Genomic DNA, 57,671 nt, shown 5'->3' on the forward strand with positions numbered 1-57,671 from the left:
TACCGGCGACTCGCTGGCCAGCCAGTGCCTGGCCACCACCTGCGACACACCGCCCAGGCCCACCGCCAGCAGCATGGACTCGTCCTTGGACAGTCCGGTGTCCTCGGCGATCACATCCGAGATGGCCTCCGCGCACTGCAGGGAGACGCGCTCGACACGCTCGCGCACCGCCGGCTCGTTCGTCAGGTCCGACTCGAAGACCAGCCTGAAGGCGCCGCCCTCGTCCTCCACGTACGCGAAGTAGGCGTCCATCGTCGCGGCCACGCGCTGCTTGTTGTCCGTCGTGGAGCCGAGCGCCGTGCGGACCGCCTGGAGCAGCGACTCGCAGTGCTGGTCCAGCAGCGCCAGGTACAGCTCCAGCTTCCCGGGGAAGTGCTGGTAGAGGACGGGCTTGCTGACACCCGCCCGCTCGGCGATGTCGTCCATCGCGGCCGCGTGGTACCCCTGGGCGACGAAGACCTCCTGGGCGGCGCCCAGGAGCTGATTACGTCGGGCTCGGCGCGGCAGGCGTGTGCCCCTTGGGCGCGCCGCCTCTGTCTGCTCGATGGCTGTCACGCCGCCTCCCAAAATCGATCCAAATGCGCTGTACACCGCGCCCGCCATCGTACTTTTGGGTAACCCTGCTGTGCGCGGTGCGAGCGCAGAATTTCACGTACCGGACGCCGACGGTAGCCGGGAGCTTCAAGATTGAACGATCCGCAATCCCGTCAAACCCGCCCCTACCTGCCCAAACGCGGGCGTGTGGCGCGGTGGCCAGTGCCGTCGAGTGTTGTCGAGTGCGCGGGTCCCGGGGTCAGCGGTAGTCGTCCTCGTCCAGCGCGACCACGCGCGCCTGCTCCACCGCGTCGGCCTCGTTCGCCGCGGCCGGGTCGAGCCTGGGCAGCGGGTCGTCCTCCTGCTGCCGCAGCTCGGTGTGCTGCTCCGCCGCGTCGGCCTCGGGGGTCTCCTCGTCCAGTCGGGCCGCGGCCGGACCGCTGTTCTCCCCGCTGAGCTCCGTCTGCGTCTCGGGATCCGTGGGATCGACGGTCATGAGCTCCCCTTTCCTACGGGCTTGTGCCCCTGTTGCGAGCCTAGAAGCTCGCCCTCCCCGGCGCTATGCGATCTGTGACGGCGAACACACCGTTCCCGACGTGATCACCTCGTAACATTGCCGCATGTCTTCGACCGAGCTGCCCGCGTCCCCCACCGCCGCAGCGGCGGCGCCCCGCGTGCACCCCGTACGGGTCGCGGAGGGTGAACGACTGCGCTTCGTGGCGCTGCCCGGCCTGACGCTGAACGTGCGCTACCGGCCGTCGGACGCGACCGGCAGAGCGCGCGCCCTGTACGTGCACGGGCTGGGCGGGTCCTCGCAGAACTGGTCGGCGATGATGCCGCTGCTCGAGGACGTACTGGACGGCGAGGCCGTCGACCTGCCCGGCTTCGGCGACTCACCGCCGCCCGACGACGGCAACTACTCCGTGACGGGACATGCCCGCGCGGTCATCCGGTTCCTGGACGCGGGCGGGCGGGTGCCGGTCCACCTCGTGGGCAACTCCCTGGGCGGCGCCGTCGCCACGCGGATCGCCGCCGTCCGGCCGGACCTCGTCCGCACCCTGACGCTCGTCTCGCCCGCGCTGCCCGAGCTGCGGGCCCAGCGGGCCGCGTGGCCCACCGCGATGCTGGCCGTGCCGGGCGTCGCGCAGATGTTCGCCCGGCTGACCAGGGACTGGACGGCCGAGCAGCGTGTACGGGGCGTGCTCTCCCTCTGTTACGGCGACCCCGGCCGGGTCACGGACGAGGGCCTGCGCGCCGCCGTCGAGGAGATGGAGCGGCGCCTCCGGCTGCCGTACTTCTGGGACGCGATGGCCCGCTCTGCGCGCGGCATCGTCGACGCGTACACGCTCGGCGGCCAGCACAACCTGTGGCGGCAGGCCGAGCGGGTCCTCGCGCCGACACTCCTCGTGTACGGCGGCCGGGACCAGCTCGTGTCGTACCGTATGGCGCGCAAGGCCGCGGCGGCGTTCCGGGACGCACGGCTGCTGACCCTTCCGGAGGCCGGGCACGTGGCGATGATGGAGTACCCCGATACCGTCGCCCGGGCGGTGCGTGAGCTGACCGCCGGCCGGAACGACGACGACACGGGGAGCTGATCCGGGGCGTGGGACGACACAGCCGCAAGGGCCCCGCACCTGCCGACCAGGGGGCCGACCTCAGGGCCGCCGGCGCACCCTCCGGCACCGGCCGCCGCCGCAAGGAGCGGCAGGCCCCGCAGACTCCTCCGGCTCCGCAGGATCAGCAAGCCCCGCAGGCTCAGCAAGCCCCGCAGGCTCAGCAAGCCCCACAGGGTCCGCGAGCCCCACAGGCTCCGCACGCGCCCCAAGCGCCGTACGGCGCACATGCGCCACAGGGCGCGCAGGCCTGGGCCGGGCAGGCCACGCAGGGTCGCCAGGCTCCGTACGGGGCCCCGCGGACCCCGTACGCGCCGCGGAACCCTCCGAACCCGTCCCCGCAGCCGTACTCGTACGGCTACGACCAAGACTCCGGCACCCCTCCGCACGGCACCGCCGCCCCGTACGCCCCGCCGCCGCACGTACGCGGCGGCCACCCGGAACAGCATGAGTCCGGTGGCGGCTGGGGCGGCGGCCCGTACGGGCCCACCGGGCAGCCGCAGGGCGACCCGCCGCAGCGCATCGCCCAGGGACCGCCGCGCATACCGGGGCAGCGCCGCGACTTCGTCGCCGCGTTCGACGGGTCGGAGCCAGGGCCCGGGGCTGACGCCGAGGTCCGGTCGCCCGCGGAGAGTCCGGACGCGCCCGCCGAGGGCCGGGCCGCCGAGGAGGACGAGGACGCCGCGAGCGGCCGGCGCGGCGGCAAGGCCCGTACGTTCACCGGCGTCGCCGCTGCCGCCGTCACCACCGTCCTCGCGGTCATCGTCGCGGGCCAGGTCGCCGACGCCCGGCTGGACGACCGCGCGGCCCGGTCGGCCGACGCGCCCGAGCGGGACGCGGGCGGCGACCCGGCGTCCCGGTCCGACCAGCGGGCCACCCCGCCGCAGACCGCGCCGTCCCCGCCGTCGGCGGCGCCCGCCCCGCCGCCGACGTACGAGCAGCTGATGGCCCGCCAGTTCCCGCTGGACCCCGGGCTGAAGGGCCCGGGCGACTTCGAGGCCGTACCGGGACTGGACAAGGCACCCGGCGGCGGCCGGAAGGTCCGCTACCGCGTCGATGTCGAGAAGGGGCTCGGGCTCGACTCGAAGCTGTTCGCCGAGGCGGTCCAGAAGACCCTCAACGACGACCGGAGCTGGGCGCACGGCGGTGAGATGACCTTCGAGCGGATCTCCACCGGCCGGCCGGACTTCGTGATCACCCTCGCCAGCCCGGCTACGACGGGCGTGTGGTGCGCCAAGTCCGGCCTGGACACGACCGTCGACAACGTCTCGTGCGACTCGGCCTCCACCGAGCGAGTCATGATCAACGCGTACCGCTGGGCGCAGGGCGCCGAGACCTTCGGACCGAAGGGGATGCTCGCGTACCGGCAGATGCTGATCAACCACGAGATCGGGCACCGGCTCGGCTACAACCACCGCACGTGTCAGACGCCCGGCGCGCTCGCGCCCGTGATGCAGCAGCAGACGAAGACGCTGGAGATCGACGGCATCAAGTGCCGCCCCAATCCCTGGGTCTACCCGGGCGGCTGACACCTCATCAGCTGGCCCCGGCTTGACGGAGCGTAATCAGAAGATGCTCTAGCGCGACGGAACGCAACCGGTGCGCGAAAGTTACGTGCATTCACCCCTTCCGGTGGCGCGATGGACAACCGTCCGTCGCGCCACCGCCTCATCCGCTTACGGTCGTCCCGCCGCGAGTCGCCGGACCAACGGCGGCCGTGCACAAGGGAGATCGGGGGTGTACTCGTGCGGATCGGACTGCTCACGGAAGGTGGCTACCCCTATGCGTCGGGTGAGTCCAGGCTCTGGTGCGACCGGCTCGTGCGCGGGCTCGCGCAGCACGAGTTCGATATCTACGCGCTCAGCCGCAGCGCGCGGCAGGAGGACGGCGGCTGGGTACCGCTGCCGCCCCACGTGCGGCGCGTACGGACCGCGCCCCTGTGGGCCACGCCGCCCGACCACGCCCGCCGTGGCACCGCCCGCGCCTCGCGCGGCTACGGGCGGCGCGACCGGCGGTGCTTCGCCGAGCACTTCGAGCAGCTGACCGCCGCCCTCTGCCGCGCCACCGAGCCGACCGGCGGCACCGCGTTCGCCGACGGCCTCTACGGGCTCGCCGAACTCGCCCGCGACCGGGGCGGGCTGAGGGCCGCCCTCCGCTCCGAGACCGCCGCACGCGTCCTGGAGGCGGGCTGCCGCGCCCCCGGCGCACGCCGGAGCGCGCACAGCGCGACGGTTCCCGACTACCTGGCGCTCACCGATGAGCTGGAGCGCGCCCTGCGCCCCCTGTCGCTGGACTGGTACGGGGCCGACGGGCTCGGCGCGGTCGACCTGTGCCATGCGGCGTCGGGTGGTACGGCGGCGCTTCCCGGCCTTCTGGCCAAACGCTTCTTCGGCGTTCCGCTGCTGGTCACCGAGTACGGCGTCCAGCTGCGCGCGCACTACCTGGCGGCCGGCCGGGCCGCCGTGGCGCCGCTCGCCCCGCCCGTACGCGCCCTGCTCGCCGCGTTCCACGGCCGGCTCGCCGCCGAGGTCTACCGGCAGGCCGCCGTCATCACCCCCGGCAACGCCCACGCCCGCCGCTGGCAGGAACGCTGCGGCGCCGACCGGGCCAAGCTGCGCACGGTCCACCCCGGCCTGGAAGCGGAACGGTTCGCCGCCGTGGGGGAGGGGACCGACGGCGGCGAACCGCGCACCCTCGTGTGGGTGGGCCGGATCGAGCCCGCCAAGGACCTCGTGGGGCTGCTGCACGCTTTCGCCGAGGTGCGCAAGGAGGAGCCGGAGACCCGGTTGAGGATCATCGCCACGCCCGTACGGGAACCCGAGGCGGCCACATACCTCGCCCACTGCCGGGCGCTCGCGGCGCAGCTCTTCCCGGACGAGGCCGCCACGGCCCACGCCGTGGGGGACAACCCCGTCTCCTTCGAGGAGATCGGCGGTCCGGAGGCGCCCGAGCTCGCCGACGCCTACGCCGCCGGGTGCGTGATCGTCCTGTCCAGCGTCGTCGAGGGCTTTCCCGTCAGCCTCGTCGAGGCCATGCTCTGCGGCCGCGCCACGGTCTCCACGGACGCCGGCGCGGTGATCGAGGCCATCGGCGGCACGGGCCTCGTCGTGCCCCCACGCAACCCGCGGGCGCTCGCCGACGCGTGTGTGGCGTTGCTGCGCGACCCGGAGCGCAGGGCACGGCTGGGCGCCGCCGCGCGCGCCCGTGCACTCGAACTCTTCACCGTCGAGCAGAACCTCGCCGCCTTCCGTGCCCTGTACCTGGAACTGCTGTCGCTCGCGCCCGTGCGTCGTGACATCGAAGCGCTGGACCCGGACGGCGCTCCGCTGCCCTTCGCACACCCGGCCGAGGCGTATGTACCGGGGCACTGGACGGCCACCGTCCGGCCCGGTCCCGCCTGGGCAGGCGCGGCGATGGCGACGGGAGGCGGCCATGTCTGAGGCCCCGAAGGCGGCGACGGCCGTGCGCCGGAGGTCCGCCGACCCGGTCAAGGCGCTGCTGCACCGGCACCGGGAGCTGTGCGAGCGGGCCGTCGACCCCCTGGAGATCGCGGCGGGGCTGGAGGCCCACGGCGTCACCGACCGCACCGCGGCCCGGTTCCGGCACCGCGACGTCTTCTCGCTCGCCGAGGAGCTCTACGCGCGCGTGCCCCGCGGCGGCGAGGACGGCCCGGCCGTGCCCGGGGGCGCCGCTGCGGCCGGCCGAAGTCGGCGCCGCGGGTGGGCCCTCACCGCGCTGCTCCCCGGCGTCGTCTGCGCCCCGGCCGTCGCCGGTCAGGCCCTCACCTCCGGACCGCTGCGGTTCGCCGTCACGGTGGCGGGCGTCACGGGGCTCGCGGCCGCGCTCGTGTTCTGCGTCCGGCGCGGCCCGCTGCGCGCGCCGGGAGGCACACGGGTCGGCACGCGTGCCGCTGCGGTCCTGCTCCTGGCGTACGCGGCGTACGGCGACGGGCTGCTGGAGCAGCTGATCAGCGGCGGCCCCGACAGGCCCTGGCCCCCGGCCACCGCACCGCTCCTGGGGCTCGCCCTCGCGGTGCTCCCGGCGGCCGTCTGCGCCCGGCTGTTCGCCGTTCGGACCCGGCGCCGCCTCGCGGGCAGCCGCGGCCTCGACGACTTCACCGCCCGGGCCAGGCCCCTGCTCCTCGCGGTCGTCGTCCTCTACCTGGCCGCCCTGACCGCGCTCCTTTCCCTCGCCCGCCTGCTGCCCGGTGCGGAGCCGGGACCGCTCGTCCCTGCCGCCGCGCTGGGCACCCTGCTGTTCCTGGCCCGGCTGCTCGCCGTGCACGGCTTCCCCGATTCCGCCGCCACCGCCCTCGGGGCCGCCTGCGCCGTCGAGGTCCTCGTCTGCGCCGCCGTCCTCGCCGGACGGCTGCCCGGCGGCGACCTGGTGGCGGCCCCGGTGCGGGCGGCCGTCGAGACCTGGGGCAGCGCCGCCGTACCGGCACTCGCCTGCGGAGCGGCAGCGCTCGCCCTGTTGGCACACGCCACGACCGTGCTCGCCCGTGCCTCCGCGCACGCCCACCTCTGACCGCACACCCATCACCGGTACCGCCGGTACCCACCAGCACTGCCAGCACTGCCAGCACACCGACATGACCGAGGAGACACGCCATGACCCCCCTATCCCCAGCAACGGCCGGACGGCGCGAAGGGGGCGCGCGATGAGGGTGCTGCTGCTCGGCGCCACCGGATTCCTCGGCCGCTTCGTCGCCGACCGGCTGCTCGCCGACCCGGCGGTGCACCTCACCGCCCTCGGCCGCCGCGACGACTCCGACGTGCGCTTCGACCTCGCCAACGGGAGCCCGGGTGCGCTCACCCGGTTCCTGGACGCCGTCCATCCGGGTGTCGTCATCAACTGCGCGGGCGCCACGCGCGGCGGCGCCCGGGAGCTGACCCGGCACAACACCGTCGCCGTCGCCACCGTCTGCGAGGCGCTGCGCCGCAGCCGCTGCGGCGCCCGCATGGTCCAGGTCGGCTGCGCCTCCGAGTACGGGCCGTCGCAGCCCGGCTCGTCGACCGCTGAGGACGCCGTGCCCCGCCCGGGCGGCCCGTACGGCGTGTCCAAGCTCGCAGCGACCGAACTGGTCCTCGGCTCCGGCCTGGACGCCGTCGTCCTTCGGGTCTTCTCGCCGGTCGGCCCCGGCACCCCGGCCGGCTCTCCGCTCGGCCGGCTCGCCGAGGCGATGCGCCGGGCCATGCAGTCCGGCGACGCCGAACTGAAGCTCGGCGGCCTCGGCGTACAGCGTGACTTCGTCGACGTACGGGACGTGGCGCGCGCCGTGCACGCCGCTTCCCTGTCGGCGGCGCAGGGTGTCGTCAACATCGGCACCGGACGGGCCGTACGGCTCCGCGACGCGGCCGCCGTCCTCGCGCGCGTCGCCGGGTACACGGGCGCCCTCCACGAGCTGGACGGCCCTCCCGTGCGGCCCGCGATCGCGGCGCAGCGTGCCGACTCCCTGTCCGACCACCTCTCCGCCGCCGCTCCCCACCCGTACCCGGACGGCTGCGGCAGCTGGCAGCAGGCCGACGTCCGCACCGCCCGCGACCGGCTCGGCTGGCGTCCGCGCATCAACCTGGAGGAGTCACTGGCGGATATCTGGATGGAGGCGGCATGCCGCATTTGACCAGAACCGGCACCGACCTGTCCGCGACCGGTGCCGACAGAATCGGGTTCGGCATCCCCGGCTACGCCCATCCACTCCTGGCACCCGTGGAGTGGGCCGAGCTGGCCCGGCCGGGCACGCCCGTGCACTGGGCCGTCCTCAATGTCGCGAACGGCCCGGGCGTACGGCCCGACCCGCACTGCCTGGAGGTGGCCGGCCGGCTCCGGAACGCGGGCGTCCGTGTCCTCGGCCATCTCGACCTGGGCGGTGGCACCCGCCCCTTCGGCGACAGCGTCTCCGAGGCCCACCGCTATCTCGACTGGTACCGCGTGGACGGCTACTTCCTGGACCGGTGTCCCATGGAGCGGGCAGACCTGCCCGATGTGCGAAGGCTCACGGCGACCCTGGAGACGGTCCTCGACGAGTCGGACGGCTGCCATCTGGTGCTCGGCCATGGCACTCACCCCCACCCCGGCTACGCGGAGATCGCCGATCAGCTGGTCACCTTCTCCGGCCCCTGGACCGAATACCGCTGGTCACAGGCGGCCGAGTGGACCGCCGACCATCCGCCGGAGCGGTTTGTGCACCTGGTGCACGGCGTGCCGCGCACGCATCTGGAGGAGGCCATGCGGATCGCGCGGTGGCAGGGCGCCGCGACGATCTTCTTCACCGATCACACCGGACAAACCAGTCCATTCGCGGCCCTGCCCGGCTACTGGGACGAAATCGTCTCGCAGATCGGACCAGGTGTCTCGGAATGAGGAGGGCCGTGGCAGTGTTACGGGACATGTAGTCCCCGCCCGCGCGGGGGTAGTCCCGTACTGACATACGACCAACGGAGTCCCCGTGTCGCTGCCACCCCTGGTCGAGCCGGCTGCCGAGCTCACCGTAGACGAGGTCCGCAGGTACTCCCGCCATCTGATCATCCCGGACGTCGGGATGGACGGACAGAAGCGGCTGAAGAACGCCAAGGTGCTGTGTGTGGGCGCGGGCGGCCTCGGCTCGCCCGCCCTGATGTACCTGGCCGCGGCGGGCGTCGGCACGCTCGGCATCGTGGAGTTCGACGAGGTCGACGAGTCGAACCTGCAGCGCCAGATCATCCACAGCCAGTCGGACATCGGCCGCTCCAAGGCGGAGTCCGCGCGTGACAGCGTCAAGGGCATCAACCCGTATGTGAACGTGATCCTTCACGAGGAGCGGCTGGAAGCCGACAACGTGATGGACATCTTCAGCCAGTACGACCTGATCGTCGACGGCACGGACAACTTCGCGACGCGCTACCTGGTCAACGACGCGTGCGTGCTGCTGAACAAGCCGTACGTCTGGGGCTCGATCTACCGGTTCGACGGCCAGGCATCGGTCTTCTGGTCCGAGTACGGGCCCTGCTACCGCTGCCTCTACCCGGAGCCCCCGCCGCCGGGCATGGTCCCCTCCTGCGCCGAGGGCGGCGTGCTGGGCGTGCTCTGCGCGTCCATCGGCTCCATCCAGGTCACCGAGGCGATCAAGGTCCTGGCCGGCGTGGGCGACCCGCTGGTCGGCCGGCTGATGATCTACGACGCCCTGGAGATGCAGTACCGCCAGGTCAAGGTCCGCAAGGACCCGAACTGCGCGGTCTGCGGTGAGAACCCCACCGTCACCGAGCTCATCGACTACGAGGCGTTCTGCGGCGTCGTGTCCGAGGAGGCCCAGGAGGCGGCGGCCGGCTCCACGATCACTCCCAAGCAGCTCAAGGAGTGGATCGACGACGGCGAGAACATCGACATCATCGATGTCCGTGAGGTCAACGAGTACGAGATCGTCTCCATCCCCGGTGCCCGGCTCATCCCGAAGAACGACTTCCTGATGGGCGCCGCCCTCCAGGACCTCCCGCAGGACAAGAAGATCGTCTTGCATTGCAAGACGGGTGTCCGCAGCGCGGAAGTCCTCGCGGTGCTGAAGTCGGCGGGCTTCTCGGACGCCGTGCACGTCGGCGGCGGCGTCATCGGCTGGGTCAACCAGATCGAGCCGCACAAGCCGGTCTACTGACCGGACATCCCTCCCGGGCTCAGGGGGCCGGACCGCTCGGTCCGGCCCCCTTCCCGTGTACGGGGCCGGGGCTACGAGCAGGTGGTGCCGTCCGACGGGACCTCGCCCCGCAGCAGATAGTCGTCCACCGTCCGCGTCACACAGGACGACGTGCCGTAGGCGCCATGGCCCTCGCCCTTGTTGGTGATCAGGATGCCGACGCCGTCGCCGAGCCCGTCCGCCATCTTCCGCGCGCCCTCGTACGGCGTCGCGGGGTCGCCCGTCGTACCGATGACCAGGATCGGACCCGCGCCGGGCGCGCTCACGTCCTGCGTCGTCCACTCGCCCTTCACCGGCCAGTCCGCGCACCAGCCCGCTGTGTCCCAGGCCAGGAACTCGCCGAACACGGGCGATATCCGGCGGAACTCGGGGAGCAGCGCCTTCGCCTCGGCGAGTGTCGGCCGCTGGTTGCTGTCGGCGCAGGAGATCGCGCGCTGGGAGTGGCTGTCCGTGCCGTAGTGCCCGTCCGGGTCCCGGTCGTTGTACATGTCGGCGAGCCGCAGCAGGGCGTCGCCCCGGCCTTCCTCCGCCTCCTGCAGCGCCTCCGTCAGCAGCGGCCAGCTGCCCTCCGAGTACAGCGGCAGGACGATGCCCGTCAGCGCGAGACTCTCGGTCAGCTTCCGGTCACCGCTCGTCGGCAGCGGCTGTGCGTCGAGTCGCTTCAGCAGCCGGGCCACGCGCGCGGTGCCCTTCTCCGCGCCCTCGCCGGTGGACTCGAAGTAGTTGTTCAGCGCCCGCTGGAAGCCGGTCGTCTGGTGCCGTGCGTGGCCCTTGGAGTCGACGGTCGGGTCGACCACCGCGTCCAGGACCGTCCAGCCGGTGTTCTTCGGGAACAGGTGCGCGTACGCCGCGCCCAGCTGTGTGCCGTAGGAGATACCGAAGTAGTTGAGCTTGCCGTCGCCCAGCACATGCCGGATCAGGTCCAGATCACGCGCCGTGTTGCTCGTGGTGACATGGCCGATGAGCTTCCCCGACCGCCGGGCGCAGCCGGCCCCGAAGTCGGCGCCGTTCTTCATATAGGCGGCCTCCTCGGCTGCCATGTCCGGCGTCAGGTCGACCCGCGCCTCCGAGGCGGCCTGCTCCTCGTCGGACCGGCACACGACCGCGGAGCTCCCGCCGACGCCACGCGGATCGAACCCGACCAGGTCGTAGCGGGCGTTGAGCGAGTCGTACGCGCGGGCCGCGCCCGGCAGTATCTCCACGCCCGAGGCGCCCGGGCCGCCGAAGTTGAACAGCAGGGAGCCGATGCGCCCGCTCTGCTTGTGGGCCTCCTTGCGGACGAGCGCGATGGACAGCGTCTCGCCGTCCGGCTTCGCGTAGTCCAGCGGCACCTTGACACTCGCGCACCGCCACGCCGACCCCGGCTCCGCGCCACCCTCCGGCGCCTCGCACGGCCGCCAGTCCGGCTTCTGGCCCGTGAGCGACGCGGGCAGGGCCGGCATACCCGGTGAGCTGCCGGGCTTGCCGGGCAAAGCGCTCGCCGAGGCTCCCGGCGACGCTCCGCCGCCGCCCCCGCCGCCGTCGTCCTGACAACCCGTGACCAGCCCGGCCGCCATGACCGCTGTGGCCGCCATCGCCACGACCCGCACCCGCTTGGACATCCGTCCCCCCAAGAACCGCCCCGTACGAACCGGGCACCCCACCTGACGAACGTCATCGTATGGCGCGCCGCCGACAGCCCGCGCACCCTGTGGAAAACCACTCATGGGCACACCGTTCCCGAGGCCGGGACCTTGCCGTCCAGCAGGTACGCGTCCACGACACGCTGCACACAGGCGTCTTTGCTGTTGTACGCGCCATGCCCCTCGCCCTCGTACGTCAGCGTCACGCCCACGTCTTCGCCCAGCGCCGTCGCCATGGCCTTCGCGCCCTCGAACGGCGTGGCCGGGTCGCCGGTGTTGCCGATCACCAGGATGGGCGCCGCGCCGGGGGCGCTGACGATCGGGTGCTCCCAGGTGCCCGGGACCGGCCACTGGTTGCAGCCCAGCAGACCCCAGCCGAGGAAGTCGCCGAACACCGGTGACGCCTCGCGGAACTCGGGCAGCCTCGCCTTCACCTCCTCCCGCGTGAACCGCTGCTTGTAGTCGACGCAGTTGACCGCCGCGTTCGCCGCATGGAGATTGCTGTAGTGGCCGTTCTCGTCACGGCCGTTCATCGAGTCCGACAGGGCGAGGAGCAGCGCTCCGTTCCCGCCGTCCGCCTCGTCGAGGCCCTGTTCGAGGAACGGCCAGAACTCCTTCGAGTACAGGGCCTGGGCGATGCCGTTGGCCGCCTGCGTCTGGGTCAGCTTGCGCTGGCCGATGCCCTCGATGGGCTGCTTGTCGAGCCGTTCCAGCAGGTCGGTGACGAACTGCTGGATCTCCGCGGGGCTGCTGCCGGGCAGCGCGCAGGCGTCTCCCCGGTCCACGCAGTCCTGCGCGAAGTTGCGGAGCGCCAACTGGAATCCCGCGGCCTGGCCGAGCGCGCCCTCCGCGGCGGTGTCGCGCGGGTCGACGGACGCGTCGAACACGGCCCGGCCCACGCGGCGGGGGAAAAGATGCGCGTACACGCCGCCGAGTTCGGTGCCGTAGGAGATGCCGAAGTAGTACAGCTTGTCGTCGCCGAGCACCTGCCGCATCAGGTCCATGTCGCGGGCCGCGTTCTCCGTGCCGACGTAGGGCAGGATCTCGCCGGAGTTCTCCTCGCAGGCTTCGGCGTACTTCTTCAGCTCGTTCTGGAGGTTCTCCTCCTCGGCGGCGTTGTCCGGGGTCGCGTCCTGGGCGAAGAACCGGTCGAGTGCCTGGCGGTCGCCCAGGCACTCCACACCCTGGCTCTGGCCGACCCCGCGCGGGTCGAAGCTGACCAGGTCGTAGCGGGAGCGCAGATTCTCGTAGTCCGCGGCGAAGGACGGCAGGGCGGTGACGCCCGAGCCGCCCGGGCCGCCGAAGTTGAAGACGAGGGAGCCGATCCGGTTGGACTGGTCGCGGGCCTTGGCGCGGATGAGAGCCAGCTCGACGGTGTCGCCCCCGGGGTCCGCGTAGTCGAGTGGGACGTCCATGAACGAGCACTCCCACTGGGTACCGTCCGGCAGGGGCGTCGGTGCCGCCGCGTCGCTCTCCGCGGCCGCGGGAGGGGTGCACCCGCGCCAGGTCAGCTTCTGCGCGGCCAGCTCCGCCATCCTGTCCCGGCCGTCGTCCCCGTCGTCCGAGCAGCCCGCCACGGCCCCGGCGAGCAGGACGGCGGCGGCGAGCACGGCGGTACCCCGGCGGGCGGACGTACGCCGGGAGCCCGACGTACGCCGGGGGGCGGTCGTACGCCAGGGGGCGTGAGTGGGCGGCATGTGGTCCATCGTGGGTGCGGGGCACGCGCGGCGCACCCGGGGCGACCGCGACCGGCACCCATGCGGGTGGCCGACCGCCCGTCGGGCAGCGGCGCTACAGGGGTACGACGGTGACTTCGGTCGCCTTCACGCTCACCCACACCTCGGCGTCCTCCACCAGGCCCAGGTCCGCCGCTGCCGCCGGGGTCACCTCGGCGACCACGTCGTCCGGTGCCCCGGGGGCCCCGGAGACGAGGACCCGCAGCCGTGCGCCGTGCGCGGTCAGCTCCCGTACGGTGCCCCGCCACACGTTGCGCGGGCTGCCCGAGGGGCGCACCCCGTGCAGGGACACCGCCTCGGGCGGGACCACCGCGAGAGCGGGCGTGCCCTCGGCGGGCGACGGGTCCGCGGCCGTCACCAGCCGGGCGCCGCCCGCCACGTCCAGGCCGCCGTCCCGTACGGTGCCCGGCCAGGCGTTGCGGCCCAGCATGCGCGCGACCCACGGCGAGCGCGGGTGCCGGGCGACCTCGGCGGGCGAGGCGTACTGCACCAGGCCGCCCTCCTCCAGTACGAGGACCCGGTCGGCCAGCGACACGGCCTCCACGGGGTCGTGCGTGACGATCAGGCATACGCCGGGGAACCCGGCCAGATGCTGCCTCAGCGCGTGCCGTACGCGCGCGCGGGTCGTCTGGTCCAGGGCCGCCAGCGGCTCGTCGAGCAGCAGCAGCCGGGGCCGCGCGGCCAGCGCCCGGGCCAGGGCGACCCGCTGGGCCTGGCCGCCCGAGAGCTCCCCGGGCCTGCGGTGCGCGAGATGGCCCACCCCGAGTCGGTCCAGCCGTTTCTGGGCCTCCACGCGCGCGTGGGACCGGGAGACGCCCTGCGCGCGGAGCCCGTAGGCGGTGTTCGCCAGCGCCGACAGGTGCGGGAAGAGCGCCCCGTCCTGCGGCACCCACGCGATGCCCCGCCGGTGCGGCGGCACCCCGGCCAGCTCACGTCCGTCGAGGCGCAGGGACGTCACCGTGGCGCGCGGTGTCAGGCCCAGCAACGCGCGCAGCAGGGTCGTCTTGCCGGCGCCGTTCGGCCCCACGACGGCGACGGTCGTCCCGGCCGGTACGTCGAGGTCCAGAGCGGTCGCCCCGGTCACCTCGGCCGTCAGCGGCCACGAGCCCCCGGCGGGGTACGTCCCGCCCACCCCGGCGGAGGCGCCGCCGGCCGTCTCGGCGCCTGTCGCACCGCCGCGGGCCACGGTGTCCCCGTCCGCGTCTCCGCCGGCCCGGGAGGGGACGTACTCCGTACCGCCGGCGTCGGGTTCCGACGCGCCCGTCGGCCCTCCAGGAGCCCGGGCCCCGGCCGTCCGCGCCGCCCCGCCCAGCCAGCGGCCCCGCAGCGCGACCAGCACCGCCGTCGCGACCACGAGCAGGAGCAGTGACACCGCGACGGCGCCCTCGGGGTCGTTCTGGAGCAGCAGATAGACCTGAAGGGGCAGGGTCTGCGTCGTGCCCGGCAGATTGCCCGCGAAGGTGATCGTCGCGCCGAACTCGCCCAGTGCCCGGGCCCAGCACAGCGCTGCCCCCGCCACCAGCCCGGGCCCGACCATCGGCACGGTCACGGTGAAGAACGTACGCAACGGCGCGGCACCCAGCGACGCCGCTGTCTCCTCATAGCGCGGGTGCAGCCCGGCCAGCGCACCCTCCAGGCTGATCACCAGGAACGGCATGGACACGAAGGCCGCCGCCACCACCGCGCCCGCCGTCGAGAACGGCAGCGTCACCCCGAACCAGTCCGCGAGCACCCCGCCCAGCAGCCCGCGCCGCCCGAACCCCTGCAGCAGCGCCACACCCGCCACGGTGGGCGGCAGCACCATCGGCAGCATCACCAGGACCCGTACCAGGGCCTTGCCCGGGAAGTCCACGCGCGCCAGCACCCACGCCAGCGGTACACCGAGCAGCAGCGACAGGACCAGCGCCCAGGCGGACACCACCAGCGACAGCCCGAGCGCCTCACGCACGGCGGGCGTGGTCAGCCGCTCGGCGAGCGTCCCCCACGGGGCGTGCGCCAGCACACCCGCGAGCGGCAGCAGCAGGAACACCACCGCCACCAGGGCGGGGACGGCGAGCGTGGCGGGCACCCGCCGGGTGGTGCTCATGGCGTCTCGAACCCGGCCTCCGCCAGCAGTTCCCGCGCCTCCGCCGACCGCAGCCACGCCACGAAGGCCCGCGCGGCCTCCGCGTCCGCGGCGGAGTCGAGCGTCGCCGCCGGGTAGGAGGCGACGGCGTTCCGCGCGTCCGGGACGGCCACGGTGTCCACGCCGCCACCCGCCGCGGCCGCGTCGGTCACGTACACGAGCCCGGCGTCCGCCTCGCCGAGCTGAACCTTGCTGAGCACCGCGCGGACGCTCGGCTCCTGCGAGACGGGCCGCACCGCCACCCCCGCCTTGTCGAGGATCTGCCTGCTGTAGCGGCCGACGGGCACCTCGGGCGCGGCGAGCACCACTTTCAGCCCGCTCCGGGAGAGGTCGTCGAGGCCGGTGATGTTCTCGGGGTTGCCCTTGGCCGTGGCGATGGTGAGCCGGTTGCGGGCGATCACGACGGGCTCGCCGGTCTCGTTCCGCAGACCGTCCATGGTCAGGGTGTCGGCGGTGACGACGACATCGGCCGGGACTCCCTGGCGTACCTGCGAGGCCAGTTCCTGGGACCCGGCGAAGGAGAAGGCGATCTCGGTGCCGGGGTGCGCCTTCTCGTAGGCGGTCCCGATGCCCTCGAACACGTCCGTCAGGGACGCGGCGGCCAGCACGGTCACCCTGCCCCGGTCGGGCCCGGGGCCGCCGCAGGCGGCCAGGGGCAGCAGCAGGGCCGCGGCGAGCACGGAGCCCGCGACACGGCGCAGGTTGCGGCTCAGACGCGGGGCGCGGGGCGCGGGGCGCGCGGGGCCGTCAGACACGGTCGATGTGGACATTGGTCGACTTCACCCGTGCCACCGCCTCGACACCCACCTCCAGGCCGAGCTCCTCGACCGCCTCCCGGGTGAGCAGGGACACCAGCCGGTGCGGACCGGCCTGGATCTCCACCTGCGCGGCCACATCGCCGAGCTTCACGGCGGTGACGATCCCCGCGAACGCGTTGCGCGCGCTGGTGTACGGCACATCGCCGGATTCGTCGGCCTGATGGGCCAGCTCGACCGCGAACGCGGCCAGGTCAGGTCCGTCGACGAGCCGCCTGCCCGCCGCGTCCCGGCGCGTGGGCAGCCGGCCTGCGTCCGCCCAGCGGCGCACCGTGTCGGCGCTGACGCCGAGCAGCTTGGCCGCTCGCTGAGTGGTGTAGGAGCGCATATGCGGCAATGTAGGCATGAGGGCATCGCAGATGCAAGCGGCTTCGGCGCATCCTCCTGGCGGATGCGGCCGGGCGTCATATGAAGCGACGAACCGCTGCCGCGCTACGGCGCTTCTGCGCTGCCGCGCTAGAGCGCGCCCTTTCGCGTGAGGAAGTTGAACGAGAACCAGCCCGGCAGCACCGGCAGCCACAGTGTCAGCAGCCGGTACAGCAGCACCGCGGGCGCCGCGACCTCCTTCGGCACCCCGGCCAGCACCAGACCGGCCAGCAGCGCACCCTCGACGGCGCCGACACCGCCCGGGGTGGGCGCGGCCGAGCCCAGTGCGTTGCCCGCCAGGAACACCACGGCGAGGCTCGCGTAGCTCAGCGGCTGCTCGCCGCCCGTGAACGCCCTGACCGACGCGTCCAGACACAGCACGAACATCGACGTCAGGAGCAGCATCCCGCCGATGCCCGTGAGCAGCTTCACCGGGCGCTGCAGCACGTCCAGCATGCGCGGCACCACACCGGCGAACAGCGAGCGCAGCCGCGTCGACACGAACTTCCGCAGCGCCGGGATCGCCGTGACGACCAGCACGAGCACGGCGATCGTGAGCAGGCCCGCGATGACCGTACGGGACGGCGTGAAGTCGTCCTGCGACCGCTCCGTGCCGGTCAGATAGCCGAAGGTGAGCAGCAGCAGGATGTGCGCGCCGAGCCCGAACAGCTGCGACGCCCCGACACTCGAGACCGCCAGCCCAGGGCGTACCCCGGACCGCTGGAGGAACCGGGTGTTGAGCGCCACGCCGCCGACCGCCGCCGGTGCGACGATCTTGACGAAGGAACCGGCGATCTGGGCGACGACCGTCCGCAGGAACGAGACACGCTCGGGCACGAAGCCCAGCAGGGCCATGGCCGCCGCCAGATAGCTGAGCGCCGAGAAGATCAACGCGGCGGTGACCCAGCGCCAGTCCGCGTCGCGGATCGTCGACAGCGGGATGCTGGCGATCTGCGACAGCAGGAAGTACGCGGCGATGGCGCCCGCGATGAGGCTGATGAGCGTACGGGGCCTGATCCGCTCAAGGCGGACCGGCTGCACCGGGGCCTGCGGCCTGATCAGCAGCACGTGGCGGCGGATCTGAGCGAGCAGATCCTCCTCGCGGGCCTCGTGCAGGGCGTCCTCCAGCGCCCGCTTCTCGGCCTGCTTCTCCGCCCGCATCGCCTTGCGCTCGGCCTTGGAGCCCGCCTCGCCGGCCGCGTGCGACGCGTCGAGGCGGGCCTCCTTGGCGGCCTCGGACGCCTTCAGTACCGCCTCGCGCTCCCGCTGCGACCGCTCGCGGGCGAGCTTGCGCAGGGTGGCGCGGGTCGTCCGGCTGAGCGCGATCGGCTGGAGCAGCGGCAGACAGTCGGCGACCCGGTCGGGGCCGAGTACCTCCACGGCGGCGGAGACCGCCCGTTCCGCGCCCACCCGCAGGCCGAGCGTGGTCAGCAGCTGCGCCGTGTCCATCCGCAGGACCAGATCACCGGCGGCGATCTCCCCGCCCCGCAGATCTGTGATGATCAGTTTGCCGGAACGATCCACCAGCAGGGCGTCGCCCGTCAGCCTGCGGTGCGCGATCCGCCGCGACTGCAGCGCACGGACCTGCTCCCAGCAGCCGCGCACCACCTGGTCGGTGATCTCCTCGTCCGTCAGCGCGTCCAGCGGACGGCCTTCCCGGTGCTCGTACACCAGCATCACGGCGTCCGGGCCCAGCTCGGAGGTGGCGATCAGCTTGGGCGCGTTCGCACCCGCCGCGATCGCCGCGTACGCGAGGAGCGCCTCCTGCTCCAGGGTCTGGCGCAGCGACTGGATGGACCGGCGCGTGGTGAAGCCGCGCAGCGTCATGCGGCGCCACAGCCGGTAGAAGAATCCGTGCGCCTGCTGCTCCCGGTCGACGACCGTGACGTCGAGCGGCGAACCCTCCTCCAGGGTGACCAGATAGCGGCGGCCCCGGTCGCCCTGTTCGGCGGTCTCCGGCAGGCCCTCGGTGCGCATCGCCGAGACCGGGCGGAACCCGACGTGGCGCAGGCCCGCCAGAAGCGTCTGGCCGGTGGGGCGGACGTTGGGGGCGCCGACCGTGTAGAGGGTGCCGTACGCGACCGTCCAGCCGATGAGGATGGTCAGGATGATCGAGAGGGGCGTCGTGTAGCCGGCCACGAGCATGGTGAACGCGTCGAGCAGCAGGACCACCCACAGGACGAAGCGCCAGCGCGGTCTTCTCGCCATGCCGACGGCCGACATGTAGGCGATGACCGGTGCCAGGTAGCCGTGGACGGGGTCGGTCAGGCCGCCGCCGCTCTGCGGCTGCGTGAGCGCGTCCTGGATGGCGGTGGGCGCCACCCGGGCCACCCACAGGTCGGTGGCGAGGGTCACGCCGTGCGCGAGTACGGCGGCGAGGACGCCGTCCGCGATACGCAGGCCGTCGCGTTTGATCAGCCGTTCGATCGCGAACGCCACGGGCACCAGCAGCACGGCGATGCTGGAGACGAGACCCGCGACCTTGACGAACACGTCGGGAGCCTGGCCGGTGCCCTTGCTGATGTCCTGTTCGAGACCCGATGTGGTGCCGCTGGCGAAGGCTGCGATGGCGATGACGACCGCGATCGCGAGAACGCCGACGAGCAGGCGCAGCAGGTCGGAAGGACGGTGCACACGCGCGGCGAGCAGCGGCTCGTCACCGGAGAGGCGGTCGTTGTCCGGCTCCCCGGAGCCCGGACCGGAGCCCGGGGAGAACACCGGGACCGGGCCGTCGGCCCGGCCGCCGTTCTCCCCGCCGCCGTCGGTCCGCAGGGCGGCGTTCGGGCGCGGCTCGGCCCCGGCAGCGCTCGCCATGTCGGCAGGCCGCACGTCCTGTCCCTTCGCCTTCTCTGTGTCTTCTTGATCTCGTATCACCAGTCACCGCCCGGAAGATGGTGGCATGACCGGGAGGTGCGGGAGAGCATCAGGGTGTAATGCCCGCGTTCTCGGACCCGTGGTGCAGGATGGACCGGATGACTGCTGACGAGTACCCCGACCGGCTTCCGGAGTACGCGGAGCGCGTGCTCGAGGTCGCCGAGCTCATCCCGCCCGGCCGGGTTATGACGTACGGGGACGTCGCCGAATGGCTCGGCGAGGGCGGCCCCCGTCAGGTGGGCCGGGTCATGGCGCTCTACGGTGGCGCGGTGCCGTGGTGGCGTGTGGTGCGGGCCGACGGCCGGCTGCTGCCCGGGCACGAGCAGCGGGCTCTCGGCCACTACCGTGAGGAGGCCACGCCCCTGCGGGAGGCCGCGTCGGCACACGGCGGCGCGTCCCGTCTGCCCCGCCTCGACATGAGGCGGGCCCGGTGGGACGGCGTGGCCGGCGTCGGCGGCGTCGATGGCGGGGACGCGCGCGACACCGGGCATGCGATGGCTCACAATTGACAGCTTCCGCCATCCGGCGGGGCCGCGCCCCTTCTCCACCGCTTCCTCACCCTCAGCACACCCACCAGGACCGGCGATCCACGTGAGCTCCTCCTCCACCACCCGGCGCGTGCCGTACCAGGACCAGGTACGGCAGCGGGGGCCGGGCGCGTACCGGCTGGTGCGTACCCCGCCGGACCCGGTGACTCCCCCTCTCCTGGACGCAGCGCAGCGTGCGGTGGTTGACCACCCCGGCGGGCCGCTGCTCGTCCTCGCCGGGCCTGGCACCGGCAAGACGACGACGTTGGTCGAGGCGGTGGCGGCGCGCGTCGCACAGGGCACCGACCCGGAGCGCATCCTCGTCCTCACCTTCAGCCGCAAGGCCGCCGTCGAACTGCGCGACCGGATGGCCGCCCGGCTGCACGGCACGCGCAGCCCGCAGGCGACGACCTTCCACTCCTACTGTTACGCCCTCGTCCGCGCCCACCAGGACGCCGACCTGTTCGCCGAGCCCTTGCGCCTGCTGTCCGGCCCCGAGCAGGACGTCACCGTCCGCGAGCTCCTGGCGGGCCAGCTGGACCTGGAGCGGGACGGGCTTGCCCGCATCCACTGGCCCGACGAACTGCGGGCCTGCCTCACCACGCGCGGCTTCGCCGACGAGGTACGCGCCGTGCTCGCCCGCTCCCGCGAACTGGGCCTGGGCCCGCGCGCCCTGGCGGCGTTCGCGGCGCGCACGGGGCGGCGGGACTGGTCGGCGGCCGCCGCGTTCCTCGCCGAGTACCTGGACGTCCTCGACATGCAGGGCGTCCTCGACTACGCCGAGCTGGTGCACAGGGCGGTGCTCCTCGCCCGGAGCGTGACCCTGCCCGAGTACGACGCGGTCTTCGTCGACGAGTACCAGGACACCGACCCGGCGCAGGTCCGGCTGCTGGAGGCGCTGGCGGGGCGGGGGAGGACCCTGTATGCGTTCGGCGACCCCGACCAGTCGATCTACACGTTCCGGGGCGCCGACGTCAACGGCATCCTGGACTTCCCGCACATGTTCCGGCGCGCCGACGGCACCCCCGCGCCGGTCGCCGTCCTGAGGACCTCACGCCGCTCGCCGTCCGCCCTCCTGTCCGCCACCCGGCTTCTCACCGGCCGGATGCCCATGCCGCGCCTCCCCGCCGACACCGTGCGCGCCCACCGGGACCTGGCACCGGTCCGCGAGGGCGGCCGGGTGGAGACGTACACCTTCCCGACCGCTTCCACGGAGCTCGACAACATCGCGGACATCCTGCGCCGCGCCCACCTGGAGGACGGCGTCCCCTGGAACGACATGGCCGTCCTGGTCCGCGCGGGCGCCCGCTCCCTCCCGTCGCTGCGCCGCGCCCTGACGTCGGCGGGCGTGCCCCTGGAGACGGACGGGGCCGATGTGCCCCTCCGCCACGAGCCGGCCGTCGCCCCGCTGCTGACCGCCCTCCGAGCCACAGCCATGGCCGTCCTGCGCCCGACGCCGCCCGCAGGGACGGCCTCCGACCCGGCGGACACCGCCGGAGACACGGGTGACGGCCCCGACGACGGCCATGGCGCCGCCGACAGCGCCCATGACGTTCATGCCGCCTCTGACAGGGCGGATGACGCCGACGACGCACCCGGTGGCGCGCTGGACGACGAGGCACCCGACGACGCACCCCGCGACGCGCCGGACGACGCACCCCGCGACGCGCAGGACGACGACGCGCAGGATGACGACGCCACCGCCCCCCGGCTCGACACCGAGACCGCGCTGACGCTCCTCGCCTCGCCTCTCGGCGGCATGGACGCCGCCGACCTCCGCCGCCTCGGGCGTGCCCTGCGGGACGAGGAGCGGGCGGCGGGCAACAAGGTGCCGCCGCCCTCCGACGTACTGCTCGCCCGCGCCCTCGCGGAGCCCGAGAGGCTCGTGGCCCACGATCCCGCCTACGCGCGCGGGGCACAGCACCTGGGGAAGCTGCTCCGGGAGACGCGCGAGCTGCTCGCGGCGGGCGGCACCGCCGAGGAGGCGCTCTGGCAGCTGTGGAACGGTACCGGCTGGCCGAACCGGCTCCACCGCGCCGCCCTGCGCGGCGGGCCCGCGGGCCGTAACGCCGACCGGGACCTGGACGCGGTGTGCGCCCTGTTCGACACCGCCGCCCGGGCCGAGGAACGTACCGGTGGGCGTGGCGCGCTGAACTTCCTTGCCGAGCTCGACGCGCAGGACATCGCCGCCGACACCCTCTCCAAGCGGCAGGCACGCCCCGACGCCGTAAGGCTCATGACCGCCCACCGCGCCAAGGGTCTGGAGTGGGGCCTGGTCGTCGTCGCCGGTGTGCAGGAGGGCCTCTGGCCCGACCTGCGGCGCCGCGGCTCCCTCCTGGAGGCCGACCGGATCGGCCGCGACGGACTCGCCGAACCGCTCACCCCCGGCTCCCTCCTCGCCGAGGAACGCCGCCTCTTCTACGTCGCCGCCACACGCGCGCGTGACCGCCTCGTCGTCACCGCGGTCAAGGCCCCCGCCGAGGACGGCGACCAGCCGTCCCGCTTCCTCACCGAGCTGGGCGTCGAACCGAAGGACGTCACCGCCCGCCCACGCCGCCCCCTCGCCGTCGCCGCGCTCGTCGCCGAGCTGCGCGCCACCACCGTCGACCCCGACGCGTCGCCCGCCCTGCGCGACGCCGCCGCCCGCCGCCTCGCCCGGCTCGCCGCGCTCACCGACGACGAGGGCCAGCCCCTGGTGCCCGCCGCGCACCCGTACCGCTGGTGGGGCCTGTACGACCCGACCCACGCCCCCGAGCCGCTCCGCGACCGCGACCGGCCCGTCGCCCTCTCCGGCAGCGCCCTGGACCAGCTCGCCAACACCTGCGCCCTCCAGTGGTTCCTGGGCCGCGAGGTGAAGGCGGAGGCCCCCGCCACCGCCGCCCAGGGCTTCGGCAACGTCGTCCACGTACTCGCCGACGAGGTCGCCTCCGGCCGCACCCCCGCGGACCTGGCCGTCCTGATGGAGCGCCTCGACTCCGTCTGGGGCGCCCTCGCCTTCGACGCCCCCTGGAAGTCCGCCCAGGAGAAGGAGCACGCGCGCGTGGCGCTGGAGCGCTTCCTGCGCTGGCACGTCATGGACCGCGGCGGCCGGGCCCCCGCCGCCACCGAGCACGGCTTCGACGTCACCCTGGAGGCGGGGGAGTACCAGGTACGGATCCGGGGCTCCATGGACCGGGTCGAGCGGGACGAGCAGGGCCGCGCCTACGTCGTCGACTTCAAGACCGGCAAGCAGACCCCCACCAAGGACGAGGTCGCCCGGCACGCCCAGCTCGCCGTCTACCAGATCGCCGTCCGCGAGGGCGCCGTCGACGAGCTCTTCGAAGGCCACCGCCCCGAACCCGGCGGCGCGGAACTCGTCCACCTCCGCCAGGCCGCCCCCAAGAAGGAGGGCGGCGAGGTCCTCCCGCGCGTCCAGGCGCAGGAGCCGCCGCCGGAGGAATGGGTGGGCGAACTGCTGGCCACCGCCGCCGGGCGCGTCCTCGACGAACGCTTCACCCCCACCACCGGCCCGCAGTGCACCACCTGCGCCTTCCGCGCCTCCTGCAGCGCCCGACCCGAGGGCCGCCACATCGTGGAGTAGGGCACTCGCCGGCCGCGGGCGCTGTCAGTCGGCCCCGTTAGCCTTCTCCGGGTGACCGCACCTATCACCGACCCCGAGCAGCTCAAGGAGCTCCTGGGCATTCCGTTCACCCCGGAGCAGACGGCCTGCGTCATCGCGCCACCCGCCCCGCAGGTCATCGTGGCCGGAGCCGGCTCCGGCAAGACGACGGTGATGGCCGCCCGGGTGGTCTGGCTGGTCGGCACGGGACAGGTCGCCCCGGAACAGGTCCTCGGACTGACCTTCACCAACAAGGCGGCGGGAGAGCTCGCCGAACGTGTCCGCACCGCCCTCGTACGCGCCGGAGTCACGGACCCCGACGTCATCGACCCCGACAACCCGCCGGGCGAGCCGCGCATCTCCACGTACCACGCCTTCGCCGGCCAGCTCCTCACCGACCACGGTCTGCGCATCGGCCTGGAGCCCACCGCCCGCCTCCTCGCCGACGCCACGCGCTACCAGCTCGCCGCTCGCGTCCTGCGCGAGGCCCCCGGCCCGTACCCGGCGCTCACCCGCTCGTTCCCCACCCTCGTCAGCGACCTCCTCGCCCTCGACGCCGAGCTCGCCGAACACCTCGTAAGCCCCCAAGACCTCCTCTCGTACGACTCCGCGCTGCTCACCGCCCTCGAAACCGCGCGCCTCGGCAACGCCGACCTGCGCAAGGTCCCCGAGGCCGCCGCCGCCCGCCGCGAACTCCTCGACCTGGTCGTCCGCTACCGCGCCGCCAAGCGAGACCGTGACCTGCTCGACTTCGGCGACCAGATCGCCCTCTCCGCCGAGCTGGCCCTCACCCGCCCCGAGGTCGGCACACTCCTCCGCGACGAGTTCCGGGTCGTCCTCCTCGACGAGTACCAGGACACGTCCGTCGCCCAGCGGCTCCTCCTCTCCGGCCTCTTCGGCGGCGGCACAGGACATCCGGTCACCGCCGTCGGCGACCCCTGCCAGGCCATCTACGGCTGGCGCGGTGCCTCCGTCGCCAACCTCGACGACTTCCCCGAGCACTTCCCGTACGCCGACGGCCGCCCGGCGTCCCGGTACGCGCTCAGCGAGAACCGCCGCAGCGGCGGCCGCCTCCTCGACCTCGCCAACCGCCTCGCCACGCCCCTGCGGGCCATGCACGCGGGCGTGGAGGCCCTCCGGCCGGCGCCCGGCGCCGAACGGGACGGCACCGTCCGGATCGCCCTCCTCCCCACCCAGTCCGAGGAGATCGCCTGGCTCGCCGACTCCATCGCCCACCTGGTCCGCACCGGCAAGGAACCCGGTCAGATCGCCGTCCTGTGCCGCACGGCGACCGACTTCCCCGAGATACAGGCCGCCCTCGTCGCGCGGGATGTCCCCGTCGAGGTCGTCGGCCTGTCCGGGCTGCTGCACCTCCCTGAGGTCGCCGACCTGGTCGCCGTCTGCGAGGTCCTCCAGGACCCCGGTGCCAACGCCTCCCTCGTACGGCTCCTCACCGGCCCGCGCTGGCGGATCGGCGCCCGCGACCTGGCCCTGCTGGGCCGCCGTGCCCGGCTGCTCGTGCACCGCGCCACCGACGAGGCCGCCGACGCCGACGAGCGCCTCGCGGCCGCTGTGGAGGGCGTCGACCCCGCCGAGGTGATCTCCCTCGCGGACGCCCTGGACACCTTCCTCGACGCCGGCGGGCACGACGACGGCCTGCCCTTCTCCGGCGAGGCCCGGGTCCGCTTCGCCCGCCTGGCCGCCGAGCTGCGCGACCTGCGCCGCTCCCTGGCCGACCCCCTGATGGACGTCCTGCACCGGATCCTCGCCACCACAGGTCTGGAGGTAGAGCTCTCCGCGTCCCCGCACGCCCTGGCCGCCCGCCGTCGCGAGACCCTCTCGAACTTCCTGGACATCGCAGCCCGGTTCGCCTCCCTGGACGGCGAGGCCACGCTCCTGGCCTTCCTCGGGTTCCTGCGCACGGCCGCCCAGTACGAGAAGGGCCTCGACAACGCCCTGCCCGGCGGTGAGAACACCGTCAAGGTCCTCACCGCGCACAAGTCCAAGGGCCTGGAGTGGGACGTCGTCGCCGTCCCCGGGCTCGTGACCGGCCAGTTCCCCAGCACCAGGGCCCGTGAGGCGTGGACCGCCCAGCCGCAGGTCCTCCCGCACGCCCTGCGCGGCGACGCCGCGACCCTCCCGGAGATCGACACCTGGGACGCGAAGTCCCTGAAGTCGTTCAAGGACGCCATGAGGGACCACCAGCACACCGAGGAGCTGCGCCTCGGATATGTGACCTTCACCCGGCCCCGCTCGGTGCTTCTCGGCTCGGCCCACTGGTGGGGCCCCTCCCAGAAGCGCCGCCGCGGCCCTTCCGCCTTCCTGCACGCGCTGTACGAGCACTGCGCGGCCGGCTTCGGCGACATCGAGGCATGGGCGGACGAGCCGGACGAGGACGCCGAGAACCCGGCCCTCCATGCGGCCACCGCCGACCAGGTGTGGCCCCTGCCCCTCGACCCCGACTCCATGGCCCGCCGCCGCGACGCAGCCGACACGGTCATGGCCTACCTGGACAACCCGCCCCATGAGATCCCGCACCATGACGCCCCGGAGCAGTCCCCGGAGGGACCGGAAGACGACCTCTGGCCGGACGGTCAGGACGCCCCGTGGCCGGACGACGCCCCACCCGAGGACATCCCGGACGACTACGGCGCCGACGTCCCGGACGAGCCATACGACGCCGACGCGACCTCGTACGACCCGCAGGACCCGTACGACCCGCAGGACCCGTACGACCCGCAGGACCCGTACGAGCCGCCGGACACCCGGGCCATACCCCCGCACACCCTGCCGCACCAGCGCACATCCGCCGTCGGCACCGGCGAGCCGCTCACCCCCGAGGAGGCCCGGGCCGTCGTCTCCTGGGACCGAGACCTGGACGCGCTCACCGGTGAGCTCCTGCGTTCCCGCGCCACCACGCGCGAGGTGCCCCTGCCCGCCTCCCTCTCCGCGTCGCAGCTGCTGCGCCTCGCCGCCGACCCGGACGCCTTCGCGGAGGAGCTCGCCCGGCCGATGCCACGCCCGCCGCAGCCCGCCGCCCGGCGCGGCACCCGGTTCCACGCGTGGGTGGAGTCCCGGTTCGAGGAGCTGCCGCTGCTGGGACCCGACGAGCTGCCCGGCGGGGAGGTGTACGCCGACGAGCCGGAGATCGCCGACGAGCGGGACCTGGCCGCCCTCAAGGAAGCCTTCGAGCACACGCCGTACGCCCACCGCACCCCGCACCGCGTGGAGGCGCCGTTCCAGCTCACGCTCGCCGGGCGCGTGGTCCGGGGCCGGATCGACGCCGTCTACCGGGACCCGATCACCGGCGCGTACGAGATCGTCGACTGGAAGACCAACCGGCACCGCACCGGCGACCCGCTCCAGCTCGCGGTCTACCGCCTCGCCTGGGCCGAGCAGCACGAGCTGCCGCTCGCCGAGGTCGGCGCCGCCTTCGTCTACGTACGCAGCGGGGAGGTCGTCCGGCCGGACCGGCTCCCCGGCAGGGCAGAGCTCGAACGCATCCTGCTCGGTGAGACGGCAGACGGGACACCTCCCGGCGCCGGTTAGGCTCAGGAGCATGAGCGACACCCCGGACAGCGCCGTCCAGACCGTACGCAAGTACATAGCGCAGCACCGCGCCGCCTTTCTCGACGACCTCGCCGAGTGGCTGCGCATCCCCTCCGTGTCGGCCGAGCCCGGCCACGCCCCGGACGTACGGCGCAGCGCCGAGTGGCTCGCCGCGAAGCTCGCGGAGACCGGTTTCCCGGTCGCCGAGGTCTGGGAGACGGATGGTGCCCCCGCGGTGTTCGCGGAGTGGCTCTCGGACGACCCCGATGCCCCCACGGTCCTGGTCTACGGCCACCACGACGTGCAGCCGGCCGCCCGCGAGGACGGCTGGCACAGCGACCCCTTCGAGCCCGTCGTCCGGGAGAACCGGCTCTACGCGCGCGGTGCCGCCGACGACAAGGGACAGGTGTTCTTCCACACCCTCGGTGTCCGCGCGCACCTCGCGCTGACCGGCCGCGCCGCCCCCGCCGTCAATCTGAAGTTCCTCGTCGAGGGTGAGGAGGAGTCCGGCTCGACGTACTTCCGGGCGCTGGTCGAGCGGCACAGCGACCGGCTCGCCGCCGACGTCGTGATCGTCTCCGACACCGGCATGTGGTCGGAGACGACGCCGACCGTCTGCACCGGCATGCGCGGCGTCGCCGACTGCGAGATCGAGCTGTACGGCCCCGACCAGGACATCCACTCCGGCTCCTTCGGCGGCGCCGTCCCGAACCCCGCCACGGTCGCCGCCCGCCTGGTCGCCGCGCTGCACGACCAGGACGAACGCGTCACGGTCCCCGGTTTCTACGACGGCGTCGCCGAGCTCACCGACGCCGAACGCGCGCTGATCGCGGAACTGCCCTTCGACGAGGCCGCGTGGCTGTCCGCCGCCCGGTCGTACGGCACGCTCGGCGAGGCCGGCTACTCCACGCTGGAGCGTGTCTGGGCCCGTCCCACCGCCGAGGTCAACGGCATCGGCGGCGGCTACCAGGGCCCCGGCGGCAAGACGATCATCCCGTCCTCCGCCCAGCTGAAGCTGTCCTTCCGGCTGGTCGCCGGGCAGGACCCGGACAGGATCGAGCAGGCCGTACGCGAGTGGGTCGCCGCCCGCGTCCCCGGCGGGATCCGTCACAAGATCACCTTCGGGGCGGCCACACGCCCCTGTCTGACCCCGCTGGACCACCCCGCCCTCCAGGCCGTCGCCCGGTCGATGAGCCTCGCGTTCGACGGCGCGAAGATCCGCTTCACGCGCGAGGGCGGCTCAGGGCCGGCGGCCGACCTCCAGGACGTCCTGGCCGCGCCGGTGCTGTTCCTCGGCATCTCCGTACCGTCCGACGGCTGGCACGCGCCGAACGAGAAGGTCGAGCTGGACCTGCTGGTCAAAGGCGTGGAGGCGACCGCCCACCTGTGGGGCGACCTGTCCGCCGCACTCCGCTGAAGACGATGCTGAACAGACACCCAGACCCCCGGGGGAGTTGGAAGCACCAGTGAGCACCATCAGCAACGAGGCCGTTTTCCGCCCGATCGGTCTCACCGCCCCGAGCGGTATCGACCGCGCCGCCCACCACCGCCTCGACGAGGCGTGGCTCGCGGCGGCGTGGAGCCACCCCACCACGCGCGTGTTCGTGGTGTCCGGTGGCCAGGTGCTGGTCGACGACACCCCCGACGGCCGCACCGAGCTGGTCATGACGCCGTCCTTCGAGGCGCCGCTGACGGAGACGCACCGCTACTTCCTCGGCACGGACACGGACGGCGTCAGCTACTTCGCGCTGCAGAAGGACGCGCTGCCCGGCCGGATGGACCAGTCGGCGCGCCCCGCGGGGCTGCGCGAGGCCGGGCTGCTGCTGGACGCGCGCGACGCGGGCCTGATGGTGCACGCGGTCGCCCTGGAGAACTGGCAGCGCCTCCACCGCTTCTGCTCCCGCTGCGGTGAGCGCACGGTGATCGCCGCGGCCGGCCATATCCGCCGCTGCCCGGCCTGCGGCGCCGAGCACTACCCGCGCACCGACCCCGCGGTGATCATGCTGGTCACGGACGAGGACGACCGGGCGCTGCTGGGCCGGCAGGTGCACTGGCCGGAGGGCCGCTTCTCGACTCTCGCGGGGTTCGTCGAGCCCGGCGAGTCGATCGAGCAGTCCGTGGTGCGCGAGGTGTTCGAGGAGGCCGGGGTCACCGTGGGCGAGGTCGAGTACGTCGCCAGCCAGCCGTGGCCGTTCCCGTCCAGCCTCATGCTGGGCTTCACGGCGCGGGCCACATCCTGCGAGATCGACGTGGACGGCGACGAGATCGAGGAGGCCCGCTGGTTCTCCCGCGAGGAGCTGACAGCCGCCTTCGAGTCGGGCGAGGTGCTGCCGCCGTACGGCATCTCGATCGCGTCGCACCTGATCGAGCTCTGGTACGGCAAGCCGCTGCCGAAGCCGGGCAGCGTCGGCTGACGGCGCCCGCACGCGCGAACGCCCCCTCCGGTCGGATACCGGCGGGGGCGTCGCACGCGGGGGAGCAGCGGGCGGCGTCAGCCGACCAGCGCCTGCTGGACCTGCCTCAGGCTGGGGTTCGTCATGACGACGTTCTCGCCACCGCCGGTCGGCGTGACGAGCACGGTCGGCACGGTCTGGTTGCCGTTGTTGACCTTCTCCACGAACGCGGCGGACTGCGGGTCCTGCTCGATGTTGATCTCCGTGTACGCGATGCCCTCGCGGTCCATCTGGCTCTTCAGCCGACGGCAGTAGCCGCACCACGTGGTGCTGTACATCGTCACAGTTCCCTGCATCGTCTCTTCCGCTCCTCGGTTCGCTGGGTGCGTGATCGCATCCTGAAACGTACCCGTACCGGCCAGGCATTCCCTCGGGCGGTATGACCGGCGTCGCACCCCTGTGGACAACCGCCCGGCCCCACCCGGGGACCTGGCAGCATGGCGGGGTGACAGCGACGCACTCCACCCTCTTCCCGCAGGTCCCCGAGTCGGCCGACGCGGTGCTCGACGGGCTCGACCCCGAGCAGCGCGAGGTGGCGACGGCCCTGCACGGGCCGGTGTGCGTACTGGCGGGTGCGGGCACGGGCAAGACCCGGGCGATCACCCACCGGATCGCCTACGGGGTGCGCGCCGGGATCCTGCAGCCGGCGAGTGTGCTGGCCGTCACGTTCACCAACCGCGCCGCCGGTGAGATGCGCGGCCGGCTGCGGCAGCTGGGCGCGGGCGGGGTGCAGGCCCGTACGTTCCACTCCGCGGCCCTGCGCCAGCTCCAGTACTTCTGGCCGAAAGCAGTCGGTGGCGAGCTGCCCCGCCTCATCGACCGCAAGGCCCAGCTTGTCGCCGACGCGGCCGCCCGCTGCCGGGTCCGGCTCGACCGCACCGAGCTGCGCGACGTCACGTCCGAGATCGAGTGGGCGAAGGTCACCCAGACGGTGCCCGGCGACTATTCGGCCGCCGTCGCCAAGGCACAGCGCGACGCACCCCGCGCCACGGCCGAGACCGGCCAGATCTATGCGATGTACGAGCAGCTGAAGCGGGAGCGCGAGGTCCTCGACTTCGAGGACGTGCTGCTGCTCACCGTCGGCATCCTCCAGGACCGGCACGACATCGCCGAACAGGTCCGCGGCCAGTACCAGCACTTCGTGGTCGACGAGTACCAGGATGTCTCCCCGCTCCAGCAGCGCCTCCTCGACCTGTGGACCGGCGACCGCGACAGCCTCTGCGTCGTCGGCGACGCCAGCCAGACGATCTACTCCTTCACCGGCGCCACCCCCGACTATCTGCTGGACTTCCGCACCCGCCACCCCGACGCGACCGTCGTCAAACTGGTCCGCGACTACCGCTCCACGCCCCAGGTCGTCCACCTGGCCAACGGCATCCTCGCCCTGGCCTCCGGCCGCGCCGCCGACCACCGGCTGGAGCTCGTCTCACAGCGGGACCCCGGACCCGAGCCGGTCTACACCGAGTACGGCGACGAACCCACCGAGGCCGAGGGCACCGCGCGCCACATCCGCGACCTGATCGCCTCCGGCGTCCCGGCCGGTGAGATCGCCGTGCTGTACCGCGTCAACGCCCAGTCGGAGATCTACGAGCAGGCCCTCGCCGACGCGGGCGTGCCCTACCAGCTGCGCGGCGCCGAGCGCTTCTTCGACCGCCAGGAGGTACGGGAGGCGGGCGCCGCCCTGCGCAGCGCGGCCCGCTTCGGCGGCAACGACCCGCTGCTCGACGACGTGGTCGACCTGCCGTCCCAGGTCCGCGCCGTCCTGTCCACCAAGGGCTGGACGACCGAGCCCCCGGCCGGCTCCGGCGCCGTACGGGACCGCTGGGAGTCCCTCGCCGCGCTGGTCCGCCTCGCCGAGGACCTGGCCCGCGCCCGCCCGGACGCCGCCCTCGCCGACCTGGTGGCCGAACTGGACGAGCGGGCCGCCGCCCAGCACGCCCCCACCGTCCAGGGGGTGACGCTCGCCTCCCTCCACGCGGCGAAGGGCCTCGAGTGGGATGCCGTGTTCCTGGTCGGCCTCACCGAAGGCACCCTGCCCATCACCTACGCCAGGACCGACGAGCAGATAGAGGAGGAGCGGCGCCTGCTCTACGTCGGCGTGACCCGCGCCCGCCACCACCTCAGCCTCTCGTGGTGGCTGTCCCGCTCGCCCGGCGGCCGCCCGAACCGTCAGCCCTCCAGGTTCCTGAAGGGCCTGCGCCCCGGCAGCGGCGGACCGGCCGCCCGTGCCGCCCACTCCGGTGGCGCCGTCCAGCGCCGCCCGGCCGGGGCTCGCCCCCGGCGTGCCCGCGGCCCGGTCCGCTGCCGGGTGTGCGGCACGACTCTCACCGTCGCGGGCGAGATGAAGCTGATGCGCTGCGAGGACTGCCCCTCGGAGATGGACGAGGGCCTCTACGAGCGGCTCCTCGAATGGCGCACCCGCCAGGCGCGCCGGCTGGGCCAGCCCGACTTCTGTGTCTTCACCGAGAAGACCCTCATCGCCATCGCCGAGACCGTCCCGTCCACCGACGGCGAGCTCGCCGCCATCCCTGGCGTCGGCGTGCGCAAGCTCAATCGGTTCGGCGCCGATGTCCTCGCCATGTGCGCGGGTCGGCAACTCGCCGACGACGAAGGCGAAGACTGATGCCAACTCGTCGAAAAAACAGTTTGCGCCCGCCCCAGTCATCCCCATAGGTTCTTAACCACGCGAACAGCGGCTTCCTTGAAGCCCTGTCGTCGTGCTGTACTTATCCGAATACACGAGGGACCGGCTCCGGCCGATCCCCCCGAGATGCCGAGAGGAGGCGATTCCAGTGATCAGCATCACCACCAGCTTCATCAGCACCGCCAAAATGACCGATCGCTCGGTCGTCTCCGCCTGCTCGCTCGGCCTCTCCGGCCTGTCGGATTCGCAGTTCATCGGCACCGGTCTGTGCGGCTCCCGGGCCGTCCGTCCGTCGTTCCCGCTGTCGGCTCTCCCCGTCATCGAGGGACTTGAGGCCAATGAGCGACCGAGCAAGGCACTGGAAGCAGAAGTAGCAGCGGCACAGGCCCCGGCCTATGCCTTTGCGGCGACCGGTGCCGGCAACACGAAGCAGACGCAGCACCACACGATGTGGGCCTTCCGTGGGCTCGAACCCTGGAGTGATCCAGCCTGATCCAAAATCAGGCCGGCGCCTTCAGGGCCGCGGAACCCCACCCGGGATCCGCGGCCCTTCTGTTTTGCCCCAACGGGCGGAACAGGACGAAGGAGCCTCGGGACAAGCAGAACCCGGTACCAGCCCACCGGCCGACCAGCCGGACCGACCAGACGAGGAAAACACCACCGTGCAACTCGAAGCGCACGCCCCGTCCGTACCGCCTTCCGAAACGATCCCCCCGTCCGGCCTCACGGAGGACCACGACTTGACCGCCCTCACCGCGCTCGACGACGCCATCGAGAACCTCGGCGTACCCGTCCCCTGCCGCTCCTTCGACCCGGAGGTCTTCTTCGCCGAGTCGCCGGCCGACGTCGAGTACGCCAAGTCCCTCTGCCGCACCTGCCCGCTGATGGCCGCCTGCCTGGCCGGCGCCAAGGAGCGGCGCGAGCCGTGGGGTGTCTGGGGCGGTGAGCTCTTCGTCCAGGGCGTGGTCGTCGCCCGCAAGCGGCCGCGTGGCCGCCCGCGCAAGAACCCGGTCACGGCATGATCACCGCCACCGGAACCATCGACCGCCCCATCACGCACAACCCCCAGAAGCAGGCTCCGATGACCTCTTCCACGAACGAGCCCATGGGCTCCGCGACCCCTGACGTCACCACCCTCGGCGCGCACGCCTCGCGCCAGAACAGGACCCGAGAAATGCAACTCATCCCAGAAGCCCTGGCCCGTGCTCATATGCACGAGCGCCTCAGGCAAGCCGACGAGCAACGCCAGGGCGCGCGCCTGATCACCGCGCGGCGGATGCAGCGCCGCGCCGAGCGCGCCTCGCTCCGCGCCCGCCGCGCGCTGGCCATGGCGGTCATGCAGTAGCCGGCCGGCCACGGCGACAGACCAACCGTCACTGCTCCTCGCGGGGGCCGGTCCGAACGGACCGGCCCCCGCGGTGCGTTGCACGAGGATCCGGTGCCCGGTGGAGTTATCGTCTCGTGGTGAACGAGCGGACTCCCGACCCCGCGCAGTCGCGCACGCAGAGCGTGGTGTGCTCGCGCTGCGGCACGACCGCCGACAGCCTCCCCGTGACCTGGACCTGCTCCGTCGAGAACGGCACCAGACACTACTTCTGCGAAACCTGCGCCCGCACCCACATCAGGTCCATCGAGAGCAGACTCGACTCGGCCTGGTGGTGACGGGCCGAGTCGGGCCACGGTCAGGCCGGCTCCTCCACCGGCTCGTCCGGCAGGAACCCCGGCAGCCACGCCTCCAGCTCGTCCCGGAGCCGCACCGTGGCGTTCAGCTGGCACAGCACCCCGATCGTGCTCAGCGTCACCCGGTGTATCAGCAGATACGCGGGCGGCAGGTTCAGCTGCTTTCCCAGCTGGTGCGCCGGGGAGCGTGGATCGGCGATCCTCGCCGCCTGCGTACGGATCCACTCGCGCGTGAACAGGAACTCGTCCGCATCGGCGGGCTCGATGATGGGCAGCAGATAGTCCAGCACCGCGTCCGGGTCGAGTTCGATCGACTCCTTCACAAAGCCCTCGTCGCACAACAGCTCATAGACCGTCTCCGCCTCACCTTCCAGGGCCGTCCGCAGACAGGTGCCTATGGTCTCCGGCAGCCCGCCGGGCAGCCGGTCCACCGTTCCGAAGTCCAGCACCCCGAGCCGCGGCCCGCCGCCCTCACCGGGCAGCAGGCGGAAGTTCCCCGGATGCGGGTCGGCGTGCAGCAGTCCTGTACGCGCCGGCCCCGAGAACAGGAACCGTGCCAGCAACTGCCCGGCCCGGTCCCGCTCCTCCGGCGTGCCGTCCGCTATCACCTCCGACAGCGGGACCCCGTCGATCCACTCCGTCACCAGCACCTGCTCCGACTGGTGCACCACATCCGGCACCACCACGTCGGGGTCGTCCGCGAACTCGGCGGCGTGCTCCCGCTGCGCCCGCGCCTCCAGACCGTAGTCCAGCTCCTCCGACACCCGGTCACGCATCTCGGTGATCAACGGCTTGATGTCCATACCCGGCACCAGCGGCCCCAGCAGCCGGGCGAACCGGCTCAGCTGGGCCAGATCCGACAGCAGCGCCTCGCCCGCCCCCGGATACTGCACCTTCACGGCGACCTCGCGCCCGTCGTGCCACATCGCCCGGTGCACCTGGCCGATCGACGCCGCCGCCGCGGGCTTGTCCTCGAACTCCAGGAAAAGAGCGCGCCAGTCCTCACCCAGCCGCTCCTCCAGGACGGCGTGCACCGTCCGTGTCGGCATCGGCGGCGCCGCTTCCTGAAGCTTGGTCAACGCCGCCCGGTACGGACCGGCGACCTCCTCCGGAAGCGCCGACTCGAAGACGGACAGCGCCTGCCCGAGCTTCATGGCACCGCCCTTCAACTCGCCCAGCACCTTGAACAACTGTTCGGCCGTGCGCTGTTGCAGCTCCCGCGCCACGATCTCGGCGGACTTGCCCCCGATCCGCTTACCCAGCCCCCATGTGGCCCGCCCCGCGAAGCCCAATGGCAAAGCGGCCAACTTGGCGGTCCGGGTGACCGCCTTCCGGGGAAGATCAGACATACGCCCCTCCAAAGCCCAGACTGCCGTGCCGCGTTGCCCTGACACGCGCCGCCGACGGCGGTTACCCCGCCATTGTGTCCTGCCGCCTCCGGGCACCCGACGCCCGCTCCCGTTCCACCCCGGCCGCACCCCGCCCGTCCTCCCGGCGGGCCGCTCCGCACGGACACTCCGCGTGCGGCAGCACCCGCAGCGCCCGCCACTCCAGCAGCGGCGACGACGCCTCCCAGCGCGTCCCCGTGCTCGCCGGCGGATCCCCGTCCAGGAACGCCAGCGCGTGCGCCGCCGTCAGCCCCGCGACGGCCGCCGTCAGCCCCACGTCCCCCGCCGGCACCGCACCGCCGCGCCCCGACCGCCACTGCGCCAGCAGCCGAGGCCACGCCGGGTCGGCGTCGGTGCGGTGAAGGTCCACGCAGCGCGCGCACGCCGTGTCCCCGGGCAGCACCAGCGGACCCACCACACCGGTCGCCTCCACCACCCCGGCGAACAGATGCGGCGTCCCCGTGCCCAGCCACGCGTCCGCCGTCACCGGGTCCGGGGCGTACGCCGCCAGTCCGTCCCGCGGCGCGACCACCACCAGCGACAACCCCGGCTCCGGCCCCACGGACTCCCGAGGCGCACGGCCACCCGGAGCCGACCGCCGCACCAGCCGCCGCGCCGCGACGTCCCGCCGCTCCCCGACGGCCTCGGCCGGCACCCCGCCCGGCGCCACGTCCCACGGCTCCACCCGCCCACCGTCCAGCACCTCCACCCGGCCCACCCCCGCCGCCGACAGCAGCGCCGCGACACTCGCCCCCACCCGGCCCGCCCCCCGCACCTGCACCCGCATACCGCCCCGCGCCGCCAGCCGCCGTATCGCACCGCCCGGCCGCCGGTGCACCACCGACAGCGACCCCACATCGGCGCGCAGCCGGTCCAGCGCCCCCGCATCCCGCCGCACCGCGTCCGCCGCCCGGTCACCCGCCGTGTCCTCCAGCAGACCCGCCTCCGCCAGCCGGTCCAGCAGCGCCTCCAGCCAGCCGTCCGGCACCCCCAGCGCCCGTGCCTCCTCCCGCAGCAGCGGAACGCCCCGCGTCCCGTCGAGCAGCCCCAGCAGGCTCCCCGTCGTCGTGTCCACGGGCCCCACCACCACCGCGTGCGCGGGCGCCACCCCGAACTGCACATACTGAAGATCCCGCCATGCGCGCCGCAGCGCCGGCTTCACCATCGGATGCATGCATGCCCCCCATCGATCATGGGACCGGACCGGGCGCCGGCCACCGATCGCCGGTCCACCGCCCCCATCCCGTCCATCACGCGGTCAGCATGCCGTCGGTGGCACGACGCCCGCCGACCGTCGTCCACAGGCCAGCGCGTTAATCATGCAAATGGTGCAGGCTGTGGACGGGGACGGTGCCCGAACCGTTCCGATGGAGGACTTCCCCACGGCCAGCGGGTAACGTCGAGACGTGCCCGCCGACCCTGACAGCAGCCCCACCAGCGACGCGCCCCGTGCCCGCGGGACGTCCGCCGTCGAGGTGCGAAGGAGCTCCCGACGCCGCAGAACGGTCTCCGCCTACCGTGAAGGCGACCGCACGGTCGTCCTCATCCCCGCCCGGATGTCGGAGGCGGAGGAGCGGCGCTGGGTCACGGTCATGCTCGACAAGCTCGCCGCGCAGGAGAACAAACGGCTTCTCGGCGACTCCGAGCTGGCCGAGCGCGCCGAGCGGCTGTCCACGCAGTACCTCGACGGCAGGGCCCGGCCCGCGTCCGTCCGCTGGGTCACCAACCAGAACACCCGCTGGGGCTCCTGCACCCCCGCCGAGGGCAGCATCCGGCTCTCGCACCGGCTCCAGGGCATGCCCGAGTACGTCGTCGACTATGTGCTCCTCCACGAGCTGGCCCATCTGCTCGTCCCCGGACACGGGCAGCGGTTCTGGCGGCTGCTGGAGTCCTACCCCCGTACGGAACGAGCCCGCGGCTACCTCGAGGGCGTGGTCGCCGCCGACCGGCTGCCGCACCTTCCGGGCACCTCCTCCGACTGACATTCACCGATCCTGTACCGAGTCGGTACCGAGCCCCCCACCGACGTGGTCGCCGTCGCACCCAGCCGTTAGCCTGTCGCGACGCACACACCATCCGGGATGGGGGACGGTCGTTACGCATGGCCAGGGAATTCCAACGGGGCCACAAGGCCCGGATCAGTGATCTGACAGCCGGAACCGATCTGTACGTCGGCGTGCAGATCGCCGGGCCGGGACTGACCTTCGACATCAGCTGCTTCGGGCTCGACGCCGACGAGCGGCTCTCCGACGACCGGTACTTCGTCTTCTTCAACCAGCCGAAGTCGCCCGAGGAGTCCATCCAGCTGCTCGGCGGGCAGGCCGGGGACACCGAGTCGTTCCGTGTGACGCTCGACCGCGTACCGGAGGGCATCCACAAGCTGTCCTTCACGGCCACGCTCGACGGCGCCGGTCAGATGTCCCAGGTGGGCCCCGGCTACATCCGGATCGTCGCGGGCGGCGAGGAGGTCGCCCGGTACGCTTTCGGCGGCGCAGAGTTCAGCACCGAGCGCGCGGTGATGCTCGGCGACTTCTACCGCAAGGACGGCTGGCGCTTCGCCGCCGTCGGACAGGGCTTCGACGGCGGACTGGACGCGCTGCTCAAGAACTTCGGCGGCGAGGTCCTGGAAGAGGAGCAGCAGCCCCAGCAGCCGCAGGCGGCACCGGCCTTCGCGCCTCCGCCCGGCGCCTCCGCACCGGGCCTGCCAGCCCAGCCCGCGCCGTCGTTCGGCGCCCCCACGGCCACGGCCCCGGCTCCGGCCCCCGCGCCCGTACCCCCGCAGCAGCCCCTGCACACGGCGCCCACCATGGCCGCCCCCTTGGCCCCGCAGACACCCGCGCCCACGGCCCCGGTAGCCCCGCAGGCGCCCACGCCGCCCCCGGCCCCGTACGGCCGGCCGCAGCACCAGCAGCCACCGCAGCCCCCGCCGTACGGCCACGTGCCCGGCCAGACGCCACCGCACGGCGCGCCCGCCCCGGCCCCCTACGGGCAGACACCCCCGTACGGCCAGCAGCCGCCCATGGGCATGCCGCCCGCCGGGATGCCGCACGGCGCCGCGCACGGCGCCCCCCAGGGAGCCCCGCAGGGCGCCGGTCTGGCCGCCGCGCTCCAGAAGTACCGCGAAACGCCCACCGGGCAGCGCTGGACGCCGCAGAATCCGCAGCTCATGCGGGTCGACCTGGCCATGGGCCAGACGCCCGTGCTGGCCCGCCAGGGCAGCATGGTCATGTACCAGGGCAAGGTCGACTTCAGCTACAAGGGCGCCGGCTTCGCCGGTCGTATCGTCGGCAACGCCACCGGCCAGGAGATGCAGCTCATGCGCTGCACCGGCCGCGGCCAGGTCTTCCTCGCCGAGAACAACGCCCAACTGCACCCCATCGAGCTCCAGGGCGACGGGATCTGCGTCTCGGCAGAGAACGTCCTCGCGTTCGACGAGTCGCTGCACCACGAGGTCCGCCGGATCGAGGGCCACGGCATCCCCGGCGGGGCGCTGTTCACAATGCTCTTCCAGGGCACCGGCACGGTCGTCGTGAAGACCCAGGGCGTCCCGGTCGTCCTGCCGGTCACACCCACCACGTTCGCCGACTGCAACGCGGTCGTCGCCTGGTCGGCCGCCTCACAGGTGGTGCTCTCCACCCAGGTCCGGCTGCGCCGCAACGCCTACCCGGGCCACAGCGGCGAGACCGTGAACCTCCAGTTCCGGGGAGCCCCCGGCAACTTCATCGTCGTCCAGCCGTACGAGGTCTGAGGGAGCCCGAAGAATGAACCAGCAGCTCGCGGGCTACGCCCCGACCCCCGTCGCCGCCCGGATGGAGAACCACGGCTCGGCGATGCTCAAGGTCGCCATGGCCACCGGCCAGGACCTGTTCGCCCGGACCGGCTCCGTCGTCGCCTACGAGGGCTTCGTCCAGTACGAGCCGAACCCGCCCGCAGTCCGCCAGATCGCCGCTTCCTGGATCACCGGCGAAGGCGCGCCCCTCATGAAGTGCTCCGGCGACGGCCTCCTCTACCTCGCCGACTACGGCGCGGACGTCGTGGTGGTCCACCTCGACAACGACGCCCTGTCCGTCAACGGCACCAATGTGCTGGCCTTCGACGCCCACCTGCAGTGGGGCGTCGAGCGCGTCAAGGGCATGGCGAAGTTCGCCGGCCAGGGTCTGTGGAACGTCCAGATCGGCGGCACCGGCTGGGTCGCGCTCACCTCGCGCGGCACGCCGGTCGTCGTCGACTGCGGCCGAGGCGACGACGAGACGTACGTCGACCCGGACGCGCTCGTCGCCTGGTCGCCCTCCCTGAAGGTGAAGGGCAAGCGGAGCTTCAAGGCCGGCTCGCTGATCGGGCGGGGCAGCGGCGAGGCGTACCAGATGGCCTTCTCGGGCCAGGGCATCGTCGTCGTACAGCCGAGCGAGGACAGTACCGACCGCCTGCGGATCCGGCACTGAGCCAGGGGGAGCGAGAACACACCATGCAGAGCCCGCTTTTCAGCTACACGGAACAGCAGAGCCAGGACCGGTACACCATGCAGAACCCGCAGCTCCTGCGGGTCGCCCTCACCGGTCACGACGACGTCCTCGCCCGAAAGGGCGCCATGGTCGCCTACCAGGGCCTCATGGACTTCGACGGCGAGTACCAGAACCAGAGCCCACGCAGGGCCCGCGCCCACACCGGCGAGGGGCTCGACCTGATGCGCTGCTCCGGGCAGGGCACCGTCTACCTGGCCAACCTGGCGCAGTACGTCCACGTCGTGGACATCGACCAGGAGGGGCTGACCGTGGACAGCGCCTATGTGCTGGCGCTCGACTCGAGCCTGCACACCGAGGTCATCGCCGTGGACAGCCAGTACGGGATCTCCGGCTCCGGCAAGTACCAGCTCAACATCTCGGGTCGCGGTCAGGTCGCCCTCATGACCTCCGGCCAGCCCCTGATGATGCAGGTCACGCCGGACAAGTACGTCAACGTCGACGCCGACGCGATCGTCGCCTGGTCGTCGTCGCTGCGCGTGCAGATGCAGGCCCAGACCCACTCGTCGAACATCCGCAGGCGCCGTGGCAACACCGGCGAGGGCTGGGAGCTGAACTTCCTCGGCCAGGGATACGCGCTCGTCCAGCCCAGCGAGGTCATGCCGCCGCAGAACGCGCAGATCGGCCAGGGCATCGGCGCGCAGTTCGGCGTCGGCCAGCAGGGTGCGCACGGCCAGAACCAGAACAACGCCTGGAACTGAACCGGCGACCGGAACTGAACCTGTAAGGGGCGGCATGCAATAGCGGCCGCCCCTTACACGCGGCCAGGACGCGTTACACCTCGCCGGGACGCGCCCGGGTTCACAGACGGGCCAGCGTCCGCTCCACCAGCCGGACCACCGACTCGTCGGCCACGCCCGCCACCTCGTCGTACGGGAACCAGCGCAGGTCCAGCGACTCGTCGCTGATCGCCTCGACCGCCCCCGCCGGGGCCACCGCCGCGTACTGCACGTCCAGGTGCCAGGCGCAGGGCGTCGAGTGCCGGTCCAGCCGCACCGGCCCGCCGGGCAGCAGCGCCAGCCCGCCGATCCCGGACTCCTCGGTGGCCTCGCGCAGCGCCGCCCCGGCCACCGTGCGGTCCTCGGGCTCGCAGTGGCCGCCCATCTGCAGCCACATGCGCATCTTCCTGTGCAGGGTGAGCAGTACCCGGCCGTGCTCCGGGTCCACCACCAGCGCGCTGGCTGTGAGGTGGCCGGCCGTGCATGCCTTCCACATCGCGTCCTCGTACGCCGAGAGGTGGTCCAGATACGTCTCGCGCAGCTCTCGCTGGTCCTCGTACCCCTTCAGCACCAGGACGGCGTCGGTGTGCAGGCGGCTCACTTGTCGGTGTCGTCCTTACCGTCCTCGCCGGGGCGCTCCTGGGTACCGTCGGTGCCACCGCCGGCCGCCTCGCCGAGCATCTTGTCCAGCTCGGAGAAGTCCAGATGCTCCCGGTGCACGAAGCCGTCCGGATCGTCCAGGTCGGAGGCCGTCGGCAGCATGTCGGGGTGCGCCCACAGCGCGTCGCGCCCGTCGACCCCGCGCGCGTCGGTGAGCGACGCCCACAGCCGCGAGGCGTCCCGCAGCCTGCGCGGCCGCAGCTCCAGGCCGATCAGCGTCGCGAAGGTCTGCTCGGCCGGGCCGCCCGACGCGCGGCGCCGCCGCAGCGTCTCGCGCAGCGCGTCCGCGGACGTCAGGCGGGACGCGGCCGCCGCGTGCACCACGGCGTCCACCCAGCCCTCGACCAGCGCGAGCGCCGTCTCCAGGCGGGCCAGCGCTGCCTTCTGCTCGGCCGTGTCCTCCGGCTGGAACATGCCCTGCTGGAGCGCCTCCTGCAGCTGCTCCGGGTTCGAGGGATCGAGCTGCGAGACCGCGTCCTCCAGCTTGGACGTGTCGACCTTGATCCCGCGCGCGTAGCCCTCGACCGCGCCGAACAGATGCGAGCGCAGCCACGGCACGTGCGCGAAGAGCCGCTGGTGGGCCGCCTCGCGCAGCGCCAGGTACAGCCGCACCTCGTCCAGCGGCACGCTCAGGTCGCGGCCGAACGCCGCCACGTTCAGCGGCAGCAGCGCGGCCTTCCCGGCCGGGCCCAGCGGCAGCCCCACGTCCGTCGAGCCGACCACCTCACCGGCCAGCACACCCACGGCCTGGCCGATCTGCTGGCCGAACATGGCGCCGCCCATGGAGCGCATCATGCCGATCAGCGGGCCCGCCATGGCCTGCATCTCCTGGGGCAGCACATCGCCCATGGCCGCGCCGACCCGCTCCGCGACCGGGTCCACCAGCTGCTGCCACGCGGGCAGCGTCGCCTCGACCCACTCCGCGCGGGACCAGGCGACGGCGGTGTTCGCCCCGGACGGCAGCGACGTCACACCGTCCAGCCACAGATCGGCCAGGCGCACCGCCTCCTCGACCGCGGTGCGCTCCGCCGCGCCCACGCTGACGTCCTTCGTGCCGTCGGGGGTGCCCTGGGAGACGGTCTGGCGGGCGATCTGCTTGGCCATGTCCCAGTTCACCGGCCCGCCCTCGTAGCTGAGCATCTGGCCGAGCTGCTGGAAGGCCGCGCCCAGGTCGGCGGGGTTGAACGAACCGAACATGGCGGCGAACGGATTGTCCGGGCCGCCCTGGCCGCCGCCGGGCAGACCGCCGAACCCGAAGGGGCCGGCACCACCCTCGGGCTTCTTCTTGCCCTCGTCGCCGTCGTCCGGCTCCTCCGGCGGGACGCCGAATCCGAATGGGGTGTCGCTCACGGGTTTCCTCGGCTCGTTGGGCCGCCGGCTCCTGCCGACGGCGGCTGCCCGACATCACACCCAGCGTAGACATCCGTGCCGGTCTGGGGCTCGGTGCTCCACTGACGCATCGCCTGCGGCAGGATGGACGCCACCTGGTGCGCACGCCTTGTCCGCGTACGTACTGAAGACAACCGCTGGAGACGCCTGGTGAGTTCCCCAGATCCGCAGGTTCGCGCAGCGCGAAACCGTTCAACCCCGTCCGCCGCCCGGGGTCCCGTCGTCGCGGTCACCGGCGCCGCCTCCGGCGTCGGCGACCTGCTGACCAGGCGCCTTGTCGCGTCCGATGAGATCAAGCAGGTCATCGCCATCGACGAGCGCCGCGGCGAGGTGCCCGAGGCGCACTGGCACATTCTGGACGTACGGGACCCGGCCATCGCCGAGAAGCTGCGCGGCGCGGACGTCGTGGTGCACCTGGCCCTCGACCTCGACCTGGAGTCCGACGCCGCGGCCCGGACCGCGTACAACGTCCGAGGCACCCAGACCGTGCTGACGGCGGCCGCGGCGGCGGGCGTCCGCCGGGCAGTCCTGTGCACCTCGGCCATGGTCTACGGCGCCCTGCCGGACAACGACATCCCGCTCTCCGAGGACGCCGAGCTGCGTGCCACCGCGGAGGCGACCGGGGTGGGCGACCTGCTGGAGATCGAGCGCCTCGCGCGCAGGGCCCCACGCGCGCACCCCGGCCTGAACATCACCGTCGTACGCCCCGCCGTCCTCGTCGGCGGTACGGACACCGCCCTGACGCGCTACTTCGAGTCGCCGAGGCTGCTCGTGGTCGCCGGTTCCCGCCCGGCCTGGCAGTTCTGCCACGTCGAGGACCTGGTCAGCGCCCTGGAGTACGCGGCCCTGGAGAAGGCCGAGGGTGAGTTCGCGGTCGGCTGCGACGGCTGGCTGGAGCAGGAGGAGGTCGAGGAGCTGAGCGGTATCCGGCGTATGGAGCTGCCCTCGGCGGTCGCCCTCGGCGCGGCGGCCAGGCTCCACCGGATCGGTCTCACTCCGTCGCCGGCCGGTGACCTGGCGTACACGATGCACCCCTGGGTGGTGAGCGTCGGCCGCCTCCACGACGCGGGCTGGCGCCCGCGGTGGACCAACGAGGAGGTGCTGGCCGCGCTCCTGGAGGAGGTCTCGGGCCGTCACACCGTCGCGGGCCGCCGTCTCGGCCGCAAGGACGCGACTGCGGCGGGCGCCGCGGGCGCCACGGTCGCCCTCCTCGGCACGGCTGCCCTGGTCCGCCGCGCCCGCCGCCGGCGCGGCCTGTAGCCGCCCTGCGGCCTGCGGCCGCTGCCCCGGTCGCATGCGGCCCGGGCCGGGTGGCGGCCCGGCCCGGGCCTCGGCTGTAGGAGGCTCCAAGGTGGGCGGGTGTCCGCCAGGCGAACGCGCAATTCCGTGATGTCGGTGCTGTGCGGCACGATGGGGACATGGTTCCCACGTACGACCACCCCGGTGAGCGTGTCGCCGATGATCCGATTCGGCTGTTGGCGATTCGCGGCACCCCGCTCTCCCTGGACGAGGTGTTCCAGGCCGTCGGCGACGACGCCGCCGGTGGCACCGCGCTCTTCGTGGGCACGGTCCGCAACCACGACGGCGGTGCCGATGTGGACGCGCTCGGGTACTCCAGCCACCCCACGGCCGAGGCCGAGCTGCGCCGGGTCGCCGAGAAGGTCGTCGCGGACTTCCCTGTACGCGCCCTGGCCGCCGTCCACCGGGTGGGCGACCTGGCCGTCGGTGATCTCGCGGTGGTCGTCGCCGTGTCCTGCCCGCACCGCGCGGAGGCGTTCGCGGCGTGCCGGAAGCTGATCGACGACCTGAAGCACGAGGTCCCGATCTGGAAGCACCAGCGCTTCTCGGACGGCACCGAGGAGTGGGTCGGCTCCTGCTGACCCGGCCGCCGACGGGCGCTCCGGGCGCCCGGACACGGCCGATTTGCGTAACCGCCTCCCCGGCAGGAGCGTTGAGACTGCAGATGGTTAATCTGCTGATCAGTCGATTGCTTTCGCTCTTGGGGACGGGAGGTCGCGATGGCAGCACTCGCCTGGTTGCTGATACCACTGTTCGCTGCCATCGGCGCCGCGATATGGGGTAGCTGGGCATCGCGGAGCCGGACCACGGAGGACATAGTCGAACTGGACGGCTATGCGCGGTTCCGGGACGCTATGGACAAGATCCACTCCCGCAGCGGCACCGTCTGATCATCGCCCGGTGCGTACGGCCCCGGGGGTGCGCCGACAGACCCGTCCCGTACTGTCGTTCCATGCCACGCCGCACCGCGACGATGCTCGCCTCGACCCTCGCTCTCATCGCGCTGCTCTGCGCGGGAGTACTCATCCCGGTGCCCTACGCCGAGATGAGCCCGGGGCCCACCGTCAACACCCTGGGCGACTCCGAGGGGGAGCCGGTGCTGCGGATCTCCGGCCAGGAGACCTACCGCACCGCCGGAAACCTCAACATGACGACCGTCAGGGTCACCGGCGCGGAGTACCGGATGAACCTCGTCGAGGCCGTCGCCGGATGGCTCGCCGACGACATCGTCGTCGTGCCGCACGACACGCTCTACCCGGACGGCAAGACCGAGGAGCAGTCCACGCAGGAGAACGCGGAGGAGTTCAGCCAGTCCCAGGAGAGCGCCCGCGTCGCCGCCCTCAGGCAGCTGAACATCCCGGTGGCCTCCCGCGTGGTCGTCTCCTCCGTCCAGAAGGGCAGCCCCGCCGAAGGCAAGCTGCACGCCGGGGACGTGATCAAGGAGGTGGACGGCACGGCCGTCCGCGAGCCGAAGGACGTGGCGGAGATCGTCACCAAGCGCAGTCCCGGCCGGCCCGTCGACTTCACCATCGTCCCGGCCAAGGACGCCGCCGCCGCGGAGAAGGCCGGCCGTGAGCCCACCGTGAGCGAGAAGATCACCGTTACGACCAAGCGGGCGGAGGACGGCGGCCGCGCGATCGTCGGTATCCAGGCCGGTACGGACCACACCTTCCCGTTCAAGATCGACATCAAGCTCGACGACGTGGGCGGGCCCAGCGCCGGGCTCATGTTCGCCCTCGGCATCGTCGACAAGCTGACCCCCGGCGCCCTGACCGGCGGCCATTTCGTCGCGGGCACCGGCACCATCGACGACAACGGCAAGGTAGGCCCCATCGGGGGCATCGACATGAAGCTGGTCGGCGCGCGTGACGCCGGCGCGAAGTACTTCCTCACGCCGGCCGCCAACTGCCCCGCCGCCGCCTCGGACACCCCCGACGGGCTCACGCTCATCAAGGTCGAGACCATCCGCGACGCGGTGCGGTCGCTGCAGAAGGTCCAGAAGGGCGACACCGCCGCTCTCCCGAGCTGCACCGCGGGCTGATGACCGGCCGGAGCCGGACCGCGTCCCCCCGTGGTCCGGCCGCCGGACGGATCAGCCTTCGAACGTGGCGGACAGCGCCTCAGCCAGGGCGGGGACCAGGTCGGAGCCGGTCAGGACGTCCGTGGGGGAGTCCTTCTCTCGGAGCCGGATGGCCGACTCGCGCGCCCCGTCACGCAGCACGGCCACCGTCATCCGGACCTCCTGGCGGTCCGGGTGCTCGGCGACCCAGCGGGCCAGACCCGCCTCGTCGAGGCCGTCCGGGACGGAGCCCTCGGCGGACGGCGGGAGCATCAGGCGCTCCACCGTCAGTGCGCAGCCGGTGACGGCATCGGGCCATGCGATCGTGGCGAGGAACTCGTCGAGAGGCGCCCCGGAGGGCAGTTCGTCCTGCTCGATCGGGGTGAGCGGAGCCGCGGCCTCGTCGCTGTCGAGACCGAGCTGGGCGGCCAGCTCCGGCTCCTGGGCGCGCAGCTGCGCGGTGTCGACGAGGGCGAACAGCCGGGCGGGCTGGTCCCAGCCGAGCCCGGAGGCGTACTCGTCGATCTCGAGCACCGCGCGGGTGAGCGGGCTTGCGGCCATCGGGGGGCCGGAGGGAGAAACATTGGACATGGTCAATATCCTGCCTCTTCTCGACCCGAAGACGGGAACCAGGTAAAGCTTCAGTAAGTTGCATGAGTGGGGCCCTGCACCGCCGGGCCCCGGCGACACACACGACCGCGAACTTCGAGGGGCGCACGTTGGCTTTCCAGATGCCGGACCGCGGCGGAGGCCCGACCGGGCCACGGATCAGAGTCGGCCGGCCGTCCCGGCGGGCCCGCACCCTGCTCATGACGCTGGGAGCGCTGGCCGTACTGGCCATGCTCTTCGTCATGTTCGCGGGGTTCTGGACGGACTGGCTGTGGTACAGGTCGGTCGAGTACTCGTCCGTCTTCACCGTCACCCTGTGGACCAAGATCGGCATGTTCGCCGTCTTCGGTCTGCTGATGGCCCTGGCCGTCGGGCTGAACATCTGGCTCGCGCACCGGCTGCGGCCCCCGCTCAGCGCCATGTCGCTGGAGCAGCAGAGCCTCGACCGGTACCGCATGGGCGTGGCCCCCTACAAGAAGTGGGTGCTCCTCGCGATCACGGCCCTGATCGGCCTGATCGCCGGCGCCTCCGCCTCCGGCCAGTGGCGCACCTGGCTCATGTGGGTCAACGGCGTGGCCTTCGGTGAGAAGGACCCGCAGTTCGGGATGGACGTGGCGTTCTACGCTTTCGACCTTCCCTTCTACCGGTTCCTGCTCGGCTTCGGCTTCGCGGCCACCGTGCTGTCGCTGATCGCCGCGGCCCTCACCCACTATCTGTACGGCGGGCTGCGCATCACCAGCCCCGGCGCGCGCGCCACGGCCGCCGCCACCGGGCATCTGTCCGTGCTGTTCGGGATCTTCGTCTCGCTGAAGGCCGTGGCGTACTGGCTCGACCGGTACGGCCTGGCCGTGAAGTCCAGCGACTTCAAGGCGGCCGGCAACTGGACAGGGCTGCGGTTCGTCGACGCCAACGCCTACCTGCCGGCGAAGACCATCCTCTTCTGCATCGCGGTCATCTGCGCCCTGCTGTTCTTCGCGACGCTCTGGCGCCGCACCTGGCAGCTCCCGGTCATCGGCTTCGGCCTGATGGTCCTGTCGGCGATCCTGATCGGCGGCCTCTACCCGGCGATCGTGCAGAAGTTCCAGGTCCAGCCGAACGAGCAGGCCAAGGAAGCGCCGTACATCAAGAAGAACATCGAGGCGACGCGCAAGGCCTACGACATCGACAGCACCGTCCCCGAGAACTACTCGGGGAAGGCCACGGTCAAGTCGAAGGACCAGCTGCGCAAGGACTCGGACGCCGCGGCCAGCTACCGGCTCGTCGACCCGAACGTCGTCTCGCCGACGTTCCAGCAGCTCGAGCAGAAGCGTAAGTACTACCAGTTCCCCGTGACCCTCGACGTCGACCGGTACCAGGGCAAGGACACCGTCGTCGGTCTGCGTGAGCTCAACATCAAGGGCATCCCGAAGCGGAACTGGATCAACGACCACTTCACCTACACCCACGGCTATGGCGCGATCATGGCCGCGGGTACGGCGGTGGACTCCACCGGCTCGCCCGTCTTCACCGAGAACGGCCTGCCGACCAGCGGCCAGGCGGGCAAGTACGAGCAGCGGATCTACTACGGGGAGAAGACCGAGCAGTACTCGATCGTCGGCGGCCCGCAGAAGGAGCTCGACTACGAGGCCAACGGCGAGCGGACCACGAGCTACAAGGGCGACAGCGGCGTCAGCCTCGGCAACGCCTTCAACCGGGCCGCGTACGCCGTGGCGCTCAGCGAGCCGCAGATCCTCTACTCGGGAGCCATCGGCGACGGCTCGCGGATTCTCTACAACCGCACGCCCAAGGAGCGCGTCGAAGCCGTCGCCCCGTGGCTGACCATCGACGGCGACGCCTACCCGGCGGTCGTGGAAGGCCGCATACAGTGGATCGTCGACGCCTACACGACCACGAACGGCTACCCGTACGCGTCCCGTACGACGCTCGGTGACACCACCACCGACTCGCTGACCGCCGGCAACCAGACCCGCGCGGTCGTCGCCCAGCAGAACCAGGTCAACTACATCCGCAACTCGGTGAAGGCCACCGTCGACGCGTACGACGGCTCGGTCAAGCTGTACCAGTGGGACACCAAGGACCCGGTCCTGAAGACCTGGATGAAGGCGTTCCCCGGCACGGTGCTGCCGAAGGACGCGATCAAGGACGACCTGAAGGCCCATCTGCGGTACCCGCAGGACATGTTCAAGGTCCAGCGCGAGCTGCTGACCCGCTACCACGTCCGGGACGCCGCGCAGTTCTACAGCGGCAGTGACGCCTGGCAGGTGCCGGCCGACCCGACCAACAAGGACGGCAACGCGGTTCCGCCGTACTACCTGAGCCTCAAGATGCCCGGGGACAAGGGCCAGCGGTTCTCGCTGACGACGACGTTCACGCCGAACGGGCGGCCCAACCTGGGTGCCTTCATGGCGGTCGACGCCGACGCGAACAGCAAGGACTACGGCCGCATAAGGCTCCTGAGGGTCACGTCCGACGTACCGGGCCCGGCGCAGGTGCAGAGCAAGCTCAACGGTCTGCCGTCCGTCGCGACGTTCGTCCGTGACATGAAGGGCGCCGACTCGGAGATCGAGTACGGCAATCTGCTCACCGTGCCACTGGACGGCGGGTTCCTGTACGTCGAGCCCGTCTACGCCCAGGGCCGCAGCGCGCTCTACCCGCTGCTGAAGAAGGTGGCCGTGTCGTACATCGACGCGAGCAAGCCGGAGGGTGACGCGACCAAGGACACCACGGTGTTCGAGGACAGTCTCGGGCAGGCGCTCAACGCGGTGTTCGGCGTGGAGGGCCAGACGCCCCCCACCACACCACCGCCGACGACCACCCCGCCCACGCAGCCACCCGCCACCGGCGAGGCCGCTCTCCAGCAGGCCATCGCGGACGCCCAGAAGGCGTTCGCGGATGGCGAGGCGGCCATCAAGAAGGGTGACTGGGAGGCGTACGGCAAGGCCCAGCAGGCCCTCGCGGAGGCGCTCCAGCGCGCCGCGGCGGCCGACGCCGAGCGCAAGGCCGCAGGGCAGGGCAGTACCGACGGCGGGAGTTGACCGAGCGGCCCCCGACCAGGGGGCCGCGAACCGCCCCTCCCGCGCCGTGATACGGTGAATCACACAACGGCGCGGGGTGGAGCAGCTCGGTAGCTCGCTGGGCTCATAACCCAGAGGTCGCAGGTTCAAATCCTGTCCCCGCTACTGAAAGCCAGGGCCCGGATCCTTCCAAGGATCCGGGCCCTGGTCATGTGTGCGGTCGGTCAAAGGCCGTGTCGCGGGGGGCGGTTGACGCGTGACGTGTTTGACTTGTCTCTCTGTGGGCATGTCGACAAAACGCTGAAGTGACCTCACTGGCTGCGGTATACCAGGTGTACGCGGGTTGCGGGTGGTGCGACGATGGAATGTATGGGGGACAGGGCAACGCTGTTGGAGACAGGGCGGTTCGAGCGACAGCACGCCGGAGGGGCCGCGGAGGCGATCGACCACGCCGACGCCGCACCGGACAGCATGGGGGGATGGAGCGCCGCCGCGCTGGACTTCGCGGAGGCCGCCGCCGACAACGTCGAGACCGAGGCACGGCACCGCCGCGCCGCCGACGACGGCGACACCGCGTCGATGAGCGTCCTCGGTGCCATGCTGCTGCGCCGCGGCGACCTCGACGGCGCCGAGCCGTATCTGCGCGCCGCCACCGCCGACGGTGACCGCGCCGCGGCCAACAATCTCGGTGTCCTTCTCCATCAGCGCGGCTACCCCGACGAGGCGGCCGGCTGGTGGCGCGTCGCCGCCGTCGCCGGTTCCGCGGCCGCCGCGCACGCGCTGGGCCGTCACCACCGCGAGCGCGGCGACGAGCCCGCCGCCGAGTACTGGCTGCGCCAGTCCGCCGAGCAGGGCCACGCCCTCGGCGCGTACGCCCTCGCCGACCTCATGGAGCACCGCGGCGACGGCGGCGCCGAGCGCTGGCTGCGGATCGCCGCCGAGCAGGGGCACCGCGAGGCCGCCTACCGCCTCGCGCGCGCCCTGGAGAAGCAGGCCGCCAAGAGCGACACCGACGCCCACACCGACGCCCACATCGGCGCCGGCATCGACGCCGGCATCGACACCGACCCCGTGCCGGGCCCGGTCGCGGACTCCGGTACGGGTGAGGCGGAGGCTGCGGTGGCCGACCGCGGCGCAGCCGAGAGCGGCGGCGCCGACAGCGCCGAGCAGTGGTACCGGCAGGCCGCCGCGCGCGGCCACCGCCGGGCCGCCCTGCACCTCGGGGCGATCCTGGAGAAGCGCGGCGAGCTCAAGGAGGCCGGCCGCTGGTACCTGATGTCCGCCAAGGACGGCGAGCCCCGCGCCGCCTGCGCGCTCGGCTTCCTGCTGCGGGACGCGGGCGACGAGGAGAGCGCCGCCGTCTGGTGGCTGCGCGCCGCCCAGGACGGTGACGGCAACGCCGCGAACGCGCTGGGCGCGCTGCACGCCGCCCGCGGCGAGTACCAGACCGCCGAGCGCTGGTACCGCGCGGCCACCGACGCGGGCGACGTGAACGGCGCGTACAACCTCGGTCTGCTCTTCGCCGGCCAGGGCCGTACCGCCCAGGCCGACCAGTGGTACCGGCACGCCGCCTACGCGGGGCACCGCGAGGCCGCGAACGCCCTGGCGATCCTGCTCCTCCAGGCCGGTGACCCGGGCGGCGCCGAGCCCTGGTTCTCCAAGGCCGCCGAGGCGGGCAGCGTCGACGCCGCGTTCAATCTCGGCATCCTGTACGCGGGCCGCGACGACGACCGTACGGCCCTGAGCTGGTACGAGCGGGCCGCGGCGGCGGGGCACACCGAGGCCGCGCTCCAGGTCGGCATGGCCCGGCTCCGCGACGGCGACGAGGAGCAGGCCGAGCGGCACCTGCGGTGCGCCGCCGGGGGCGGGAGCGCCGAGGCGGCGTTCCGGCTGGCCACGGTCCTCGACGCGCGGCAGCCGCCGCCCGGGCCGCCCGCGCTGGGGCAGCCGCAGGCGCCGAAGACCGAGTGCGAGGAGTGGTACGAGCGGGCCGCCGAGCAGGGGCACCGGCGCGCGCAGGTCCGGGTCGGCATGCTGGCCGCGGCGCGCGGTGACGTCGCCGAGGCCGCGCGGTGGTACCGGGAGGCCGCCGAGGCGGGCAGCCGGAACGGCGCGTTCAACCTCGGGCTGCTGCTCGCTCGCGACGGGAACGAGCGGGAGGCCGCGCTGTGGTGGACCCGGGCCGCGCGGGCCGGGCACGGGCGTGCCGCGCTGCGGCTCGCGCTGCTCGCCGCCCGGCGTGGGGAGCTGGTCGAGGGGCGGCGGTGGTGCGCCCGCGCGGTGGAGCTGGGGCCCGCGGAGGTCGCCGAGCGGGCCGCACGGCTGAGTGAGGCGCTGCACCAGGAGCTCACCGCGTAGCGTCCGGCACGCGGCACGCGGCACGCGGCACGCGGCACTCGGCAGGCAGCACGCAGCGGGATGCGTGGGGTGCGTGGAGCGCATGGGTATGGATTTGCGCTGGTCGAAGGTCTCCCGTAAGGTTGGGTTCACCGACGCGGGGTGGAGCAGCTCGGTAGCTCGCTGGGCTCATAACCCAGAGGTCGCAGGTTCAAATCCTGTCCCCGCTACTGAAGTCCGAAGGCCCGGATCCAACTGGATCCGGGCCTTCGGTGTTGTTCGCCACGGCTATGGCGTACGCCGCGACCACGACAGAGCCTCCCGGTGCTCGCAGGCACCGGGAGGCTCTGTCGTGTCGGACGGTTGTGTCAGACGGACGCGCAGTTCGGGCAGACGCCTCGGTAGGTGACCTCCACGTCGGAGACCGTGAAGCCGAAGCGCTCCGTGTCCGGGAGGTCGGACAGCGGGTCCCCTGTCGGGTGCACGTCCCGGATCGCCCCGCAGCGCGCGCACACCAGGTGCTGGTGCGGGCGGTGGGCGTTCGGGTCGTACCGCTTGGCGCGGCGGTCCGTGGAGACCTCGATGATCTCGCCCAGGCTGACCAGCTCGCCCAGCGTGTTGTAGACGGTCGCGCGGGAGATCTCGGGCAGTCGCTCGGCCGCGCGGGCATGGACCTCGTCGGCCGTCAGATGGACGTGATCTCCGTCGAGGACCTCGGCCACGACGCGGCGCTGCGCGGTCATCCGCCAGCCGCGGCCGCGCAGGCGTTCCAACAGGTCACTCATGCATTTCAGCCTAACAGGCAGGGGGAACCAGTCCCGAACGGGTGTGGGTTTGGAAGCAGGCTTGACTTAGACAATGTCCATTGTAGGATCGGGAACGGCTTTGGCCAAGGGACAGGACTTGCAGCTGAAACGCAGGAGGCGCACGTGACGCAGGGACCGCTCACCACGGAGGCCGGCGCGCCGGTCGCCGACAACCAGAACAGCGAGACCGCGGGCGTCGGCGGCCCGGTTCTGGTCCAGGACCAGCTCCTGCTGGAGAAGCTCGCCCACTTCAACCGTGAGCGCATCCCGGAGCGCGTCGTCCACGCGCGCGGTGCGGGCGCCTATGGCACGTTCACGGTGACCGCCGACGTCACCCCGTATACGCGGGCGAAGTTCCTCTCGGAGATCGGCAAGCAGACCGAAACGTTCCTGCGCTTCTCGACCGTCGCGGGCAACCTCGGCGCGGCCGACGCGGTGCGGGACCCCCGGGGCTTCGCGCTGAAGTTCTACACCGAGGAGGGCAACTACGACCTCGTCGGCAACAACACCCCGGTGTTCTTCATCAAGGACGCCATCAAGTTCCCCGACTTCATCCACACGCAGAAGCGCGACCCGTACACCGGCTCGCAGGAGGCCGACAACGTGTGGGACTTCTGGGGCCTCTCCCCGGAGTCGACGCACCAGGTGACCTGGCTCTTCGGCGACCGCGGCATCCCGGCGTCGTACCGCCACATGAACGGGTACGGCTCGCACACGTACCAGTGGAGCAATGAGGCGGGCGAGGTCTTCTGGGTCAAGTACCACTTCAAGACCGACCAGGGCATCAAGAACCTCACCCAGGACGAGGCCAACAGGCTCGCCGGTGAGGACCCGGACTCGCACCAGCGCGACCTGCGCGAGGCCATCGAGCGCGGCGACTTCCCGTCCTGGACCGTCCAGGTGCAGATCATGCCGGCGGCGGACGCGGCGACGTACCGCTTCAACCCGTTCGACCTCACCAAGGTGTGGCCGCACGAGGACTACCCGCCGATCGAGATCGGCAAGCTGGAGCTCAACCGCAACCCGGAGAACATCTTCGCCGAGGTCGAGCAGTCGATCTTCAGCCCCGCGCACTTCGTGCCGGGTATCGGCCCCTCCCCGGACAAGATGCTCCAGGGCCGCCTCTTCGCGTACGGCGACGCCCATCGCTACCGCGTCGGTATCAACGCCGACCACCTGCCGGTGAACCGCCCGCACGCCACCGAGGCGCGCACCAACAGCCGGGACGGCTTCCTGTACGACGGCCGCCACAAGGGCGCCAAGAACTACGAGCCGAACAGCTTCGGCGGCCCGTTCCAGACGGACAGGCCGCTGTGGCAGTCCGTTCCGGTCTCCGGCGCGACCGGCGACCACCCTGCGCCCGTGCACGCCGAGGACAACGACTTCGTCCAGGCGGGCAACCTCTACCGGCTCATGTCGGAGGACGAGAAGAGCCGTCTCGTCGAGAACCTGTCCGGCTTCATCGCCAAGGTCTCGCGTGACGAGATCGCCGAGCGCGCGATCAACAACTTCCGTCAGGCCGACGGCGACTTCGGCAAGCGGCTGGAGGCCGCGGTCCAGGCCCTGCGCGGCTGAAAGCACTGGACCGCTTGTCGTAGGCGGAGGGCCGGTTCCCGTTACGGAAGCCGGCCCTCCCGCGTGTGCCGGGGAGTGTCCCGCCCGGTCGCCCGGTCAGCCGGCCGCCGAGACCGCGGCCGCGTGCCGCCGTACCGGGGCCCAGCAGCGGAGGATGTCGCGTACGGAGACGACCCCGACCGGGCCGTTCCCGTCCAGGACGATCAGGTGCCGGAATCCGCCGTGGGCCATGGCTTCCGCGGCTTCCTCCAGGGTCCAGCCCGGCGCCGCGAACACGACGTCGTTTGTGGTGTGCGCGCCGGCTGTCTCCAGGTCCGGGTTCTGTCCGGCGCCGATGGAATTGAGGATGTCACGCTCGGTCAGGATGCCGAGGTGGTTGCTGTCGTGGTCGAGGACGACTGCCGCGCCGACGCGGCGTGCCGACATCAGGGCGGCGGCCTGGCGCAGGGTATGGGCGGGGCCGATGGTGAGGACCAGCGTGCTCATGGCGTCACGGACGAGCATGAAGGGAGCCACCTCCTTGGTGAATCCTTCAACAAGAAGTGATTCACAAATGCACAAGCGGGGGGACTCTCAGAGTGGCAGGGGTAGCGGGACCCCACAAGAGGGCATGCGCGAAGCGGCGTAGCGCGGGGTGGCGTGCGCGAAGCGGCGTAGCGCGGGGTGGCGTGCGCTCGTCAGGGCTTCGCGCCCAGGTAGGCCAGCAGCTCCTCGTGCAGCAGGCCGTTCGACGCCGCCGCGTTGCCGCTGTGCGGGCCCGGCTGCCCGTCCAGGCCGGTGAACGTGCCGCCCGCCTCCTGTACGACGATCGCGTTCGCCGCCATGTCCCACAGTGACAGCTCCGGCTCCGCGCAGATGTCCACCGAGCCCTCCGCGAGCAGCATGTACGGCCAGAAGTCGCCGTACGCCCGGGTCCGCCAGCACGCGCGCGTGAGCTCCAGGAAACCGTCCAGGCGGCCCCGCTCCTCCCAGCCGCTCAGCGACGAGTACGCGAACGACGCGTCCGCCAGCTTCGCCACCTTCGACACCTGGATGCGTGTGGCCGACGTCAGATTGCGGCCCGCGTACGCGCCCAGCCCCTTCGCCGCCCACCAGCGGCGGCCCAGCGCCGGGGCCGACACGACACCCACCACCGGCTGGAAGCCCCCCTCGCCGGCCTCCATCAGGGCGATCAGCGTCGCCCAGACCGGCACCCCGCGCACGTAGTTCTTGGTGCCGTCGATCGGGTCGATGACCCAGCGGCGCGGGCCGGTGCCCTCCACGCCGTACTCCTCGCCGAGGACCGCGTCCCGTGGCCGTGCCCGCTTCAGATGACTGCGGATCAGCTCCTCCGCCGCCCGGTCCGCCTCACTCACCGGCGTCATGTCCGGCTTGGTCTCGACCTTGAGGTCCAGAGCCTTGAAGCGCTCCATCGTGGCGGCGTCCGCGGCGTCCGCCAACACATGGGCGAGGCGCAGGTCATCGTGGTAGTCGGCCATGGGTCCGACTCTATCCCGCCCGGTCCCGCCCCATCCGGAGGCCCGGTCACCGCTCTTGACACCGCACGGGAGCCCCCCGACGCTGACCCAAGCTGCCTGCCCCGGGGAGGCGCCGATGCCCACCGCGCGAGAAGCCCTGCTCGACGCCGCCCTCGCGGCGCTCCGGGAGCGGCCGTGGTCCGCAGTCCGCATGGTCGACGTCGCGACCGCCGCGCGGGTGTCCCGGCAGACCCTCTACAACGAGTTCGGCAGCAAGGACGGGCTGGCCCGCGCCCTGCTGTGCCGCGAGGTCGACACCTGCCTGGACGCGGTCGACGAGCACACCGCGGGGACCGTCGCGGTAGGCGGCACCGAACTGCTCGCCGCCCTCGGCGAGTGGCTCGTCGAGCGGGCCGCCGCCCGCCCCCTCCTGAGCGCCCTGCTCACCGGCTGCTGGGGCACCCGCCTCCCCGCACCGCCCCCCGCCCGTACGGTCCGTTCCGGACGGGCACCGCGTGGCGGTCCCGCCCAGCGCCGCGCCGACGCGGGCGGTCCGCCGTGCCCTGGCGACCTGCTCGCGCTGATACGTGACCGGGTGCACCGCGCCACCGGGGCCGACGCCCTCGCCGTCGAGCTCGCCCTGCGCCTCGCCGTCAGTCAGCTCGTCGCGCCCGGGCCGGACGGGGCCGGGCCGCTCGTACGCACCGCGCGGGCCGCCCTCGGCGGGCTCAGTGCGACGAGCCCGACAGCTGGAGTCCGATGACTCCCACGATCACCAGCGAGATCGACACGATCTTCAGCGTCGACACCAGATCGCCCAGGAAGATCATTCCGTAGATCGCCGTGCCCGCCGCTCCGATCCCCGTCCACACCGCGTACGCCGGGCCGACGTCCAGCTTCCGCAGTGAGAGCGTCAGCAGCCCGAAACTGCCCAGCGCGAACGCCGCGAACGCCACTGTGGGCCACAACCGGGTGAAGCCGTGCGACAGTTTCAGACAGACCGCGAATCCCGTCTCCAGCAGACCGGCGACCACCACCAACAGCCACGCCATCGTCCGTGCCTCCCACGCTCCGCCGCCGGTAGGTGACTGCTCCGTCCCACGCTCGTCGTGCTCCGTGCGATTATGCCTTTACCTGAGGGAAAGTCGGGCGAATCCGGGCGATTCAGTCGCCCTCGCGTCGCTCCCGCGTCGACAGCAGCCGCCGCAGTGAGTAGAGCCGCGCGGGATCCGCGTGCCCCTGTGCGACCCACTCGTCCAGCGCGCAGTCCTTCTCGTCATGGCCGCACGCACGCGGACACCCGTCCGTACCCGCCTCCAGCTCCGGGAACGCCTTGATCACCCGCGACGGGTCGACGTGGTTCAGCCCGAACGACCGCACTCCCGGGGTGTCGATCACCCAGCCGTCCACCTCCGCCAGGGGCAGGGCGAGCGCCGATGTGGTGGTGTGCCGGCCCCGGCCCGTGACCGCGTTGACGATGCCGGTGCTCCGCCGCCGCTCCTCCGGCACCAGTGCGTTCACCAGCGTCGTCTTGCCCACGCCGGAGTGCCCGACGAACGCCGTGGTCCGCCCGGCCAGTTGCCCGCGCACCCGGTCCGCCGCGTGACCGTCGTACAACTCGTCGCGGCTGGTCACGACGTACGGGATGTCCAGGGCGCCGTACATCTCCAGCAGCTTCTCGGCCGGCGCCAGGTCCGACTTGGTCAGCACCAGCAGCGGCTCCAGGCCGCCGTCGAACGCCGCGACCAGGCACCGGTCGATCAGCCGCGGGCGCGGCTCCGGGTCGGCGAGAGCCGTGACGATGGCCAGCTGGTCCGCGTTGGCCACGACCACCCGCTCGTACGGATCGTCGTCGTCGGCCGTGCGGCGCAGCACGGACGCCCGCTCCCCGATCCGGACGACCCGGGCCAGTGTGTCCTTCTTCCCCGACAGGTCGCCGACCAGCGACACCCGATCGCCGACCACGGCCGCCTTGCGGCCCAGCTCCCGTGCCTTCATCGCGAAGACCGTACGGTCCTCGACCAGGCAGGTGAGGCG

Annotated in this window: 47 protein-coding genes and 2 tRNA genes (2 of these 49 running past the window's edge); 30 read left to right on the forward strand and 19 right to left on the reverse strand. The window is 72.6% G+C overall.

Going from position 1 to position 57,671, the window contains the following annotated elements; all coding sequences use genetic code 11:
• Positions 1–555: the 5' portion of a TetR/AcrR family transcriptional regulator gene (locus FVS66_RS29400; protein WP_149184279.1), read on the reverse strand. 87 nt of this gene lie to the left of the window's left edge; only the first 555 of its 642 coding nucleotides appear in the window; it begins with the start codon at positions 553–555; the stop codon falls past the left edge of the window.
• A 238-nt stretch (positions 556–793) separates the two neighbouring features.
• On the reverse strand, positions 794–1,030 hold the full coding sequence (locus FVS66_RS29405) for a hypothetical protein (RefSeq protein ID WP_149184280.1): 237 nt from the start codon (positions 1,028–1,030) through the stop codon (positions 794–796).
• A 124-nt stretch (positions 1,031–1,154) separates the two neighbouring features.
• On the opposite strand from FVS66_RS29405, the gene FVS66_RS29410 reads away from it, so the two are divergent.
• The 7 genes from FVS66_RS29410 to moeZ all read left to right on the forward strand — a co-directional run bounded on the left by FVS66_RS29410 (position 1,155) and on the right by moeZ (position 9,774).
• Positions 1,155–2,129 carry an alpha/beta hydrolase gene (locus FVS66_RS29410; RefSeq protein ID WP_149184281.1) on the forward strand — a complete coding sequence of 325 codons (975 nt, stop codon included), beginning with the start codon at positions 1,155–1,157 and terminating at the stop codon, positions 2,127–2,129.
• An 8-nt stretch (positions 2,130–2,137) separates the two neighbouring features.
• Positions 2,138–3,676, forward strand: a complete 1,539-nt coding sequence (locus FVS66_RS29415) for a DUF3152 domain-containing protein (RefSeq protein ID WP_149184282.1) — start codon at positions 2,138–2,140, stop codon at positions 3,674–3,676.
• 216 nt (positions 3,677–3,892) lie between these two features.
• Entirely contained in the window at positions 3,893–5,587 is a 1,695-nt protein-coding gene (locus FVS66_RS29420; protein ID WP_149184283.1) for a DUF3492 domain-containing protein, read from the forward strand.
• Positions 5,580–6,674, forward strand: a complete 1,095-nt coding sequence (locus FVS66_RS29425; RefSeq protein WP_149184284.1) for a hypothetical protein — start codon at positions 5,580–5,582, stop codon at positions 6,672–6,674. The genes FVS66_RS29420 and FVS66_RS29425 overlap by 8 nt, the downstream gene beginning before the upstream one ends.
• 133 nt (positions 6,675–6,807) lie before the next feature.
• Entirely contained in the window at positions 6,808–7,770 is a 963-nt protein-coding gene (locus FVS66_RS29430; RefSeq protein WP_149184285.1) for an NAD-dependent epimerase/dehydratase family protein, read from the forward strand.
• Positions 7,758–8,510, forward strand: a complete 753-nt coding sequence (locus FVS66_RS29435) for a spherulation-specific family 4 protein (RefSeq protein WP_149184286.1) — start codon at positions 7,758–7,760, stop codon at positions 8,508–8,510. Before FVS66_RS29430 ends, FVS66_RS29435 begins: the two co-directional genes overlap by 13 nt.
• Positions 8,511–8,595: 85 nt before the next feature.
• The gene (gene moeZ, locus FVS66_RS29440; RefSeq protein WP_149184287.1) at positions 8,596–9,774 is read left to right on the forward strand and encodes an adenylyltransferase/sulfurtransferase MoeZ; all 1,179 of its coding nucleotides are present in this window, start codon (positions 8,596–8,598) and stop codon (positions 9,772–9,774) included.
• Positions 9,775–9,845: 71 nt separating this feature from the next.
• On the opposite strand, the gene FVS66_RS29445 is transcribed toward moeZ, so the two are convergent.
• The 6 genes from FVS66_RS29445 to FVS66_RS29470 form a co-directional block, all read right to left on the reverse strand.
• On the reverse strand, positions 9,846–11,414 hold the full coding sequence (locus FVS66_RS29445; RefSeq protein ID WP_149184288.1) for an alpha/beta hydrolase: 1,569 nt from the start codon (positions 11,412–11,414) through the stop codon (positions 9,846–9,848).
• Positions 11,415–11,515: 101 nt separating this feature from the next.
• A complete protein-coding gene (locus FVS66_RS29450; protein ID WP_187645746.1) occupies positions 11,516–13,132 on the reverse strand; it encodes an alpha/beta hydrolase in 1,617 nt (538 codons plus the stop codon).
• Between the two features lie 94 nt (positions 13,133–13,226).
• Complete coding sequence (locus FVS66_RS29455) at positions 13,227–15,257, reverse strand: ABC transporter permease (RefSeq protein WP_149184290.1); 2,031 nt, start codon at positions 15,255–15,257, stop codon at positions 13,227–13,229.
• Positions 15,254–16,051, reverse strand: a complete 798-nt coding sequence (gene modA / locus FVS66_RS29460; protein WP_262387284.1) for a molybdate ABC transporter substrate-binding protein — start codon at positions 16,049–16,051, stop codon at positions 15,254–15,256. The genes FVS66_RS29455 and modA overlap by 4 nt, the downstream gene beginning before the upstream one ends.
• A complete protein-coding gene (locus FVS66_RS29465; protein WP_149184291.1) occupies positions 16,044–16,439 on the reverse strand; it encodes a helix-turn-helix transcriptional regulator in 396 nt (131 codons plus the stop codon). Before FVS66_RS29465 ends, modA begins: the two co-directional genes overlap by 8 nt.
• Positions 16,440–16,567: 128 nt before the next feature.
• On the reverse strand, positions 16,568–19,291 hold the full coding sequence (locus FVS66_RS29470; RefSeq protein WP_187645755.1) for a flippase-like domain-containing protein: 2,724 nt from the start codon (positions 19,289–19,291) through the stop codon (positions 16,568–16,570).
• A gap of 158 nt (positions 19,292–19,449) precedes the next feature.
• On the opposite strand from FVS66_RS29470, the gene FVS66_RS29475 reads away from it, so the two are divergent.
• The 5 genes from FVS66_RS29475 to nudC all read left to right on the forward strand — a co-directional run bounded on the left by FVS66_RS29475 (position 19,450) and on the right by nudC (position 29,439).
• Positions 19,450–19,860 carry an MGMT family protein gene (locus FVS66_RS29475; protein ID WP_262387285.1) on the forward strand — a complete coding sequence of 137 codons (411 nt, stop codon included), beginning with the start codon at positions 19,450–19,452 and terminating at the stop codon, positions 19,858–19,860.
• Between the two features lie 82 nt (positions 19,861–19,942).
• The gene (locus tag FVS66_RS29480; protein ID WP_187645748.1) at positions 19,943–23,458 is read left to right on the forward strand and encodes an ATP-dependent DNA helicase; all 3,516 of its coding nucleotides are present in this window, start codon (positions 19,943–19,945) and stop codon (positions 23,456–23,458) included.
• 51 nt (positions 23,459–23,509) lie between these two features.
• Positions 23,510–27,025 carry an ATP-dependent DNA helicase gene (locus tag FVS66_RS29485; protein ID WP_149184295.1) on the forward strand — a complete coding sequence of 1,172 codons (3,516 nt, stop codon included), beginning with the start codon at positions 23,510–23,512 and terminating at the stop codon, positions 27,023–27,025.
• A 10-nt stretch (positions 27,026–27,035) separates the two neighbouring features.
• Complete coding sequence (locus FVS66_RS29490) at positions 27,036–28,442, forward strand: dipeptidase (RefSeq protein WP_149184296.1); 1,407 nt, start codon at positions 27,036–27,038, stop codon at positions 28,440–28,442.
• A gap of 49 nt (positions 28,443–28,491) precedes the next feature.
• Positions 28,492–29,439, forward strand: coding sequence for an NAD(+) diphosphatase (gene nudC, locus FVS66_RS29495; protein ID WP_187645749.1), 948 nt, complete (start codon positions 28,492–28,494; stop codon positions 29,437–29,439).
• Positions 29,440–29,516: 77 nt separating this feature from the next.
• On the opposite strand, the gene FVS66_RS29500 is transcribed toward nudC, so the two are convergent.
• Positions 29,517–29,774, reverse strand: coding sequence for a mycoredoxin (locus FVS66_RS29500; RefSeq protein ID WP_149184297.1), 258 nt, complete (start codon positions 29,772–29,774; stop codon positions 29,517–29,519).
• Between the two features lie 83 nt (positions 29,775–29,857).
• On the opposite strand from FVS66_RS29500, the gene FVS66_RS29505 reads away from it, so the two are divergent.
• The 5 genes from FVS66_RS29505 to FVS66_RS29525 all read left to right on the forward strand — a co-directional run bounded on the left by FVS66_RS29505 (position 29,858) and on the right by FVS66_RS29525 (position 33,784).
• Positions 29,858–32,101, forward strand: coding sequence for an ATP-dependent DNA helicase UvrD2 (locus FVS66_RS29505; protein ID WP_316248226.1), 2,244 nt, complete (start codon positions 29,858–29,860; stop codon positions 32,099–32,101).
• Positions 32,102–32,270: 169 nt separating this feature from the next.
• The gene (locus FVS66_RS29510; protein WP_149184299.1) at positions 32,271–32,615 is read left to right on the forward strand and encodes a hypothetical protein; all 345 of its coding nucleotides are present in this window, start codon (positions 32,271–32,273) and stop codon (positions 32,613–32,615) included.
• Between the two features lie 169 nt (positions 32,616–32,784).
• Positions 32,785–33,144 (forward strand): WhiB family transcriptional regulator, encoded by a 360-nt coding sequence (locus FVS66_RS29515; protein ID WP_149184300.1) that lies wholly within the window; start codon positions 32,785–32,787, stop codon positions 33,142–33,144.
• A complete protein-coding gene (locus FVS66_RS29520) occupies positions 33,144–33,467 on the forward strand; it encodes a hypothetical protein (protein ID WP_187645756.1) in 324 nt (107 codons plus the stop codon). Before FVS66_RS29515 ends, FVS66_RS29520 begins: the two co-directional genes overlap by 1 nt.
• A gap of 119 nt (positions 33,468–33,586) precedes the next feature.
• Complete coding sequence (locus FVS66_RS29525; RefSeq protein WP_399226557.1) at positions 33,587–33,784, forward strand: hypothetical protein; 198 nt, start codon at positions 33,587–33,589, stop codon at positions 33,782–33,784.
• Between the two features lie 20 nt (positions 33,785–33,804).
• Here the strand turns inward: FVS66_RS29525 and FVS66_RS29530 are convergent, their stop codons facing one another.
• Together FVS66_RS29530 and FVS66_RS29535 are read right to left on the reverse strand one after the other, a co-directional pair.
• Entirely contained in the window at positions 33,805–35,151 is a 1,347-nt protein-coding gene (locus FVS66_RS29530) for an AarF/ABC1/UbiB kinase family protein (protein WP_149184303.1), read from the reverse strand.
• Between the two features lie 61 nt (positions 35,152–35,212).
• Positions 35,213–36,364, reverse strand: coding sequence for a TOMM precursor leader peptide-binding protein (locus tag FVS66_RS29535; RefSeq protein WP_149184304.1), 1,152 nt, complete (start codon positions 36,362–36,364; stop codon positions 35,213–35,215).
• A gap of 232 nt (positions 36,365–36,596) precedes the next feature.
• Here FVS66_RS29535 and FVS66_RS29540 point away from each other — a divergent pair, with 232 nt between their 5' ends.
• The 4 genes from FVS66_RS29540 (at position 36,597) to FVS66_RS29555 (ending at position 40,411) form a co-directional block, all read left to right on the forward strand.
• The gene (locus FVS66_RS29540) at positions 36,597–37,172 is read left to right on the forward strand and encodes a M48 family metallopeptidase (protein WP_149184305.1); all 576 of its coding nucleotides are present in this window, start codon (positions 36,597–36,599) and stop codon (positions 37,170–37,172) included.
• Between the two features lie 119 nt (positions 37,173–37,291).
• The gene (locus tag FVS66_RS29545) at positions 37,292–38,938 is read left to right on the forward strand and encodes a TerD family protein (RefSeq protein ID WP_149184306.1); all 1,647 of its coding nucleotides are present in this window, start codon (positions 37,292–37,294) and stop codon (positions 38,936–38,938) included.
• Positions 38,939–38,951: 13 nt separating this feature from the next.
• Positions 38,952–39,632 (forward strand): AIM24 family protein, encoded by a 681-nt coding sequence (locus FVS66_RS29550; RefSeq protein ID WP_149184307.1) that lies wholly within the window; start codon positions 38,952–38,954, stop codon positions 39,630–39,632.
• 23 nt (positions 39,633–39,655) lie between these two features.
• Positions 39,656–40,411, forward strand: a complete 756-nt coding sequence (locus FVS66_RS29555; protein ID WP_149184308.1) for an AIM24 family protein — start codon at positions 39,656–39,658, stop codon at positions 40,409–40,411.
• A 100-nt stretch (positions 40,412–40,511) separates the two neighbouring features.
• On the opposite strand, the gene FVS66_RS29560 is transcribed toward FVS66_RS29555, so the two are convergent.
• The gene (locus FVS66_RS29560; RefSeq protein WP_262387286.1) at positions 40,512–41,030 is read right to left on the reverse strand and encodes an NUDIX hydrolase; all 519 of its coding nucleotides are present in this window, start codon (positions 41,028–41,030) and stop codon (positions 40,512–40,514) included.
• Positions 41,027–42,439 carry a zinc-dependent metalloprotease gene (locus tag FVS66_RS29565; protein ID WP_149184309.1) on the reverse strand — a complete coding sequence of 471 codons (1,413 nt, stop codon included), beginning with the start codon at positions 42,437–42,439 and terminating at the stop codon, positions 41,027–41,029. The genes FVS66_RS29560 and FVS66_RS29565 overlap by 4 nt, the downstream gene beginning before the upstream one ends.
• A gap of 189 nt (positions 42,440–42,628) precedes the next feature.
• Between FVS66_RS29565 and FVS66_RS29570 the strand changes: the two genes are divergently transcribed.
• The 3 genes from FVS66_RS29570 to FVS66_RS29580 all read left to right on the forward strand — a co-directional run bounded on the left by FVS66_RS29570 (position 42,629) and on the right by FVS66_RS29580 (position 45,818).
• Positions 42,629–43,738: an SDR family oxidoreductase gene (locus tag FVS66_RS29570; RefSeq protein WP_149184310.1), complete on the forward strand. Its 1,110-nt coding sequence runs from the start codon at positions 42,629–42,631 to the stop codon at positions 43,736–43,738.
• A 158-nt stretch (positions 43,739–43,896) separates the two neighbouring features.
• Positions 43,897–44,358, forward strand: coding sequence for a molybdenum cofactor biosynthesis protein MoaE (locus tag FVS66_RS29575; protein ID WP_149184311.1), 462 nt, complete (start codon positions 43,897–43,899; stop codon positions 44,356–44,358).
• Positions 44,359–44,729: 371 nt separating this feature from the next.
• Positions 44,730–45,818, forward strand: coding sequence for a PDZ domain-containing protein (locus FVS66_RS29580; RefSeq protein WP_149184312.1), 1,089 nt, complete (start codon positions 44,730–44,732; stop codon positions 45,816–45,818).
• A gap of 51 nt (positions 45,819–45,869) precedes the next feature.
• Here FVS66_RS29580 and FVS66_RS29585 read toward each other — a convergent pair whose 3' ends face one another.
• Positions 45,870–46,427: a PPA1309 family protein gene (locus FVS66_RS29585; protein ID WP_149184313.1), complete on the reverse strand. Its 558-nt coding sequence runs from the start codon at positions 46,425–46,427 to the stop codon at positions 45,870–45,872.
• A 140-nt stretch (positions 46,428–46,567) separates the two neighbouring features.
• Here FVS66_RS29585 and FVS66_RS29590 point away from each other — a divergent pair, with 140 nt between their 5' ends.
• The 4 genes from FVS66_RS29590 (at position 46,568) to FVS66_RS29605 (ending at position 52,026) form a co-directional block, all read left to right on the forward strand.
• On the forward strand, positions 46,568–49,480 hold the full coding sequence (locus FVS66_RS29590) for a UPF0182 family protein (protein ID WP_149184386.1): 2,913 nt from the start codon (positions 46,568–46,570) through the stop codon (positions 49,478–49,480).
• A gap of 70 nt (positions 49,481–49,550) precedes the next feature.
• Positions 49,551–49,624: transfer RNA gene (locus FVS66_RS29595), tRNA-Met, on the forward strand.
• Between the two features lie 195 nt (positions 49,625–49,819).
• The gene (locus tag FVS66_RS29600; protein ID WP_149184314.1) at positions 49,820–51,817 is read left to right on the forward strand and encodes a tetratricopeptide repeat protein; all 1,998 of its coding nucleotides are present in this window, start codon (positions 49,820–49,822) and stop codon (positions 51,815–51,817) included.
• A 135-nt stretch (positions 51,818–51,952) separates the two neighbouring features.
• Positions 51,953–52,026: transfer RNA gene (locus FVS66_RS29605), tRNA-Met, on the forward strand.
• A 138-nt stretch (positions 52,027–52,164) separates the two neighbouring features.
• On the opposite strand, the gene FVS66_RS29610 is transcribed toward FVS66_RS29605, so the two are convergent.
• The gene (locus tag FVS66_RS29610; protein ID WP_149184315.1) at positions 52,165–52,581 is read right to left on the reverse strand and encodes a Fur family transcriptional regulator; all 417 of its coding nucleotides are present in this window, start codon (positions 52,579–52,581) and stop codon (positions 52,165–52,167) included.
• 144 nt (positions 52,582–52,725) lie between these two features.
• On the opposite strand from FVS66_RS29610, the gene FVS66_RS29615 reads away from it, so the two are divergent.
• The gene (locus FVS66_RS29615) at positions 52,726–54,177 is read left to right on the forward strand and encodes a catalase (RefSeq protein WP_149184316.1); all 1,452 of its coding nucleotides are present in this window, start codon (positions 52,726–52,728) and stop codon (positions 54,175–54,177) included.
• A gap of 96 nt (positions 54,178–54,273) precedes the next feature.
• Here the strand turns inward: FVS66_RS29615 and FVS66_RS29620 are convergent, their stop codons facing one another.
• Entirely contained in the window at positions 54,274–54,681 is a 408-nt protein-coding gene (locus FVS66_RS29620) for a CBS domain-containing protein (RefSeq protein WP_149184317.1), read from the reverse strand.
• A 173-nt stretch (positions 54,682–54,854) separates the two neighbouring features.
• Complete coding sequence (gene hisN / locus FVS66_RS29625) at positions 54,855–55,655, reverse strand: histidinol-phosphatase (protein ID WP_149184318.1); 801 nt, start codon at positions 55,653–55,655, stop codon at positions 54,855–54,857.
• Between the two features lie 115 nt (positions 55,656–55,770).
• Between hisN and FVS66_RS29630 the strand changes: the two genes are divergently transcribed.
• Positions 55,771–56,397 carry a TetR family transcriptional regulator gene (locus tag FVS66_RS29630; RefSeq protein ID WP_149184319.1) on the forward strand — a complete coding sequence of 209 codons (627 nt, stop codon included), beginning with the start codon at positions 55,771–55,773 and terminating at the stop codon, positions 56,395–56,397.
• On the opposite strand, the gene FVS66_RS29635 is transcribed toward FVS66_RS29630, so the two are convergent.
• Complete coding sequence (locus FVS66_RS29635; protein ID WP_149184320.1) at positions 56,363–56,686, reverse strand: multidrug efflux SMR transporter; 324 nt, start codon at positions 56,684–56,686, stop codon at positions 56,363–56,365. The genes FVS66_RS29630 and FVS66_RS29635 overlap by 35 nt on opposite strands.
• Positions 56,687–56,798: 112 nt before the next feature.
• Positions 56,799–57,671: the 3' portion of a ribosome small subunit-dependent GTPase A gene (gene rsgA / locus FVS66_RS29640; RefSeq protein WP_149184321.1), read on the reverse strand. The gene runs 138 nt beyond the window's last position; only the last 873 of its 1,011 coding nucleotides appear in the window; its start codon lies beyond the right edge, outside the window; it ends in the stop codon at positions 56,799–56,801.

The organism is Streptomyces sp. TRM49041, from assembly GCF_008271805.1.
Taxonomy (GTDB): Bacteria; Actinomycetota; Actinomycetes; order Streptomycetales; family Streptomycetaceae; genus Streptomyces.

Bases quoted from the DNA above. Each gene is read 5' to 3' on its own strand.
- FVS66_RS29425 (WP_149184284.1), top strand. From the start codon at position 5,580: ATGTCTGAGGCCCCGAAGGCGGCGACGGCCGTGCGCCGGAGGTCCGCC.
- FVS66_RS29475 (WP_262387285.1), top strand. From the start codon at position 19,450: ATGACTGCTGACGAGTACCCCGACCGGCTTCCGGAGTACGCGGAGCGC.
- FVS66_RS29630 (WP_149184319.1), top strand. From the start codon at position 55,771: ATGCCCACCGCGCGAGAAGCCCTGCTCGACGCCGCCCTCGCGGCGCTC.
- FVS66_RS29590 (WP_149184386.1), top strand. From the start codon at position 46,568: ATGCCGGACCGCGGCGGAGGCCCGACCGGGCCACGGATCAGAGTCGGC.
- FVS66_RS29405 (WP_149184280.1), bottom strand. From the start codon at position 1,030: ATGACCGTCGATCCCACGGATCCCGAGACGCAGACGGAGCTCAGCGGG.
- FVS66_RS29545 (WP_149184306.1), top strand. From the start codon at position 37,292: ATGGCCAGGGAATTCCAACGGGGCCACAAGGCCCGGATCAGTGATCTG.
- hisN (WP_149184318.1), bottom strand. From the start codon at position 55,655: ATGGCCGACTACCACGATGACCTGCGCCTCGCCCATGTGTTGGCGGAC.
- FVS66_RS29465 (WP_149184291.1), bottom strand. From the start codon at position 16,439: ATGCGCTCCTACACCACTCAGCGAGCGGCCAAGCTGCTCGGCGTCAGC.
- FVS66_RS29600 (WP_149184314.1), top strand. From the start codon at position 49,820: ATGGAATGTATGGGGGACAGGGCAACGCTGTTGGAGACAGGGCGGTTC.
- FVS66_RS29610 (WP_149184315.1), bottom strand. From the start codon at position 52,581: ATGAGTGACCTGTTGGAACGCCTGCGCGGCCGCGGCTGGCGGATGACC.
- FVS66_RS29490 (WP_149184296.1), top strand. From the start codon at position 27,036: ATGAGCGACACCCCGGACAGCGCCGTCCAGACCGTACGCAAGTACATA.
- FVS66_RS29580 (WP_149184312.1), top strand. From the start codon at position 44,730: ATGCCACGCCGCACCGCGACGATGCTCGCCTCGACCCTCGCTCTCATC.
- FVS66_RS29550 (WP_149184307.1), top strand. From the start codon at position 38,952: ATGAACCAGCAGCTCGCGGGCTACGCCCCGACCCCCGTCGCCGCCCGG.
- FVS66_RS29585 (WP_149184313.1), bottom strand. From the start codon at position 46,427: ATGTCCAATGTTTCTCCCTCCGGCCCCCCGATGGCCGCAAGCCCGCTC.
- FVS66_RS29435 (WP_149184286.1), top strand. From the start codon at position 7,758: ATGCCGCATTTGACCAGAACCGGCACCGACCTGTCCGCGACCGGTGCC.
- FVS66_RS29575 (WP_149184311.1), top strand. From the start codon at position 43,897: ATGGTTCCCACGTACGACCACCCCGGTGAGCGTGTCGCCGATGATCCG.
- FVS66_RS29445 (WP_149184288.1), bottom strand. From the start codon at position 11,414: ATGTCCAAGCGGGTGCGGGTCGTGGCGATGGCGGCCACAGCGGTCATG.
- FVS66_RS29535 (WP_149184304.1), bottom strand. From the start codon at position 36,364: ATGCATCCGATGGTGAAGCCGGCGCTGCGGCGCGCATGGCGGGATCTT.
- FVS66_RS29430 (WP_149184285.1), top strand. From the start codon at position 6,808: ATGAGGGTGCTGCTGCTCGGCGCCACCGGATTCCTCGGCCGCTTCGTC.
- FVS66_RS29500 (WP_149184297.1), bottom strand. From the start codon at position 29,774: ATGCAGGGAACTGTGACGATGTACAGCACCACGTGGTGCGGCTACTGC.
- FVS66_RS29450 (WP_187645746.1), bottom strand. From the start codon at position 13,132: ATGCCGCCCACTCACGCCCCCTGGCGTACGACCGCCCCCCGGCGTACG.
- FVS66_RS29635 (WP_149184320.1), bottom strand. From the start codon at position 56,686: ATGGCGTGGCTGTTGGTGGTGGTCGCCGGTCTGCTGGAGACGGGATTC.
- FVS66_RS29410 (WP_149184281.1), top strand. From the start codon at position 1,155: ATGTCTTCGACCGAGCTGCCCGCGTCCCCCACCGCCGCAGCGGCGGCG.
- FVS66_RS29555 (WP_149184308.1), top strand. From the start codon at position 39,656: ATGCAGAGCCCGCTTTTCAGCTACACGGAACAGCAGAGCCAGGACCGG.
- FVS66_RS29470 (WP_187645755.1), bottom strand. From the start codon at position 19,291: ATGGCGAGCGCTGCCGGGGCCGAGCCGCGCCCGAACGCCGCCCTGCGG.
- FVS66_RS29505 (WP_316248226.1), top strand. From the start codon at position 29,858: ATGACCGGCGTCGCACCCCTGTGGACAACCGCCCGGCCCCACCCGGGG.
- FVS66_RS29455 (WP_149184290.1), bottom strand. From the start codon at position 15,257: ATGAGCACCACCCGGCGGGTGCCCGCCACGCTCGCCGTCCCCGCCCTG.
- FVS66_RS29530 (WP_149184303.1), bottom strand. From the start codon at position 35,151: ATGTCTGATCTTCCCCGGAAGGCGGTCACCCGGACCGCCAAGTTGGCC.
- FVS66_RS29620 (WP_149184317.1), bottom strand. From the start codon at position 54,681: ATGCTCGTCCGTGACGCCATGAGCACGCTGGTCCTCACCATCGGCCCC.